The 57,671-nt window shown below is 58.3% G+C and carries 51 protein-coding genes (1 of these 51 running past the window's edge); 40 read left to right on the top strand and 11 right to left on the bottom strand.

The features are described 5' to 3' along the window. Together BK670_RS09730 and BK670_RS09725 are read left to right on the top strand one after the other, a co-directional pair. Positions 1 to 341, top strand: the 3' portion of a protein-coding gene (locus BK670_RS09730) for an alpha/beta hydrolase (protein ID WP_123449620.1). The gene continues 613 nt to the left of window position 1, outside the view; only the last 341 of its 954 coding nucleotides appear in the window; its start codon lies beyond the left edge, outside the window; it ends in the stop codon at positions 339 to 341. A gap of 99 nt (positions 342 to 440) precedes the next feature. Continuing rightward, positions 441 to 1,232 carry a hypothetical protein gene (locus BK670_RS09725; RefSeq protein WP_123449596.1) on the top strand — a complete coding sequence of 264 codons (792 nt, stop codon included), beginning with the start codon at positions 441 to 443 and terminating at the stop codon, positions 1,230 to 1,232. Between the two features lie 93 nt (positions 1,233 to 1,325). Here the strand turns inward: BK670_RS09725 and prmB are convergent, their stop codons facing one another. Next, positions 1,326 to 2,234 carry a 50S ribosomal protein L3 N(5)-glutamine methyltransferase gene (gene prmB / locus BK670_RS09720; RefSeq protein ID WP_099758433.1) on the bottom strand — a complete coding sequence of 303 codons (909 nt, stop codon included), beginning with the start codon at positions 2,232 to 2,234 and terminating at the stop codon, positions 1,326 to 1,328. 239 nt (positions 2,235 to 2,473) lie between these two features. On the opposite strand from prmB, the gene BK670_RS09715 reads away from it, so the two are divergent. The 5 genes from BK670_RS09715 to BK670_RS09695 all read left to right on the top strand — a co-directional run bounded on the left by BK670_RS09715 (position 2,474) and on the right by BK670_RS09695 (position 5,251). Continuing rightward, positions 2,474 to 3,064 (top strand): cysteine hydrolase family protein, encoded by a 591-nt coding sequence (locus BK670_RS09715; RefSeq protein ID WP_007914026.1) that lies wholly within the window; start codon positions 2,474 to 2,476, stop codon positions 3,062 to 3,064. A gap of 135 nt (positions 3,065 to 3,199) precedes the next feature. Continuing rightward, positions 3,200 to 3,520: a hypothetical protein gene (locus BK670_RS09710; RefSeq protein WP_007914024.1), complete on the top strand. Its 321-nt coding sequence runs from the start codon at positions 3,200 to 3,202 to the stop codon at positions 3,518 to 3,520. Between the two features lie 74 nt (positions 3,521 to 3,594). Then, positions 3,595 to 4,152, top strand: coding sequence for a Smr/MutS family protein (locus BK670_RS09705; protein ID WP_038366959.1), 558 nt, complete (start codon positions 3,595 to 3,597; stop codon positions 4,150 to 4,152). Positions 4,153 to 4,229: 77 nt separating this feature from the next. Next, the gene (gene folE / locus BK670_RS09700; RefSeq protein ID WP_003442011.1) at positions 4,230 to 4,775 is read left to right on the top strand and encodes a GTP cyclohydrolase I FolE; all 546 of its coding nucleotides are present in this window, start codon (positions 4,230 to 4,232) and stop codon (positions 4,773 to 4,775) included. Between the two features lie 104 nt (positions 4,776 to 4,879). Continuing rightward, the gene (locus tag BK670_RS09695; RefSeq protein ID WP_007914020.1) at positions 4,880 to 5,251 is read left to right on the top strand and encodes a glutathione S-transferase N-terminal domain-containing protein; all 372 of its coding nucleotides are present in this window, start codon (positions 4,880 to 4,882) and stop codon (positions 5,249 to 5,251) included. 159 nt (positions 5,252 to 5,410) lie between these two features. On the opposite strand, the gene BK670_RS09690 is transcribed toward BK670_RS09695, so the two are convergent. Further along, positions 5,411 to 6,577 carry an aminotransferase-like domain-containing protein gene (locus BK670_RS09690; protein WP_123449595.1) on the bottom strand — a complete coding sequence of 389 codons (1,167 nt, stop codon included), beginning with the start codon at positions 6,575 to 6,577 and terminating at the stop codon, positions 5,411 to 5,413. Positions 6,578 to 6,659: 82 nt separating this feature from the next. Here BK670_RS09690 and BK670_RS09685 point away from each other — a divergent pair, with 82 nt between their 5' ends. From BK670_RS09685 to BK670_RS09630, 9 genes are all read left to right on the top strand, one after another. Beyond that, positions 6,660 to 7,106 (top strand): MarR family winged helix-turn-helix transcriptional regulator, encoded by a 447-nt coding sequence (locus BK670_RS09685; protein WP_123449594.1) that lies wholly within the window; start codon positions 6,660 to 6,662, stop codon positions 7,104 to 7,106. Between the two features lie 298 nt (positions 7,107 to 7,404). After that, positions 7,405 to 8,754 carry an NCS2 family permease gene (locus BK670_RS09680; protein ID WP_007914003.1) on the top strand — a complete coding sequence of 450 codons (1,350 nt, stop codon included), beginning with the start codon at positions 7,405 to 7,407 and terminating at the stop codon, positions 8,752 to 8,754. Between the two features lie 90 nt (positions 8,755 to 8,844). Beyond that, the gene (locus tag BK670_RS09675) at positions 8,845 to 9,474 is read left to right on the top strand and encodes a LysE family translocator (protein ID WP_123449593.1); all 630 of its coding nucleotides are present in this window, start codon (positions 8,845 to 8,847) and stop codon (positions 9,472 to 9,474) included. A gap of 227 nt (positions 9,475 to 9,701) precedes the next feature. Then, positions 9,702 to 13,232 carry a calcium-binding protein gene (locus tag BK670_RS09670; RefSeq protein ID WP_123449592.1) on the top strand — a complete coding sequence of 1,177 codons (3,531 nt, stop codon included), beginning with the start codon at positions 9,702 to 9,704 and terminating at the stop codon, positions 13,230 to 13,232. A gap of 169 nt (positions 13,233 to 13,401) precedes the next feature. Continuing rightward, positions 13,402 to 15,267: a hypothetical protein gene (locus BK670_RS29495; RefSeq protein ID WP_148047014.1), complete on the top strand. Its 1,866-nt coding sequence runs from the start codon at positions 13,402 to 13,404 to the stop codon at positions 15,265 to 15,267. Positions 15,268 to 15,524: 257 nt separating this feature from the next. After that, a complete protein-coding gene (locus BK670_RS09650) occupies positions 15,525 to 17,207 on the top strand; it encodes a hypothetical protein (protein ID WP_185036756.1) in 1,683 nt (560 codons plus the stop codon). 285 nt (positions 17,208 to 17,492) lie between these two features. After that, a complete protein-coding gene (locus BK670_RS09645) occupies positions 17,493 to 19,157 on the top strand; it encodes a hypothetical protein (RefSeq protein ID WP_123449587.1) in 1,665 nt (554 codons plus the stop codon). Between the two features lie 43 nt (positions 19,158 to 19,200). After that, positions 19,201 to 21,120 carry a hypothetical protein gene (locus BK670_RS29490; protein WP_148047012.1) on the top strand — a complete coding sequence of 640 codons (1,920 nt, stop codon included), beginning with the start codon at positions 19,201 to 19,203 and terminating at the stop codon, positions 21,118 to 21,120. Between the two features lie 308 nt (positions 21,121 to 21,428). Continuing rightward, the gene (locus tag BK670_RS09630) at positions 21,429 to 23,300 is read left to right on the top strand and encodes a hypothetical protein (protein ID WP_148047011.1); all 1,872 of its coding nucleotides are present in this window, start codon (positions 21,429 to 21,431) and stop codon (positions 23,298 to 23,300) included. A 144-nt stretch (positions 23,301 to 23,444) separates the two neighbouring features. Here the strand turns inward: BK670_RS09630 and uraH are convergent, their stop codons facing one another. Further along, entirely contained in the window at positions 23,445 to 23,798 is a 354-nt protein-coding gene (gene uraH / locus BK670_RS09625; protein WP_008080901.1) for a hydroxyisourate hydrolase, read from the bottom strand. A 443-nt stretch (positions 23,799 to 24,241) separates the two neighbouring features. On the opposite strand from uraH, the gene puuE reads away from it, so the two are divergent. The 8 genes from puuE to BK670_RS09585 all read left to right on the top strand — a co-directional run bounded on the left by puuE (position 24,242) and on the right by BK670_RS09585 (position 32,396). After that, positions 24,242 to 25,168 carry an allantoinase PuuE gene (puuE, locus tag BK670_RS09620; protein ID WP_123449583.1) on the top strand — a complete coding sequence of 309 codons (927 nt, stop codon included), beginning with the start codon at positions 24,242 to 24,244 and terminating at the stop codon, positions 25,166 to 25,168. Continuing rightward, positions 25,165 to 25,680 carry a 2-oxo-4-hydroxy-4-carboxy-5-ureidoimidazoline decarboxylase gene (uraD, locus tag BK670_RS09615; protein WP_123449582.1) on the top strand — a complete coding sequence of 172 codons (516 nt, stop codon included), beginning with the start codon at positions 25,165 to 25,167 and terminating at the stop codon, positions 25,678 to 25,680. The genes puuE and uraD overlap by 4 nt, the downstream gene beginning before the upstream one ends. Before the next feature lie 87 nt (positions 25,681 to 25,767). Next, positions 25,768 to 26,763 carry an allantoicase gene (alc, locus tag BK670_RS09610; RefSeq protein ID WP_007913974.1) on the top strand — a complete coding sequence of 332 codons (996 nt, stop codon included), beginning with the start codon at positions 25,768 to 25,770 and terminating at the stop codon, positions 26,761 to 26,763. 120 nt (positions 26,764 to 26,883) lie between these two features. Next, positions 26,884 to 27,387 (top strand): ureidoglycolate lyase, encoded by a 504-nt coding sequence (locus tag BK670_RS09605; RefSeq protein WP_108226901.1) that lies wholly within the window; start codon positions 26,884 to 26,886, stop codon positions 27,385 to 27,387. Positions 27,388 to 27,438: 51 nt separating this feature from the next. Further along, the gene (locus tag BK670_RS09600) at positions 27,439 to 28,752 is read left to right on the top strand and encodes a urate hydroxylase PuuD (protein ID WP_123449581.1); all 1,314 of its coding nucleotides are present in this window, start codon (positions 27,439 to 27,441) and stop codon (positions 28,750 to 28,752) included. 166 nt (positions 28,753 to 28,918) lie between these two features. Beyond that, positions 28,919 to 30,277, top strand: coding sequence for a nucleobase:cation symporter-2 family protein (locus BK670_RS09595; RefSeq protein ID WP_123449580.1), 1,359 nt, complete (start codon positions 28,919 to 28,921; stop codon positions 30,275 to 30,277). A 163-nt stretch (positions 30,278 to 30,440) separates the two neighbouring features. Continuing rightward, positions 30,441 to 31,226: an outer membrane protein OmpK gene (locus tag BK670_RS09590; RefSeq protein WP_064118622.1), complete on the top strand. Its 786-nt coding sequence runs from the start codon at positions 30,441 to 30,443 to the stop codon at positions 31,224 to 31,226. Between the two features lie 384 nt (positions 31,227 to 31,610). Beyond that, on the top strand, positions 31,611 to 32,396 hold the full coding sequence (locus BK670_RS09585; protein ID WP_123449579.1) for an outer membrane protein OmpK: 786 nt from the start codon (positions 31,611 to 31,613) through the stop codon (positions 32,394 to 32,396). Between the two features lie 88 nt (positions 32,397 to 32,484). Here BK670_RS09585 and BK670_RS09580 read toward each other — a convergent pair whose 3' ends face one another. Both BK670_RS09580 and BK670_RS09575 read right to left on the bottom strand, forming a co-directional pair. Then, complete coding sequence (locus tag BK670_RS09580) at positions 32,485 to 33,642, bottom strand: patatin-like phospholipase family protein (protein ID WP_123449578.1); 1,158 nt, start codon at positions 33,640 to 33,642, stop codon at positions 32,485 to 32,487. A 35-nt stretch (positions 33,643 to 33,677) separates the two neighbouring features. Next, entirely contained in the window at positions 33,678 to 34,610 is a 933-nt protein-coding gene (locus BK670_RS09575; protein ID WP_123449577.1) for a lipid A biosynthesis lauroyl acyltransferase, read from the bottom strand. A 117-nt stretch (positions 34,611 to 34,727) separates the two neighbouring features. On the opposite strand from BK670_RS09575, the gene minC reads away from it, so the two are divergent. The 8 genes from minC to BK670_RS09535 all read left to right on the top strand — a co-directional run bounded on the left by minC (position 34,728) and on the right by BK670_RS09535 (position 42,970). Beyond that, positions 34,728 to 35,465 carry a septum site-determining protein MinC gene (gene minC, locus BK670_RS09570; protein WP_123449576.1) on the top strand — a complete coding sequence of 246 codons (738 nt, stop codon included), beginning with the start codon at positions 34,728 to 34,730 and terminating at the stop codon, positions 35,463 to 35,465. Positions 35,466 to 35,634: 169 nt separating this feature from the next. Continuing rightward, positions 35,635 to 36,447 (top strand): septum site-determining protein MinD, encoded by an 813-nt coding sequence (gene minD, locus BK670_RS09565; protein WP_123449575.1) that lies wholly within the window; start codon positions 35,635 to 35,637, stop codon positions 36,445 to 36,447. Further along, a complete protein-coding gene (gene minE, locus BK670_RS09560; RefSeq protein ID WP_003223146.1) occupies positions 36,447 to 36,701 on the top strand; it encodes a cell division topological specificity factor MinE in 255 nt (84 codons plus the stop codon). Before minD ends, minE begins: the two co-directional genes overlap by 1 nt. A 169-nt stretch (positions 36,702 to 36,870) precedes the next feature. Next, on the top strand, positions 36,871 to 37,506 hold the full coding sequence (locus BK670_RS09550) for an RluA family pseudouridine synthase (protein ID WP_007960625.1): 636 nt from the start codon (positions 36,871 to 36,873) through the stop codon (positions 37,504 to 37,506). 179 nt (positions 37,507 to 37,685) lie between these two features. Continuing rightward, a complete protein-coding gene (locus BK670_RS09545; protein ID WP_007919200.1) occupies positions 37,686 to 38,975 on the top strand; it encodes a M18 family aminopeptidase in 1,290 nt (429 codons plus the stop codon). Positions 38,976 to 39,163: 188 nt separating this feature from the next. Continuing rightward, positions 39,164 to 39,340, top strand: coding sequence for a hypothetical protein (locus tag BK670_RS29595; protein ID WP_185036755.1), 177 nt, complete (start codon positions 39,164 to 39,166; stop codon positions 39,338 to 39,340). Positions 39,341 to 39,417: 77 nt separating this feature from the next. After that, on the top strand, positions 39,418 to 41,571 hold the full coding sequence (locus BK670_RS09540; RefSeq protein WP_123449574.1) for a mechanosensitive ion channel family protein: 2,154 nt from the start codon (positions 39,418 to 39,420) through the stop codon (positions 41,569 to 41,571). A 64-nt stretch (positions 41,572 to 41,635) separates the two neighbouring features. Further along, on the top strand, positions 41,636 to 42,970 hold the full coding sequence (locus tag BK670_RS09535; RefSeq protein ID WP_123449573.1) for an amidohydrolase: 1,335 nt from the start codon (positions 41,636 to 41,638) through the stop codon (positions 42,968 to 42,970). Between the two features lie 1,043 nt (positions 42,971 to 44,013). On the opposite strand, the gene BK670_RS09530 is transcribed toward BK670_RS09535, so the two are convergent. Continuing rightward, positions 44,014 to 44,727, bottom strand: a complete 714-nt coding sequence (locus BK670_RS09530) for a UTRA domain-containing protein (protein ID WP_064121017.1) — start codon at positions 44,725 to 44,727, stop codon at positions 44,014 to 44,016. Positions 44,728 to 45,078: 351 nt separating this feature from the next. On the opposite strand from BK670_RS09530, the gene BK670_RS09525 reads away from it, so the two are divergent. From BK670_RS09525 to BK670_RS09500, 6 genes are all read left to right on the top strand, one after another. Then, complete coding sequence (locus BK670_RS09525) at positions 45,079 to 46,146, top strand: ABC transporter substrate-binding protein (protein WP_007916337.1); 1,068 nt, start codon at positions 45,079 to 45,081, stop codon at positions 46,144 to 46,146. Positions 46,147 to 46,327: 181 nt separating this feature from the next. Then, positions 46,328 to 47,134: an alkaline phosphatase family protein gene (locus BK670_RS09520; protein ID WP_123449572.1), complete on the top strand. Its 807-nt coding sequence runs from the start codon at positions 46,328 to 46,330 to the stop codon at positions 47,132 to 47,134. Between the two features lie 5 nt (positions 47,135 to 47,139). Beyond that, a complete protein-coding gene (locus BK670_RS09515; protein WP_163013661.1) occupies positions 47,140 to 47,976 on the top strand; it encodes an ABC transporter permease in 837 nt (278 codons plus the stop codon). Beyond that, the gene (locus BK670_RS09510) at positions 47,963 to 48,763 is read left to right on the top strand and encodes an ABC transporter permease (protein ID WP_123449571.1); all 801 of its coding nucleotides are present in this window, start codon (positions 47,963 to 47,965) and stop codon (positions 48,761 to 48,763) included. The genes BK670_RS09515 and BK670_RS09510 overlap by 14 nt, the downstream gene beginning before the upstream one ends. Beyond that, the gene (locus tag BK670_RS09505) at positions 48,760 to 49,749 is read left to right on the top strand and encodes an ABC transporter ATP-binding protein (protein ID WP_123449570.1); all 990 of its coding nucleotides are present in this window, start codon (positions 48,760 to 48,762) and stop codon (positions 49,747 to 49,749) included. The genes BK670_RS09510 and BK670_RS09505 overlap by 4 nt, the downstream gene beginning before the upstream one ends. A 34-nt stretch (positions 49,750 to 49,783) precedes the next feature. Beyond that, positions 49,784 to 50,437 carry an HAD family hydrolase gene (locus BK670_RS09500; protein ID WP_123449569.1) on the top strand — a complete coding sequence of 218 codons (654 nt, stop codon included), beginning with the start codon at positions 49,784 to 49,786 and terminating at the stop codon, positions 50,435 to 50,437. A gap of 171 nt (positions 50,438 to 50,608) precedes the next feature. Here the strand turns inward: BK670_RS09500 and BK670_RS09495 are convergent, their stop codons facing one another. Beyond that, positions 50,609 to 51,571, bottom strand: a complete 963-nt coding sequence (locus tag BK670_RS09495; protein ID WP_123449568.1) for a zinc-binding dehydrogenase — start codon at positions 51,569 to 51,571, stop codon at positions 50,609 to 50,611. A 138-nt stretch (positions 51,572 to 51,709) separates the two neighbouring features. Between BK670_RS09495 and BK670_RS09490 the strand changes: the two genes are divergently transcribed. After that, positions 51,710 to 53,794, top strand: coding sequence for a carboxy terminal-processing peptidase (locus BK670_RS09490; protein ID WP_185036754.1), 2,085 nt, complete (start codon positions 51,710 to 51,712; stop codon positions 53,792 to 53,794). Positions 53,795 to 53,928: 134 nt separating this feature from the next. Continuing rightward, complete coding sequence (locus BK670_RS09485; protein ID WP_123449566.1) at positions 53,929 to 55,719, top strand: bifunctional diguanylate cyclase/phosphodiesterase; 1,791 nt, start codon at positions 53,929 to 53,931, stop codon at positions 55,717 to 55,719. An 87-nt stretch (positions 55,720 to 55,806) separates the two neighbouring features. Here the strand turns inward: BK670_RS09485 and BK670_RS09480 are convergent, their stop codons facing one another. The 4 genes from BK670_RS09480 to BK670_RS09465 all read right to left on the bottom strand — a co-directional run. Further along, a complete protein-coding gene (locus BK670_RS09480; RefSeq protein WP_123449565.1) occupies positions 55,807 to 56,223 on the bottom strand; it encodes a hypothetical protein in 417 nt (138 codons plus the stop codon). Further along, a complete protein-coding gene (locus tag BK670_RS29865) occupies positions 56,223 to 56,597 on the bottom strand; it encodes a hypothetical protein (RefSeq protein ID WP_259697544.1) in 375 nt (124 codons plus the stop codon). Before BK670_RS29865 ends, BK670_RS09480 begins: the two co-directional genes overlap by 1 nt. 135 nt (positions 56,598 to 56,732) lie before the next feature. Continuing rightward, a complete protein-coding gene (locus BK670_RS09470; RefSeq protein WP_259697543.1) occupies positions 56,733 to 57,119 on the bottom strand; it encodes a hypothetical protein in 387 nt (128 codons plus the stop codon). Continuing rightward, on the bottom strand, positions 57,116 to 57,671 hold a 556-nt coding region (locus tag BK670_RS09465; protein WP_473086925.1), incomplete at its 5' end, for a scabin-related ADP-ribosyltransferase. The genes BK670_RS09465 and BK670_RS09470, both read right to left, overlap by 4 nt.

Raw genomic sequence — 57,671 nt, 5'->3', positions numbered from 1 at the left:
TGCCGCAACCGTTGCAGGTGATTTTCCGCCCGAGCGTGCAGCCGTATCTGATCTCGCTGTTCCGTCAGGATCCGGCAAAGGCTTTCGCGCAATTGACGATGCCGGCACTGATTGTTCAGGGCAGCAACGACATGCAGGTCGGCGTTGGCGATGCGCAGGCGCTGAAAGCCGCGAAACCCGACGCCGAACTGGTGGTGATCGACGGTATGAACCACGTCATGCGCATCGTCCACAACGACATGAAGCGGCAACTGGCCTCTTACAAGGATCCGAATTTGCCGCTGGCCGCAGAGCTTGGCGCGAAGATCATCGAGTTTATTGACGGACTTCGCACCCGTTAACGGTAGTTTGCCCTCTAGTCCTGACAGAAACGGCCGATAAGCCTTTGTCGCCAGCGCAACGGCTGGCGACAAGCAGGGCTTGGACAGGATCTCGCCGTTATGACTGATACCCAGACTTCACCCGACACCACCGCTGAAAAAGAAGCACCGCCAGCGGTCGAGCTGCCGTGGGCGGATGTCCACGTCGAGCACCACAAGATGCTCCGCCTGGCCCCGCTGCAGACCGACCGTCACACCGGTGGCCGGCCATTGCGTTTTGTCGAATTCGGTTACGCCGAACGCAACAGCAAAGAACACAGCCTGATGCGCATGGCGATCAAGCTGCCTGGCCAGCGTGTGCGCAAAGAACAGAATCACCTGGATGTCTGGGCCGATCACACCACCAAGCGTGTGCATTTTGGTCCGGACAGTGGTTTGCAAATCGAACCGTTGAACCGTGGGATTGGCCGCTTCATGGCCGCGCAAGGCGTCAACTGGGCGAAAAAACGCTGGCCCACCTACACCGTCGACGGCATGGACTTGAACAACAAGGACGCGCTGAACGAAGACACGCGCCTGCGTCGCGATCATTTCCTGCGCGTACATGGTTTTGACGTGGTGTACGCCGATGCCCAGCATTTGAAAGGCAGCATCAAGGACGTGCAGGTCGGTGACTTGCTGGGTGACTGGAACAGCGAAAAGCTGCAGATCGTCGAAATTCTTGAAGCGGCGGCGATGCTGCAGCAAGCCGAGCAGAACCTCGCCGAGCAGGAAGTGAAGCTGAAGAAGCAGGAAGAGAAAGTCAGCAAGTTCAAGCGTGAAGACGCTGGTTTGCGCTTCACCATTACCTGCCTGGTGGCGTTTGCGGTGTTTCAGGCGGGGCTGTTGATCTGGATTGCTACACACCGCTAGATCAAAAGATCGCAGCCTTCGGCAGCTCCTACATTGGGATTGGTGTACACCCTGTAGGAGCTGCCGAAGGCTGCGATCTTTTGCTTTTAGGCTTTAGACGCGGGAAGCGAACAGCGCCTGATGATCGCGGCACTGTTCCGCCGTCAGCATGAACACGCCATGCCCGCCGCGCTCGAATTCGAGCCAGGCGAAATCGACTTCCGGGTACAACGCGTCAACGTGTACCTGGCTGTTGCCCACCTCGACAATCAACAGCCCCTTCTCGGTCAGATGATCGGCCGCTTCGGCGAGCATGCGTCGCACCAGGTTCAAACCATCGTCGCCACACGCCAGGCCCAGCTCCGGTTCATGCTGATATTCGTCCGGCATGTCGGCGAAATCTTCCGCATCCACGTAAGGCGGGTTCGACACGATCAGGTCGAAACGCTGGCCCGGCAAGCCATCAAAACCATCGCCCTGCACGGTGTACACACGTTCGTCGACGCCATGGCGCTCGATGTTCTGGTTGGCCACCTCCAGCGCTTCGAACGACAGATCGGCCAGCACCACTTCGGCGTTCTGGAACTCGTAGGCACAGGCGATACCGATGCAACCGGAACCGGTGCACAGGTCGAGAATCCGCGCAGGCTCGTTGCCGATCCACGGTGCGAAGCGGTTTTCAATCAGCTCGCCAATCGGTGAACGCGGGATCAACACGCGCTCGTCAACGATGAACGACATGCCGCAGAACCACGCCTCACCCAACAGGTAAGCGGTAGGAATGCGTTCTTCGATGCGACGCTTGAGCAAACGCTGCAAATTGACCAGCTCGTCGTCCTCCAGCGCGCAATCGAGGTAGCTGTCGGCGATTTCCCACGGCAGGTGCAACGCGCCGAGCACAAGCTGCCGCGCTTCGTCCCACGCATTGTCGGTGCCATGGCCGAAAAACAGATCCTCCCCATGGAAGCGGCTGACGGCCCAACGGATGTGGTCGCGCAGGGTACGAAGTCGGGAAGTGATCACGGGGCAGAACTCCAGAAAAAACGACTGGCGATTCTAGCAGCCAAAACGCGTGACGACGACGCAGGAAAAACATCGCGGCGACGGTAGGAGTCTTCTGTTTTTTGCATCGGCTATTGAACAGAACGTGTAACTTGACAAGGCTGCAGGCCAATAACGACGGCGCCTACGATGGTAGCGATTCACAGAACCGCTCAGCCAGAGGACAATGTCGCAAAAGCCCCACCCCAAGGAGCCCCAGAATGTCCGTTCCAAAAACGATGTTTCAACTCAGCGGTCGCGGTTACGCAGCGGCCACACTGAGCCATGCCACCGTGGTCATCATTGATGCCCAGAAAGAATATCTCAGTGGCCCGCTGGCCCTGAGCGGCATGGATGCGGCCGTCGCGAACATCAAACAAGTGGTTGCCGCAGCCCGTGCAGCCGGTCGGCCGATCGTGCACGTGCGTCATCTCGGCACCGTCGGTGGCCTGTTCGACCCGCAGGGCGAACGCGGCGAATTCATCCCCGGCCTCGAGCCGCAAGGCGATGAAACCATTATCGGCAAACTGCTGCCGAGCGCCTTCCATGGCACCGAGTTGCTCGATCGTCTGCAAAACCTTGGCTCGCTGGACTTGATCGTCTGCGGTTTCATGAGCCACTCCAGCGTCAGCACCACCGTGCGGGCAGCGAAAAACCTGGGCTTCCGTTGCACCTTGGTGGAAGACGCCTGCGCCACCCGTGACTTGCCGTTCAAGGGCCGCGTGCTCAGTGCCGCCGTAGTGCAGGAAGCCGAAATGGCGATCATGGCTGACAATTTCGCCACGCTGGCGTTGACGCAAGACCTGATCTGATCAGGTCGGCTCTGATGGGCGGCTCACGGCGCCGCTCATCTGCAAAATCCTCTCATTTGCCGCAAATGCCATAGCCTCAGGAACAACCCGGTCAACTCCCGGTCGAAGGGCCGATACCCATTGAGGAAGGTCGGAATGAAGTTATCCGATGGATTTGACGCACGCCGCTTGCGGCCCAAAGGCCAAAGCAACTGGCGTTTTCGCTTCGGCGCGGCGATCGCCGCCATTCTGGCGACGTTCGGCGTGCTGCTGGCGATGGCCGGGGCTGCCAGCCTGCTCGGGCGCCCGCCCGCGCTCGGTGATTTGAATGCCACGCCGATGGGTTCGGCGATCATTCTGGCGGTCGGCTTGCTGTTTCTGTATTTCGGTGTTGCCCTGTGGCGTCGCTGCCGCCGCCGCGCCCGACAATCGCGGGAGCTGAACATGTCCCCGCACCTGATGAAAAAACACGACTGAATCACCGGCCTGGCTTTTTGCCGGGCCGTTTTGTTTCGACTTGGGTAAACTGGCCGCCCTTCGCGGAGGCTGACATGCAAGACGACGATTTTTCCCTGTTCAAAAGTGCGATCCAAGGCGTCAAGCCAATCAAGCACGACCGCGCCGACACCGGCAAACCCAAGGCTGACCGCGCACAGATCGCCAAGCTGCGCCAGTCCGCCACCGTGCGCACCGACACCGCTACCGTGGATGGTCTGTCCGATCAGTTCGTGATCGACGTCGGCCCGGAAGACGAGTTGATGTGGTCCCGTGACGGCGTGCAGGAAAGTCAGATGCGCAAGCTCAAGGTCGGCCAGATCCCGTTCGAAGGCAGTCTCGACCTGCACGGCATGAGCGTCGAAAAGGCTCGCGAAACCCTTTGGGCCTTTCTTGCCGAAGCGACCAAATTCGAAATCCGCTGCGTGCGCGTCACCCACGGCAAGGCTGTGCGCCTGGACGGCAAGCGGCCAATGATCAAAAGCCACGTCAACACCTGGTTACGCCAGCACGCGCAAGTGCTGGGTTTCTGCTCGTGCCAGGCGAAACACGGCGGTGCCGGCGCGGTTTATGTGATGCTCAAACGCACCATGATGGAAGGCCGCGACGAATAATCGCGTTACACCGAACTTGCAGGGTTGTGTCCGCCACCGTACCCTTGCCCTTTGCGAAAATCCCCACAGGTAGTTTCATGTCCCTGGAACAGAATTACACCGCGATTCTCGGCCAATTGGGCGAGGACGTGTCCCGCGAGGGCCTGCTCGATACGCCAAAGCGTGCCGCCAAAGCCATGCAGTATCTCTGCCGCGGTTATGAACAGACGCTCGAAGAGGTCACCAACGGTGCCCTGTTCAGCTCCGACAACAGCGAAATGGTGCTGGTCAAGGACATCGAGTTGTACTCGTTGTGCGAACACCACCTGCTGCCGTTTATCGGCAAGGCGCATGTCGCGTACATCCCGAGTGGCAAAGTGCTGGGCCTGTCGAAGGTCGCGCGGATCGTCGACATGTACGCCCGCCGCCTGCAGATCCAGGAAAACCTCAGCCGCCAAATCGCCGATGCGGTGATGCAAGTCACCGGCGCGCTGGGCGTAGCCGTGGTCATCGAGGCCAAGCACATGTGCATGATGATGCGCGGTGTCGAGAAGCAGAATTCGTCAATGATCACCTCGGTGATGCTCGGTGAGTTCCGCGAAAACGCAGCGACCCGCAGCGAATTCCTCAGCCTCATCAAGTAATTTGCGCCACGAAGAAAACCGGCATTCATCGCCGGTTTTTTTTCGTCCGTGAAAAATCGGGTAAGCTGCGCGCCTTTCTCAATTTGCACCGTGAGGCTTTAAACGTGTTCGTCAAAGCGCTTCGTGTCGGCCTCGGCCAACTGGTTATCTTCATCGACTTCATCACTCGCCCGGGCAAGAAACAGCGCCCTGCCGAAACGCAGGCCCAGGTCAACGCCGCCGCGAAAGGCCTGACCCTGTATCAGTTTCATGCGTGCCCGTTCTGCGTAAAAACCCGCCGCACGCTGCGTCGCCTGAATGTGCCGGTGGCGTTGAAGGATGCGAAGAACAACGAACAGGATCGTCAGACGCTGCTGGATCAGGGCGGCCGGATCAAGGTGCCTTGCCTGCGCATTGAAGAGAATGGGCAGACGACGTGGATGTATGAGTCCAAGGTTATTATTGATTATCTGGATAAGCGGTTTGCGGCGGTCTGATGTATCTGCATTGGGCTTGATGGCCCTATCGCGAGCAGGCTCACTCCTACATATGGAATGCGTTCTCCTGTAGGAGTGAGCCTGCTCGCGATGAGGCCATTACAGACACCAAAAATCTCAGACGAAAATAAACCGGCCCTTGAGCCGGTTTATTTGTTTTCAGGCCGCTTTCTCTAGCTGCGCCTGGCGCACCACTGCCGCCAATCGCTTGAGCCCTTCATCCAGCCGCGCCGGATCGATGTGGCTGAAATTCAAGCGCAAATGCCCAAGGTTGTTATCCGGATCCGGAAAGAACGGCTCCCCCGGCATAAACGCCACGTCATTGGCCAACGCCTCATTGAGCAACGTTCGCGTGTCCAGCGGTTGCTTCAACGTCAGCCAGAAAAACAGCCCGCCCTGCGGCATGTTCCAGTCCGCCAAATCAGCAAAATGGCTTTCCAGCGCCGCCTGGAAGGCATCGCGCCGCTGACGATAGAAACCGCGCAACTCGCTCAGATGCTGCTGATACTTTTCGCTGCCGATCCATTGCAACGCCTGCCATTGGCCAATGCGGTTGGTATGCAGATCTGCCGATTGCTTGAGTTTGAGCAGATGCGGGAACAGGTCAGGACTGGCGATCAAGTAGCCGACGCGTAAACCGGGCAGCAAGGTTTTCGACACGGTGCCGGTGTAGATCCAGCTCGCCTTCTGCAGACGCCCGGCAATCGGTTTCGCGCTGCCGCCATCGAACGTCAGTTCGCGGTAGGGTTCGTCTTCGATCAGGGTGACGCCGAATTCGTCGAGCAATGCTGCTACGGCTGCACGCTTGGCTTCGCTGTAGCGTACGGCGGACGGATTCTGGAATGTCGGGATCAGGTAGATGAATGCTGGCCGGTGCTGTTCAAGACGACTGCGCAGTTGCGCCAGATTCGGGCCGTCGGCCTCTTGCGGCACGGTCAGGCATTCGGCGCCGAACAGCTGGAAAATCTGCAGTGCGGCCAGATAGGTCGGCGCCTCCAGCAAAATTTCCGTGCCCTTGTCGATGTACAGCTTGGCTGCCAGATCAAGGGTTTGCTGGGAACCGCTGACCACCAGCACCTGACTTGCGGTGCACTCTAGGCCAAGCGCCCTCGCCTCCGCGGCCAACGCTTCGCGCAACGCCGGTTCGCCTTCGCTCATGCCGTATTGGCCGAGCGACAGCGGCATGTCCGCCCACTCGACCTTCGGCAGCATGGCTTCAGCGGGCAGGCCGCCGGCGAACGACATCACCTCCGGACGTTGCGCAGCGGCAAGGATTTCACGAATCAGAGAACTTTTAAGGCGCGAGACACGTTCGGAAAAAGCCATGGCGGTCACCGGTAGCAAGGGGTGCGAAAAATGAGTCAAACTGGTTGACTGAAATTACGACAGCTTGAGTGAGTACGTCAACATGATTGACCTTAAAAACCCCGCCAGCCAACAACAGGCGATGGAAGCGTTTTTCTTCGGCTATCAGGCGTTCACCGCCAAGGCAGACGAAATGCTGGAACGCCGCGGCCTCTCGCGGGTGCATCAGCGCATTGTTTTTTTCATCGCTCGCTATCCGAATTTGAGCGTGAAGGAATTGCTGGGATTGCTCGGCGTGAGCAAACAGGCGTTGAACATGCCGTTGCGGCAGTTGCAGGAAATGCACCTGGTGGACAGCGTGGCGTCGGAGGCTGACAAGCGTAAGCGTCTGCTGGAGCTGACGGCGGAAGGCGCAAAGTTTGAACAGGCGCTGCGGCGTGAGCAGGTGAAATTGCTGGAGCGGGTGTTTGCCGAGGCTGGTGAGGCGGCGGTGAATGGCTGGTTGGCGGTGAATATGGCGCTGGGGAACAGTCAGACACATTTCGATTGACGGCTCGGCCCCCATCGCTGGCAAGCCAGCTCCCACAGTGATCTACGGCGCACACAAAACCTGTGGGAGCCAGCCTGCTGGCGATGAGGCCTTCAGAAGCGATATATCCCTATCGACGGAACTTTCGTAAACAAAATCAAAAACAATATTTGCTTTATTTGTACACAAAAGCATAATCCACAGCGTGCGAGTTCCTGACCGCATGGTCAACAAATTCGCGTATGCCTCAAAGGGCCGCTGCCACCCCTCATGGGTCCGGCCCTGGAAATAACAATAAAACTCTTGAGGAGTACTCGCTGTGGAAAGCCGCAAATCCGAAGCATCGACGCTGGACCTCTCGCCACCATTACGCAGTGGCTTGCTGGAACGTCTGTTTAAACTCAGCTTGCATGGCACCACGGTGAAGACCGAGCTGATTGCCGGTCTGACAACCTTCATCACCATGGCGTATATCATCTTCGTCAACCCGAACATCATGGCCGATGCCGGGATCGATCACGGTGCAGCCTTCGTCGCCACCTGTATCGCCGCTGCACTGGGCTGCCTGTTGATGGGCCTCTACGCCAACTGGCCGGTGGGTCTGGCACCGGGCATGGGCCTCAACGCCTTCTTCACCTACACCGTGGTCGGGACCATGGGCTACAACTGGGAAACTGCGCTGGGTGCGGTGTTCGTCTCCGGTGTGCTGTTCATGATCCTGACCTTCTCGCGGATTCGGGAGTGGCTGCTGAACAGTATTCCGGTCAGTCTGCGCTTTGCCATGGGCGCCGGGGTTGGTCTGTTCCTTGGCTTGATCGGCTTGAAAACCGCAGGCATCGTCGTCGATAGCCCTGCAACCCTGATCAAACTCGGCTCCCTGCGCGAACCCGGCCCACTGCTCGCGGCGATCTGCTTTCTGATGATCGCGATCCTCAGCTATCACCGAGTCTTCGGCGCAATCCTCATCAGCATCATCACCGTGACCCTGGCCGGTTGGGGCCTCGGTATCGTGCACTATGAAGGCATCATGTCGACCCCGCCGAGCCTGGCCCCGACCTTCATGGCGATGAACGTGGCCGGCGTGTTCAACGTCAGCATGATCAGCGTGGTCCTGGCCTTCCTCTTTGTACACATGTTCGACACCGCCGGCACCCTGATGGGCGTCGCCCAGCGCGCTAACCTGGTCAACGCCGACGGCCGTATCGAAAATCTCTCCCGCGCGATGAAAGCCGACAGTGCTTCCAGCGTCTTCGGCGCCGTGGTCGGTGTCCCTCCAGTAACAAGTTATGTAGAAAGTGCCGCTGGTGTGGCCGCTGGTGGTCGGACTGGTCTTACCGCAGTCACCGTAGGTGTGCTATTTATAGCGGCGATGTTTTTCGCACCGCTGGCCGGCATGATTCCCGCTTACGCCACCGCCGGTGCGTTGATCTACGTAGCGATGCTGATGATGGGTGGCATGGCGCACATTGAGTGGGATGAAGCCACCGACGCGATTCCGGCGATCGTCACCGCCATCATGATGCCGCTGACCTTTTCGGTTGCCGACGGTATCGCACTGGGCTTCATCACCTACGTGGCGTTGAAGGCCGGCACCGGCAAGTACAAGGAAATTTCCGTGAGCCTGTGGGTGCTCTGCGCGATCTTCATCGCCAAGTTCATCTTCTTGTAAGCGTCACGCGGTTCAAGCTTCAACACAGCCTCACCCGATCGGGTGGGGCTTTTGCACACTCTTGAGTACAACAAAAAAAGGAGGAAAGTGATGAGTCTGGAAACCTGGCTGCTGTTCAGTGGCGCTGCGCTGGTGGTGATCCTGATTCCGGGGCCACTGTCGTTGTTGATGATCAGCAACAGTCTGAATTTCGGTTTGCGCCGCTCCTACCCGGCATTTCTTGGCGGGGTAACAGCTTCGATCTGTTTGCTCAGCGCTTCGGCGCTAGGTCTGGGCGCTCTGCTGCTGGCATCGGAACAGTTGTTCAGCGCTTTGAAGATCGTCGGCGCTCTTTATCTGTTCTACCTCGCCTGGCAAAGCTGGCAGCAATCACGCCAGCCATCGACGGGTGCCGAAGTGCCGCAAGCGGCGGCCGTACCACGTTTTCGCGCACTGTTCGGGCGCGCTTTCGTGCTGGGTGCAAGCAATCCGAAAGACATCCTGTTTTTCGCCGCCTTCCTGCCTCAATTCCTTAGCGCCGAACAACCGTTCCTGCCGCAGTTACTGATCATGATCACCACCTGGACTGTGCTGGACCTGCTGTGCAAGCTGGCATACGGCCTTGGCGCCCATGGCGCAGCGCGCTACTTGCGTAGCGGCAAGGGGCAGAGTTGGTTCAACCGGATCAGCGCCGGCTTGTTTGGTGGAGCAGGCGCCGCGTCTTTGCTCAGCAGCCACTGATCGAAATAAATTCGTGTATTGAACAATCTTCAATGACAACCACCCTGAACATTTAAATATCCGGGGTGGTTGCTCCTCCTCAGTACTGCATAACGCCATTATTTCCCGACCTTATTGCCAGCCAATCGTAATACATCGCAATACCCCTCCGATGTACAGCAACAAGGATTTGCTCATAACATTACTTCTACTCCGCACACCCAATTGCCCTGGACAAGGATGTTCAAATGGCCACATTGATTCAAGACTCCGTCATACACCATGACGCTGTCGTCATTAACGATATCGATATTCATGCCAATGAAAAAACAAGTTCGACTCTGGATTTAAACAGTCAGTCCGACAGTTCATCGCTGGCGAAAAACACCAAGACAGCTCAACTGAAAATGGTCGACGACCTGTTCGGTCCGATCGAGATTGGTTCTCTGTCTGTGACCCGCGTTTCTCTCGACGCTCTGGGCGCCACGATCGACGGTCAGTCCTTGAACGGTCGAAACACTTTTTTCCGCACGCCGAAGCGCTCTTTCATCAACGCGTTACAGTTCAGCCCTGCCGATGTCGAACTGCAGATCAGGCAATCGGCCGGTACAGACAGCTATCTTTTGCCATCGCTGCTGTTCGAGATTGCCAGTCGACGTCCACTGACGGCACCTTCTGTAATGAGAGAAACACTCAGTGAGGAAATCGACGCAGACGGCTATCGCGGCAAATTGCAGAAACTTTTGAATGCGGCACAGAGACTCGATCTCAGACACGCGCAATTACCTACGAAAACACACCGCTGGGTCAATCTTGCCAAAAGCACAACGACGCTGGGTTCAAGCCTTGGTATTCAGGGGTTCGGAATTTACATGGGTCTGCGCGGAATTTATGACGGGATAAGAAATAATAATTCCGACGAAATCGTGATCAACACCACCGGGCTCGCCTCCGAGTTGGGCTCCATTGCCGTCGATATCGCGGTGACCAGATCCGCAACGCAAATGCTCAGGGCTGGACACAGTGCCTACACAGACTTTGTCAAAACCCGATTCGCGATCAGGCTGAGCCGGTCTGGAGGCCTGATCGGTGGCGCCCTCACACTGCCTTTCGATCTTTATACCGCGATCAGGTCATTCAATGCCGCCGACAACGCAAAAGGCAAAGAGGCCATGGACCATTACATCAGTGCCGGCTTGAGTATCGCCAGTGCCGGCATGACCGTGATCCTGGGCCTGGCAGCACTGGCCGGTTTTTCCTTCGCCGGACCGGTCGGCCTCTTCGCTGGCGCCCTACTTGCCGTCGGTTCGCAGATTTATGGTGCTGTACGCATCGTCGATGACATTGATGATTACATCGAACTGACCGACGAGGAGCGTTGGCGTACCGGCTGGTTTGCGTTCCTGGGGAAGAGTTCCGACAAAGACGTCCAGGACCGCTATTCCATTGCCAAGGCCACGGTTGAACACACCAAGCAATTAGAACGGACTGCGCGAAAATTGCTCGATGGAGTCAATGAGAAAAAGATCGAAGCCGTCGTCAATGGCGCATTTGAAGTTGAACTGGAGCCGAGCCGCAGGTTGATCAGAAACTGGTGGACCAAGCAGGACAACTGGGAAACGATCGACGTACCAAAAATCAAAGGGAAAGATGACACGATCGATGCCCGTGACGGCGTTACACGTGATACACCCGGAGCAGAACTGGGAACCGCCGCAGCGCACAAAGGCATCATCTGGTTCATTGGCGACGGTAAAGACGTGATCCGGGGGGTGAAAGAAAAACCCAACACCGTCCATTACGGCGCGGGGAAAAAAGATCTCACTGGGGGCGAAAAGGATGACCGGTTTGTATTCGAAGGTGCCGGCCGGCTGATCGCGACTGGCGCTGACGTATCTGACTACTCGACGATCAGGGGTGGTTCTGGCAAAGATACGCTGGTGCTGGAGGGAAACTACATTTCAGGATTGCCCGAAGGCTCCGGTTATGACGTCGACCTGCAATTCGGCACATTGCATGTCAGCGTTGCCGACAGTGAAGCAGAGGACGGGAAAAAATATACCTTCCACAGTCTGCTGGAAAGTATCGAAAACATTGAGACCGTGCCTGCCGCCACCTCTACCGTCAACGGAACGGACGGGCCCAATATCATCAGGTCCCGAGGCAAGGACACAATCACCGCAGGCGCGGGTGATGACCAGATTGTCCTGTCTCACCCAGGTGCGTCGGCACACGGAAACGCGGGAATGGATACTTACGTCATTTCCCACGTCCCCGGTCATATTGCCATCTCCGAGGACGGTGAACAGGCAAGCGTTATTGCACTGAACTGGCGAGCGGATCAAATCGAAAGCTGGAGCATGAAGAAAAACAGCCTGGTGATCACCTCACGATTCGACTTTTATGACATCCCCAGGAATGTTGTCTCTATCCATGACATTTACCAGCAAGTAAATAACAGGCTCACGCTGAAGAACAACCGGCTGACGTTTATTACCAAGGATGACTTTCATTTGGTGCCCGACTTGCCGGATACCATCGAACACAACAAGAACATTGATATAACTGCCATTGTTACCAAAGTGGGGCGGCGACAAGGCCCGATTATTCTTAACGCCGACACATATATCATCAAAGACGACAAGCCGCTGGACTTGTTCATCCCGAAAACCCATGACCGGACTTCGCTGTATCTAGCGAAAAAGCGCAACGCAGTAACTCGCGTGTTCGTTGACTATTCAAGCGATGAACTGACCAAGGTGGAGGCACACTTTGGCGCAAGAATATCGGATGCCGATGGGGATCTGGTGGTGGGGTGTGATATGACCTGTCACTTCGCGGATAAATCGCTGCTCATCAAAGGCTACTCGATCAAACGTGGCGGCATGGATCCTATGAACCTGCTGAAGATCCTGAGAGCCATGAACGCTTATCTCGATCATAAAGTGACACTGGTGTTCAAGGACGGCGTCGCAGCGAATCTACGCCTGACGCCAGAAACCGCAGCACCACCGGCTGATGCAGAATTTGCCGTGTATACCCTCACCCACTGGACGACACCCATTTCTCTCCCCCTGCCACTGCTGCCCGGCGACTACGCCTATGACCTGGCGCAGAATGAGCCGTATCAACTCAAAGCCAATGCCGGATGCGCCAAGCTCTACGCTTATCCGCTTCAGCCCGGGCTGGACACTCTGGAAGGCCAGGGCTCGACGTACCTGGTTCACCTTGCAGCCAACATGCATATCCGCCTGTGCACGCCGGGTGCTCTTGCCAACTCCAGCCTGCGCCTGCCATTTGCATCCACTTGGGATCTGGACGCCACGGAACTCGGCAAAGTCGATATCACACTCGAAAACAATCGGTTGCAAATCGGCACCTGCGTCATTCACCTGCCGACTTACGACAGCGAGGACCTCATCGACCAGGTACGTGTGATCACCGAAAAAGGCATCGTCCACACAGTCGACCTTTCCTTTGACTGGGTGTATCAGGATGGACTGGACGCCCGGTTCTTCGAAGAGCCTGATGCGACGGCGGCATTGCCGGACGAATTCGCATCAGTCGCCGACAAAGTGCTGAAAGTCAGGTACATCGCCATGGCCAACAATGAGCCCGGCACACTGAGTTACAGCTTGCCGATGCGGCGATGGATCCTGAATAACGACCTGCGTCGAGTCATCGATTATTCGCAACTGCAAGTCTTCAGATATTGCTCCCATCAACGACCAAGTCTGTTAACCCTCGCCCCCCCGCTGATCGAAGTTCCAGCGGCGTGACGCTCTGCGCCGGTTAACACCCGACAAATCTTGCACCACCCGCACGAACGAGCGCTGACGCCGCACAACCGCCCCTGCGCAACTCATCGGGGGCTGGCAGCGCGTGCGTCTGGCGAATGCGAACAGATCACCTCTTTATTTATAAACGCCTATCAACAGGATGTTGTTCATGGCCAAGTCACCCAAAAAAATCCCTGGTTCTGCCGGTACCGATAAACCCGCGACAGCAAGCCTCCCCGACGCAGATCCCCTCACGAGTCCTCTTCAGACAGCCGGCCCGTCCACCCAACGACTGTCTGGCGATCCGGCAGTCTTCGCGCATTTACCGAATGTGCAGAGCGACTCTGATTTGAACCGACCCGGCGTGATCGTGAGCGACATGCCGCATCAGGCCGTCGAATCGGCGAAAAGCGAAATCGCCTGGCCGAGCGGTCGTTATGCGGAGCTGACCCCTTTTGGAGGCGCGGAAAGCGGACTGTTCAAGGGGCCGGATTCGCGGATATACGCAGAAATAGGCACGGAAGGCCGCTTTCAGGTCGAGCAGAATGTCCAGGGTATCTACCACGTACCGCTTTCCTTCGCCCCCGGGGTTCCCGGCCCGGTCCTGGCGAAAATCGCAGGCCAGCCACGCTGGCGTATTGAACGTCCCGGCTGGCAATCCACGCCGCCCCCGTCCGAAGCCCAGCCGGCCCCACGTTCGCCGGCTTACCTTGCCCCTCAATTGGCTGCTTTGCTGGAGCCGACAATTTCGCCAGACGGAATCCGTTACGACAAACACAAAAAAGCCTACGTCGAAATGGAAAAGGGGATGGTCCTGGTGGGCAAGAACCGCGAAGGGAACTATCAGGAAATATCCGCCAGCGAACGATCATATTCCGGTGTCGAGGTGGAGATGATTCCGGGCACGACACTCTGGCGCCGAAAAGTCCAGGTCCGACCGATTGAACAGCCTCCCTCGCCATCAGGCCTTCGTCCCACTGTTGAGTCAGACCAGGCCCAGCCTGGCCCAAGCAAGCGACCACGGCTAGACGAAGGCCCGAATCCGGCCCGCTCAGGCCCCGCTGATGCGGATCAGACACCGTATTTCTGGTTGCCGTGGGGGCATTTGAACCCACCGGCATCAGGAGAGTCGGTGCAGTTGGGCTGGCTTCATTATTCGATCGTGCCGATCGGCATGACCCCCAACCGTCCACCCAAAGTGTACTTCCTGCAGCACCCGGAGTTCGCTCCGGCATATTTCGATGCCTTTGAACAAATGCTGCGCGACGCGCCTCACTTGCAGCCGGTTGCAACATTTCGCATCGGCCATGAGCCCGGAGAGGCGCGACCGGGCAAACGCTTCTTCGAGAAGCCGTTGTCGCAATCGGTCGCCGAGACCTTTGTGGATTTTTCCGCCTTCACTTCACGGGCCGTCGCCAGAAAGCTGTTCGAATTGTCGGACTACCCGCCCGCCATCACGGCCACCGGACTCATCAACATCCAGGCTGTGTTGCATCGATGGAACAACAAACCCTTCCCCACGGTGCCCGCATTTGCCGACCCGATTAACCTGTTGCCGGTCGCTTCCACCAGCGAAATCGCCGGCAGGAAAATCATCAAACTGCTGCCGCAGGTCGAGGGTGAACTGCAAAGGCTCACCTTCGATCCGCAGCATTTCGCGTTCGAATGGCGGCACTACGCGGCTGATCCGTCTGACTACAACCTGCGGCGCCTGTTCGGCGCCCTGCTGATCCGCAGCGGCTATGACATTTTCCCGCTGACCCACGATCATCGCAGACCGGCTCTGGTGTTCAAACGTACAGATCACGAAACGGTGTTCTTCCTGAAACTGGGGGTGATCAAACAGGAAGCACTGGTGCTTAACACCTTGCCGGGCACCGAGTTGGCCGATCCCGACCTTGCCGCACGCATTGGCAGTGACGCCTACCTCGCGCTGACCAGCGCCGAGGCACAAAATAATCTGGTGTGGTTGATCGGCGGCGTGCTGAAGACCGAGTCGGCCGCCGATTCGGTGTTCATTCTCAGAGAGCGTTGAAAACCGCCGGGGAACCCTTGTTATTGCGCATCGAGGGTTGCCGCGACGGCACGCATGCTCTTCGATATCACTGAAATGCCTTGCATCATCTGACCGCAAAGCAAGACATATATACCGCACACCCTGGCTGTCGATTACCGAACATAAGTGCTCTTGAAACCCGCCGCGCGATTTCAGAATCGTTGCGGCGCACGTTCACCTGATCATTCTGGAGCGTCCGGTGAAACCGTCGGATGCTGCTTTATCGGAGCACTTCAATGGCTAAGCCGCCCAAGAAAATTCCCGCTGCAACGTCAACCGACACATCGCTGTCCCCGCCCCGACCGGAGACCTCGGCGGATACTCGCACCGACACGGGACTGTCTGTCCCCGGCTCAGAAGGCGGGAGTCCAACCCCGGGCTCCTCTTCCTCGATGATCCCGCCCGAAGTGCCCGGCCAGCGTCCAAGCGTCATCGTCAACACCCTGCCCGATCCGCGGCCCCATTCACTTGTCCGACCTGCGCAACCGGCCCAGGGAGCAGCGGACGCGACGCCGCCGAAGGCAAGCGCTATGGATGTGCCCGACAACGTCAACATTGCACCTGAACTGGCGGCCCTGCTGAAAAATACCCCGCCCACGCCGGAAGGTTTTCGTCACGACAAGCGTGGTGCGTCGTATATCACGATGGAGGACGGCACGCTCTGGCTGGTACGCAGACAATCCGAGGGGCATTACCGGCAAGCCTCGGCCCACGACCGAAACTGGCTTGGCGCTGAAGTTGAAAAGATTCCCGCCAGCCCACTCTGGCGACGAGTGGAGCCGACGGCCACGTCGGCAGAACGTCCGCTGGCAGATCTCGAGCGGCCGCCTGTTGAAACCATCGAAGTGGTAGCAGGGCCGAGCAAACGGCCGCGCCACGAACAGGCAGACACGGCTCCTGCCGACGCATTGATGGAATCGTTGATCTCGCGACAGCCGAATGTCATGGATCTGTCCGCCGGTCCTTGGAAAAACTGGGGGAAAACGAACAAACCGGAACATGGCGATTCGATTGAAATAGACGGCGCCCACTTCTCGATTGTCTCCACGGGCGGTCACCCCCAAACCGGCCTGGTTTACGTGCAACATCCGCGGTTTTCGCCCGACGACTACGACGGGTTTGAACACATGCTGATCAATGAGCCTTCACATCAACCGAAGTGGGCGATCCAGCGCAACGGCCAATGGCACGTCGTGGAAAACCATTTGCCGTTCGAGATGCCGATGACGCAGTACGTCTCCAGCGCCTTCAAATATTTGTCGGAGCATACCGAGCGCACCCTCGCACGTGGAGTATTCGACCACAGCAGAAAATCCAGAGCCCTCGACAACCACGCGTTGTCGATGATGGTTTTGACCTTGCGTCACTGGCACGACCGCATCAATAACGAAGCGCCGACTACACACAACCTGCTCGACCCGTTGATGCTGTTGCCCAGACTGTCGGCACAGCCCGACTCCCTGTATCCCGGCGGCCTCCTTTCCCTGCCCTCGTCTACCGCGCGTACATTTGAGCGAGTCGATTTCGATCCGCAGAAGTTTCCCGGTGAATGGGCCGAATACGTAGCGTCACCCACCCCTGCCAATCTGCGCAACGTATTCGGCACGCTCCTGCGAAACAACGGCTACACGGTCAATCCGTCCTCGCGCCTATTGCAGGAAGGAGCATTGATCTTTCACCGCGAGGGCATCGCTGCCGTGTTCGTGCTGAAACTGCCGCGAATCACTGGTAACTCGATTCCTCGTCCCACATTGCCAGGTGCCGAAATCTACGGTTCCGAGTTCCAGAACAGGCTGACCGTCGCGGCCCAGCGCGAGTTGAAAGCTCAGCTGACACAAAAACAGGTCATCTATCTGGTGGGCGGCGTGCAACAAACCGAACCAGGCAAAAAAAGCGTCTTCATCGTCAGAGAAGGCTGACAGCCGCTCTCAACCCAATCAACCCATGGAGCACCAAGGATGGTGAAACCACCCAAGCCAATTCCGTTAAGCACCCCACCCGACTCTCCGTCGCCCCCGACGAGACCGGGAGCAAATCAATCAGCGGGCACCCGTTCCGGCACCAACACTCCCGATCTCGCGGCCAGGCAGACTGCCTCCACACCAGACGCGTCGGCGGATGTCGCACCAGACGCGATCGGGCGTTTGCCATCGGTGGTGATCGAAGCAGCGCCTGAGTCGATTGCCGGGTTGCTGGAGAGCAATATGAATTCCATCACCTGGCCTGCAGCCAATGCTCATTTGTTGCACGCAATCGGCAATGGCCTGTTTCACAGCCCCCAAGGTGGCACGTATGCGCAGGTCATCGGCGAAGGTTACCTGCAAGTGGAGCGTCAACCGGATGGGCGATATCGAGTGTTCTGGCCGCCGTCTCTGGGGGAGCCCGGCCCGTTTCTGCAACAGATCGACGGTCAGCCCTTCTGGCGGCCCGCTTCGGTTGACCGGGCGATGCTCCCCGCCGAGACCAATCGGGCCAGAGCAGGCGCATCCGGCGGTGAATTCCCCGGGCACCTCACGGCAGACCAGGCCACCTGGCGAACAAGAAATGCCCAGGCCAGCCCGGACGGCCTGCGTCACGACAAACGCGGAGCGACTTATGTCGAGATGGAAGACGGCACACTCTGTCTGGTGCGCTGGCAACCCGAGGGGCATTACCGGCAGGCCTCCGCCCACGAACGCAACTGGCTTGGCGCAGACGTTGAACAGATCCCGGGCACCGGACAATGGCGGATAAAAGCGCCGCAGTCATCATCGCAACATGACGTGCCGCACCCCGTGCAGGAACAGTCCGCGGTTGAGGCCGACCAGCGTGCGCCCGCCGCCGGCAAACGTCCCCGCCTGGCAGAAGAGCCAGTACCGGACGAGACAGGGTCATTGTTCGGACCGGCACCCGATGCCAGACCGCTGGCACCGGCCACTTCTGCCGGACACTGGCGGCACTGGGGGAGAAGCTTCAAGCCCGAATGGCACGATTCCATAGAAATAGACGCTCAGCACTACGTGATCGTGCCACAACGCGTACTGCCAGACACGACCCTGGTCTTTCTTGAACATCCACTGTTCAGTCCGGGTCGATACGACGCGTTCGAGCAGATGCTCAAGAACAATCCATCACTGCAACCAAAGTGGGCCATCAGGAAAGATGGCAGATGGATTGTGGTGGAGCAGCCATCATTCGCAAAATCGCTGACTCAGTCTGTAGCCACCTCTTTCAAGTACCTGGCGGATCACTCCCTGAGCGCCATCGCCAGAGCATCGTTCAACGAGGCCAACCACAGTGAAGTGATCAACGGTGACGGACTGCGCGTGTTGTTCGACACGTTCTATCACTGGGAAAACCGGACCCTTGCTGTCGCCTCCAGACGTGAACTCGCTGACCCGCTGATGATGCTTCCCGTGCTGCCAGCCCAACCCGCCGCCCATCTCGATGGACAGACACTGTTGCTGCCCTCGCCCTTTGCAACGGGCCTTGAACGCATCGACTTCGATACCCGGATGTTCGAACAACGATGGCGTGAGGCCGTGCAAGCCCCCGGCTCCAGCCTGCGCACATTATTCAGCGAGATTCTGCAGCACAACGGTTATGACGTGGATCGCACCAGCCGACTGTTCAGCGAGGACGCCTTGCTGTTTCGGCGCAGCACTCTGGATGTGGTGTTCGTCCTGCGTCTGCGCCCTAGCGCCCCGGACGGAAGAGTGCAACGCAGGAGCGATCCTGGCGATGAACTGCTGGCGCCGACACTCAGAGCCCGCCTGGCGCAATCCAGATGGCGGCAACTGCTCGAACCCGACAAGGTCGTTTACCTGGTCGGTGGCACGCAAACCGTCTCTGCGCAGCAGACGCTTATGTTCATCGTCAGAGAAGGTTGAGCGCCATGTCCATCCAAAACCACCCCCATCGAGAATGACCTGCATGGCCAAACCACCGAAAAAAATCCCGGGTATCGCGGTAGCCGATTCCACCACGGGCCCCCGCTCACCAGCGGCGGAGTCGCCCGAAATCAATCCCGTGCCTGGTGTGGCTATCGACACCGTCAGGCTCGGTGAACACCACACTGGCCACCTGACAATCAATGGGCCGACCGGCGAATCGACATCACCACCGTCAGTGCTGGTGAGTGACCTGCCTGCCTCGCGCCCGTTATCACCGAATGCCGCGTTGCGCTCGCTCACCTGGCCCGCTGAACGCCTGCATTTGTTGATTCCCCTGGATATCGACAGTGGCCTGTTCATCAGCGCCGATGGCAGGATTTACGCCGCTGTCGAGAATGAAGGCCATTTGCAGGTCGAGCGCCAACCCGATGGTCGCTATCAGATTCCCTTCGATTTTTCCCCCGGAATACCCGGCCCGTTCGTCAACAAAATCAGGGACCAACCATTATGGCGTTACGAAATCCCGGCCTGGCTGATGGAGGATTCGGGTAGACGAACACCTTTAACAGCCTCGCCCGCAGTGATGACAGGCCACACGCCGACGTACCTGGCTTCGCATCTGGCGGCCCGGCTTTCTCTGGCAACGGACTCGCCCGATGCGATCCGATATGACCGCAATCGAAAAACCTATGTCGATACCGCCGAAGGCACCGTCATGGTGGGTAAAAATGACGACGGCGCGTATCAGCAGACCTCCGCCACAGACCGCAAGCCGTCAGGCGCATTTCTGGAACGGATACCCGGAACTCCCTACTGGCGGCCTAAAACACCGCAAACCTCTACTCGCCAGGACAATACACAGCAGGGCAGGCGCCGACCTGCGACGCCGAGCGATCCGGCTCCGGGTCCCGCTAAACGTTCATTCATGGGTGATGACGCAGACAGTAAAAGTGATGCACAGGCACTCGCCCGGAGCCTGATTTCGTCCAGCGTTGGCGCGTTTGATCTGTCACCGGGGGCATGGCGCGACTGGGGCAGGACCACCCCTTGGCCGTTGGCAACGCACATTGAAATCGACAACCTTTACTACCAGGTCGTCACTCAGAACCTGATCGCCGACACCACCATGGCCTATATGAAACACCCGCGGTTTTCACCGGATCTGTATGACAATTTCAAGCGCATGCTTGTCACTGAACCCGCATTGCAGCCTCGGTGGGTGGTCAAGATCAATGATCGGTGGAGCGTTCCGGGCCAGCGCTTGCCGTTCGAGATGCCACTGAGTCAATACATCGCGACCCATTTCAAATATCTCACCGAGGAATCAACCGATTCCCTCGCCAGAGCCATGTTCAATCAGGCCAACAGATCCGAAATCATCAACGGACATGGTCTGGCGGTATTGAATCAGACGTTGCGCTTCTGGGCCGACCGGACGAACAACAAGGTACGACGACAGGATATCGCCGAGCCACTTTGCCTGTTACGCACACTCCCGCCACTGGATCCGGCCCAACGGTCGTCGTCGCTTCCTTCCTCGTTGGGTGACGGTTTGCAGCGACTGGATTTCGATCCCGGACAATTTGCTCAGCTCTGGATCGATCATGCCGTGCTGCCGGCAGCACCTGAACTGCGCAATCTGTTCAGCGCCGTACTGACGAAAAACGGCTACAGCCTCGTCCCTGCAACGCTCAGCACGGGTGAAAACACGCTGCTGTTTTACCGGGAAAAGATCAACAGCCTGTTTGTATTGAATTTCCCTCCGGTCAGCGGCCAGCAGTTACAGCGCAACCCATCGCCCGGTGTTGACTGGAGCGATACCGACCTGCAGATCCGTATCGGCGAGAAACAGCAAACTTTGGCTACCTATAAAGAGGAACAGAGACTGATCTATCTATTGGGTGGCATTGATAAACGGACACAACATCTGGCAACGCTGTTTATTGTCAGGGAGGGCTGAGTCTTTCCACGACAACTGCAACCAACCACATCGAAACACTTGAATTCAGCGCAATTGCAATTCGATTTCAGCGAAATAACCCAACGTCGCAAGGCGACGATGGCCGTTTGCTGTCTGCGGGACGACTGTTACAGGCACCCGGCAACAAACACAGCAAGGCCCATAGTCCGAGAACATTTAACGATCAATTACTTAGAGATATGCCAATGACTAAACCACCCAAGCCCCCGACGGGCAATCGAATTCCTGATACTTCTACGACCACCCGACCGGCGCAGGATCAGAGGTCAATCCATCCGAACAACCCCATGACTGGCCCGTTGATTGACCTGCTTCCCGAAAGCTCCCCTCCCGCCACTTCAGGGAGGGATACAGTGCCGCAAGTAATAGTGACCTACATTACCGATCCAGTGACCAACGAACTCAATGCGAAACTCAGGGAGATTTCCTGGCCCGCCTTACAAAGTCATCTGCTGCAACCCCATGCTTCCGTGGACGGTTTGTTCTTCAGTCCCGAAGGCCATCTATATGCGCATCTTGGCGAAGGTGGTTATTACCGCGCCGAACAAAACATCAATGGCGACTTGCAGATTCCCTGGCCTGCTGCACCGGGTGTGACGCCCCCCTTGCTGAAAAAAATCGATGGCCAGCCACGCTGGCGTCTCGAGGCAGACTGGTATACGCGCCCCTTAACGTCTGAAACCCGGTTACCGCCAGTACAGGCACCGGCGCCCCCCTCACAGACATCGCTCTTTCTGCCCCCGCACCTGGCAGCCCTGCTGACAAGTGATCCGGACACCACAACCGGAATTCGTCACGACAAGCACAAAAACGCCTACGTCAACATGGCAGAAGGCACTGCCATGGTTCGCCGCAACAATAACGGCCAGTTTGAACTGGCGTGGGCCGGGCAGCGCCCGACGGGTGATCTCGTCGAGCAAATACCGGGCACTCTGCTTTGGCGCCGTAAGGCCGGGGATGCGCGGCAACCGGATCATCGCCAACCTGCCACGACCTCCGATGAGCCGACGGCCGGACCAAGCAAACGGCCACGTCTGGAAGCTGAACCGGACACTACCGGGCCGTCGGTTCCTGTTCTGCCTGCCGTGGACTGGCATACCTGGGGAAGCGCTACGAAACCACTCGCCGGGAACTCCATCGAGATCGACGGACAACACTATCCAATCGTTCCTCAATCGGGGCATGCCACTGACAACCTGGTCTTCATCACACACCCACGGTTTTCCGCCGAAGACTTCGACGCGTTCGAACAGGTGCTACGCGCCACCCCGCAGTTGCAGCCAAAGGGCACAGTGAAGTTGAGGGAAAAATGGGGACTACCGGTCAACGACAAATGGGAAGTCATCGCCGGCCTTCCATTTAAAAACACCCTCACGCAATACGTTAACGATACGTTCCCGTATATGGCCGACCATTCGGCGAATGCCGTGGCCCGTGCCATGTTCAATCGCGCCAATCGCGCCGACACGCTCCATGAATACGCGCCGGATACACTCCCGCACTTGCCGAACGAGTCGGCGCTTGGCGTCGCCCGGACCCTACAACATCACGCCAATCGCGCCGCAACGCTCAATGGTTACGGGCTGAACGATTTGTTTGAAACCTTTCAGTACTGGGCAATCAGGTCGCAGAACCGACGGGATGAAAAAATCGGCCGACATGATCTGGTGGACCCGTTATTGTTCCTGCCTTCGCTTTCCAGAGCTGGCGGGGGCCACATTCCCAAACCATCAGGGTTCGCCGAAGGCCTGCAATGTATTGACTTCGATTTACAGCGCGTGCCGCTGCATTTGCGCGAGAGTCACGAAGTTCGCGGCAGAAAACTGCGAACACTGTTCCAGCACATCCTGACGGAACAGGGTTATCAGGTCTCCCATAGCTTTCGAGACTCGACGACCCAGCAAGATGCGTTGATGTTTCAACGGCAAGGTGTCGACCTCGTATTCATCCTGCGTTTCCCGATCTTGAAGCAGGGCAATTATCCGGATCTGGATACCAAGAACTGGCTGCGAACCAAAGCTCTGGTCAACAAACATGAGCCTTCCGACAAGGTACTGTTGAACACAGCACTCGCCGAAAACAAAATCGTCTACTTGATGGGCGGTCTGGAAACAGAAGCGTCGGGCCAATCCCGTCTTTTTGTTCTGCGACACAAATAAATATCGCGCCAGGTTGAAGCTTTCAGCCTGGCCACATCGGCCGTCAGCCTGACACAGCCGAAAAAAAGCCCGCAGTGTGAGCGGGCGAAAGACCAAAGAAGCTATATGCGCAGTCGCTTCCCGGTGGGGGCAGCTGCTTGGGGGTCAGCTGCCCCGGTACGTGGAATAGCTGTAAGGCGAGATCAGCAGTGGCACGTGGTAGTGATCCTGTTCGGCAGAGATGCCGAAACGCAGCACCACCACATCGAGAAATGCCGGTTCCGGCAGTTGCACGCCACGGGCGCGGTAGTAATCGCCGGCGTGGAACTGCACCTGATAGACCCCGGTGCGGTAGTCATCGCCTTGCAGCAGCGGCGCATCGACCCGGCCATCGCTGTTGGTAACCGCACTGGCGACCAATTCCAGCTGCGATCCTTCAACGCGGTACAGCTCGACCTTGATCGAACTGCCCGGGCAACCGTGTGCAGCGTCCAAAACGTGTGTTGTCAAACGTCCCATTGATTCTGCGCGCCTGCCTGCGTGGAAGCAGTCAGACCTCGCGCCTCCCGAAGTCAGATAAAAAGGAGACCGCACCGATTCGGAGCACGAAAAGCTGCGGCGAGCGACTGATTAAGACACTTTTCAAAAAAATTGTACACAATAAAAACGACATTTTTCATATCACCCCCGCCATTCGGGGGTTTCCTCGCGTTCTGTCAGCAACACGCCTATTCATTGCACCTCCCATCCATTAGCTGACTGGTCAGGCAGGTTTCTTGCAGGCTCACGCCAATAGCAGCAAAAGATGACAGTCGGTGAAAAATGCGAAAATTCAGGCTTACAAATTGAGAATAAAGTTGTATACAATCAGCCCATCGCTGTGACGCCAGCCTGTTAACTCACCGCCAGGCCGCCACAAAATCCCGACTTTGAAACAGTCATGAATAAGAAGGAAGACTGCAGTGAGCGCTGACTACCCACGCGACCTGATCGGTTACGGCAGTAACCCTCCTCACCCACACTGGCCGGGCAATGCCCGCATCGCCCTGTCTTTCGTACTCAATTACGAAGAAGGTGGCGAGCGCAATATCCTGCACGGCGACAAAGAGTCCGAAGCCTTCCTCTCCGAAATGGTTGCCGCTCAGCCGCTGCAAGGCGCGCGCAACATGAGCATGGAATCGCTTTACGAGTATGGCAGCCGCGCCGGGGTCTGGCGGATTCTGAAACTGTTCAAGGAATTCGACATTCCGCTGACCATTTTCGCCGTAGCGATGGCCGCCCAGCGCCACCCGGATGTGATCCGCGCGATGGTCGAAGCCGGCCACGAGATCTGCAGCCACGGCTACCGCTGGATCGACTACCAGTACATGGACGAAGCGCAGGAACGCGAGCACATGCTCGAAGCGATCCGCGTCCTCACCGAAATCACCGGCGAGCGCCCATTGGGCTGGTACACCGGTCGCACCGGGCCGAACACCCGTCGTCTGGTGATGGAAGAAGGTGGTTTCCTCTACGACTGCGACACCTACGACGACGACCTGCCTTACTGGGAACCGAACAACCCGACCGGCAAGCCGCATCTGGTGATCCCGTACACCCTCGACACCAACGACATGCGCTTCACCCAGGTGCAGGGTTTCAACAAGGGGGACGATTTCTTCGAATACCTCAAAGATGCGTTCGACGTGCTCTACGCCGAAGGTGCCGAAGCGCCGAAAATGCTCTCGATCGGTCTGCACTGCCGCTTGATCGGCCGTCCGGGTCGCCTCGCTTCGCTCAAGCGCTTTATCGAATACGCCAAAAGTCATGAACAGGTGTGGTTCAGCCGTCGCGTCGACATCGCGCGTCACTGGCACGAAACCCACCCGTACCAAGGGGCCGCCCAATGAGCCGCTTTCAAACCCTGCAACCGTCGAGCCTGAGCCGCGACGCTTTCGTCAACGCTTTCGCCGACATCTATGAACATTCGCCATGGGTGGCCGAGAAGGCCTACGACCTGGGCGCGGACGCTTCGATCGACGAGATCGAAACCCTGCACCAGCGCATGAGCGACATCCTGTTGAGCGCCGATCACGCCAGCCAGCTTGCGCTGATCAACGCTCACCCGGACCTGGCCGGCAAAGCCGCCGTCCAGGGCCAATTGACCGAAGCCAGCACCAATGAACAGGCGGGCGCCGGTATTCACCAATGCACGGCCGAAGAGTTCCAGCGCTTCACCGAGCTGAACGACGCCTACAAAGCCAAGTTCAAGTTTCCCTTCATCATGGCGGTAAAAGGCAGCAACCGGCATCAGATCCTCGCGGCGTTCGAAACGCGCATTCACAACTCGGTCGATACCGAGTTCAAATGCGCGCTGGCGGAGATCAACAAGATTGCCCTGTTCCGTTTACTGACCCTATAGCGAGCCTGACCCGAGTACATCAAACGCGGAGAGTACCCAGGGTCTTGCAAGCATCCCCAGCCACTTATTTAAAGGCAGACAAGAAGAATGAAAGCTTACGCCGTACCTTTCGAAAAATTCGTCAACCTGGCCGATGCCCGTCTGGGCACCAAAATCATCTCGGTCACCGATGACTGGTTCGCAGACGCCAATCGTCTGTTTCAACCGACCCCGGCCGTATGGAAGGAGGGCGTGTTCGACGACAACGGCAAGTGGATGGACGGCTGGGAATCGCGCCGCAAGCGCTTCGAAGGCTTCGACAGCGCCGTAATCCGTCTGGGCGTACCGGGCTCGATCAAAGGCGTGGACATCGACACTTCATTCTTCACCGGCAACTTCCCGCCATCGGCCTCTCTGGAAGCGTGCTTCCTGGCCTCGGGCGAGCCTGATGAAAACACTCAGTGGACTGAAGTGCTGTCGGCCGTCGAGCTGCAGGGCAACAGCCACCACTACCACGAAATCAGCAACGACCAGGCGTTCAGCCACCTGCGCTTCAACATCTACCCGGACGGTGGTGTCGCCCGTCTGCGCGTGTACGGCATTCCGTTCCGCGACTGGTCGGCGGTTGGCGACAACGAGCAAGTCGATCTGGCAGCGGCCCTGAATGGTGGCCGCGCCCTCGCCTGCTCCGACGAACACTTCGGCCGCATGAGCAACATCCTCAACCCGGGCCGTGGCATCAACATGGGCGACGGCTGGGAAACGGCACGTCGTCGCACCCCGGGCAATGACTGGGTCATCGTCGCGCTGGGTCATCCGGGCGAGATCGAGAAGATCGTCGTCGACACCCTGCACTTCAAAGGCAACTACCCGGACACCTGCTCGATCCAGGGCGCGTTCGTCAAGGGCGGTACTGACAGCCAGATCGAAACCCAGTCGTTGTTCTGGCGCGAACTGCTGCCGAGCCAGAAGCTGGAAATGCACGCCGAACACACCTTCGTCGAGCAGATCAAGGCGCTGGGCCCGATCACCCACATCCGCCTGAACGTGTTCCCGGACGGTGGTGTGAGTCGCCTGCGCGTTTTGGGCAAGGTCGCTAAATAAGCGCTGAAACCATTCGCGAGCAGGCTCGCTCCCACATTTAGAATGCAATCCCCTGTGGGAGCGAGCCTGCTCGCGAAGGCGTCAGAACAGTCAACACAGAATTCGGATAAGAAGAACAGCATGCGCACACTACAGATTGAACCGCTGAGCAAAGAAGCCTTCGCCCCTTTCGGTGACGTGATCGAAACCGACGGCAGCGATCACTTCATGATCAACAACGGTTCGACCATGCGCTTCCATAAACTGGCGACGGTCGAAACCGCTCAGCCTGAGGACAACGCGATCATCAGCATTTTCCGCGCCGACGCGCAGGACATGCCGCTGACCGTTTGCATGCTGGAACGCCATCCGCTGGGCAGCCAGGCTTTCATTCCGCTGCTCGGCAACCCCTTTCTGATCGTGGTCGCGCCAGTTGGCGATGAACCTGTATCAGGCTTGGTCCGCGCCTTCGTCACCAACGGCAGGCAGGGCATTAATTACCATCGCGGCGTCTGGCACCACCCGGTGCTGACGATCGAAAAGCGGGATGACTTCCTGGTGGTTGATCGCAGTGGCACAGGCAATAACTGCGATGAGCATTTTTTCAAAGAGGATGAGCGTTTGATCCTCGCCCCCCACCAATAAGAGAAGGTCTGATCACTCGACAACAAGAGTGACAGGCGAGAGGTAAAGACTGTGGAAGCACATCTGTTGGAATGGCTGAACCTGAGCGTGCGCTGGGTTCACATGATCACTGGCGTGGCCTGGATCGGCGCGTCGTTCTACTTCGTCTGGCTGGAGAACAACCTCAACCGCGTCAACCCGAAAACCGGCCTGGCCGGTGACCTGTGGGCGATCCACGGTGGCGGTATCTATCACCTCGAAAAATACAAACTGGCCCCGCCGGCCATGCCGGAGAACCTGCACTGGTTCAAATGGGAAGCCTACTTCACCTGGATGTCGGGTATCGCGCTGCTGTGCGTGGTGTTCTACTCCAATCCAACGCTCTACCTGCTGGCTCCGGGCAGCACCCTGAGCGGCCCTGAAGGCGTGGCCATCGGTATCGGCTCGCTGTTCCTCGGCTGGTTCATCTACTCCTTCCTGTGCGACTCGGCGCTGGGCAAACGCCCTGCTCTGCTCGGCTTCATTCTGTTCGTGCTGATCATTGGCGCGGCGTATGGCTTCAGCAAAGTGTTCAGCGGTCGTGGTGCGTACCTGCACGTCGGCGCGATCATCGGCACCATCATGGTCGGTAACGTGTTCCGCATCATCATGCCGGCGCAACGTGCACTGGTCGCGGCGATTGCCGAGAACCGTACGCCGGATCCGGCGTTGCCAGCCAAGGGTCTGTTGCGTTCGCGTCATAACAACTACTTCACCCTGCCGGTGCTGTTCATCATGATCAGCAACCACTTCCCGAGCACGTATGGCAGCCAGTACAACTGGTTGATCCTGGCCGGGATCGCGGTGTTGGCGGTGTTGGTGCGTCACTACTTCAACACCCGTCACGACAGCCACAAGTTTGCCTGGACCCTGCCGGTTGCGGCGGTGGGCATGATCAGTCTGGCGTACGTCACCGGCCCGATGCCGATGTCGACCGCGCCGGAAGTGGCCAAGGCTCCGGCAAAAATCGAGTACCAACCGTTGCCGGAAACGGCGCTGGGCGGTGGTGCGAAACCGGCTGAAGCGGCGGCACCTGCCGCACCCGCAGAAGCACCTGCTGCACCGGCACAGGCGTCCAACGCTGGCCCGGGTTTCGACAAAGTGCACAACGTGATTCAAGAACGTTGCACGGTTTGCCACTCGGCGAAACCGACCAGCCCGCTGTTCAGCGCCGCCCCGGCCGGTGTGATGCTCGACACCCCTGAGCAGATCCGCCAGAACGCGGCGCGCATCCAGGCGCAAGCCATCACCACGCAGATCATGCCACTGGGCAACATCACACAGATGACCCAGCAGGAACGTGACCTGATCGGTGCATGGATCGCCCAGGGAGCACAGACCAACTAAGCAACAAAGCTTCGCGAGCAGGCTCGCTCCCACAGAGATCGCGCATTTCCTGTGGGAGCGAGCCTGCTCGCGAATCGCCTTAACGCGGTTTACCTGATGCAAAGAAACAGCTGTGAGCAACCCGGCAGCTGTTCAATCACAAGAATAAAAAGATCCGAGGTGTTGCATGTCCGAGCTGTCCAAAGCGCGCATCCCCGACGCACCCGCCATTCAGCGATTGCCCCTTTTGCAACTGATCCTGGTCGGTTTGCAACATGTTCTGCTGATGTACGGTGGTGCCATCGCGGTGCCGCTGATCATTGGACAGGCCGCTGGCCTGAGTCGTGAAGAAATCGCCTTCCTGATCAACGCCGACCTGCTGGTCGCCGGCATCGCCACCATCGTGCAGTCCTTAGGGATAGGCCCGATGGGCATTCGCATGCCGGTGATGATGGGCGCCAGTTTTGCTGCCGTCGGCAGCATGGTCGCCATGGCCGGCATGCCCGGTATAGGCCTGCAAGGCATCTTCGGTGCGACGATCGCCGCCGGTTTCTTCGGCATGCTCATCGCGCCGTTCATGTCCAAGGTCGTACGCTTCTTCCCGCCGCTGGTGACCGGCACGGTCATCACCTCGATCGGTTTGTCGCTCTTCCCCGTGGCCGTGAACTGGGCCGGTGGCGGCGCCGCTGCTGCGCAATTCGGCTCACCGATTTATCTGGCCATCGCCGCCTTGGTGCTGGGCACCATTCTGTTGGTTCACCGTTTCATGCGCGGTTTCTGGGTGAATATTTCCGTGCTGATCGGCATGTGCCTGGGCTACCTGCTGTGCGGTGCGATCGGTATGGTCGATCTGAGCGGCATGGCCAATGCGCCCTGGGTTCAGTTCGTCACCCCGCTGCATTTCGGCATGCCGAAATTCGAACTGGCACCGATCCTGTCGATGTGCCTGGTGGTGGTAATCATCTTCGTAGAATCCACCGGGATGTTCCTCGCCCTGGGCAAGATCACCGGCCAGGAAGTCTGCCCGCGCATGCTGCGTCGCGGCTTGCTGTGCGATGCCGGCGCGTCGTTCTTCGCCGGTTTCTTCAACACCTTCACCCACTCCTCGTTCGCGCAGAACATCGGTCTGGTGCAAATGACCGGCGTGCGTTGCCGCTCGGTAACCATCGTTGCCGGTGGCCTGCTGATCGTCCTGAGCCTGCTGCCGAAAGCGGCGTTTCTGGTGGCGTCGATTCCACCGGCGGTATTGGGCGGCGCAGCGATTGCGATGTTCGGCATGGTCGCCGCGACCGGGATCAAGATTCTCCAGGAAGCCGACATCGGTGACCGCCGCAACCAGTTGCTGGTCGCGGTGAGCATCGGCATGGGCCTGATTCCGGTGGTGCGTCCGGAGTTCTTCGCGCACCTGCCGCTGTGGATGAGCCCGATTACCCACAGCGGCATCGCCATGGCAACACTCAGCGCACTGACGCTGAACCTGTTGTTCAACATTCTCGGCGGCAAAGAGCGCGCAGCGATCAACGACTGCCACGCGCACCAGCATTAACGAAGTCACCACAAAACCTTGTGGGAGCGAGCCTGCTCGCGAAAGCGGTGTGTCATTCAACAGTGATGGCGACTGACACGCCCTCTTCGCGAGCAGGCTCGCTCCCACAGGGGGCAAGCAACCGCTCTGCGCCTCAAACAATAAAAACAAGAGGGAGCAACAGATGATTCGCACGCAAACCAACGTTCTGTTGAGTGGCGGCCTGCTGGCCGCGAGTCAGGCCATGGCCGGCGATTTGCTGCTGTGGCAAACCAACAGCCTCAGCTACCTGTACGGCAAGAACTTCGCGATCAACCCGTCGATCCAGCAGACGCTCACCTTCGAGCACGCCGACAAGTGGAAGTACGGCGATAACTTCCTGTTCGTCGACAAGATCTTCTACAACGGCAAGGAAGACGCGAACAAAGGCCCGCATGCGTTCTACGGTGAATTCACCCCGCGCTTCTCGTTCGGCAAGATCTTCGACCAGAAACTCGAGTTCGGCCCGATCAAAGACGTCCTGCTCGCCATGACTTACGAGTACGGCGAAGGCGACAGCGAGGCCTACCTGATCGGCCCCGGCTTCGACCTCAAGGTGCCGGGCTTCAACTACGTCACCCTGAACATCTTCCGCCGCCAGACCGAAGGCCCACGTCCCGGCGACGGCGTCTGGCAGATCACCCCCGGCTGGTCCTATAGCTTTCCCCTGGGCAATTCCGATGTGCTGATCGACGGCTACCTCGACTGGGTGGTCGACAACGATGAGAACTCGCGCGGCACCTACCACGCCAACCTGCACATCAATCCGCAGATCAAATATGACCTCGGCAAAGCTTTGGGCTGGAGCCAGAAGCAACTGTATGTCGGCACCGAATACAGCTATTGGAAAAACAAATACGGCGTCGAAAACACGCACAACTTCGACACCAATCAGAACACCGCCAGCCTGCTGGTGAAGGTGCACTTTTAAGATGGCCCGCAACCGTGCCCCATACTTGTCGTCGGTGCTCTGTTGCGGGGCACTTGAGAGCTGGCCGAGGAGTCAGTATTCTCCGCGACCTCTTGAATTCGGTCTAAAAAAAAGCCCGGATTTAATTCCTGACCGAAAAGCCAACTTATCCCGGCCCCGGTCAGTACCGAGGCATCCCGAAAACACGCTCAATCGACTGTTTTTAAGCAGCCGAGAGGGCGTTTTTTTGCTTTTCGAAAGCCTTGGCCCAGCTCTTGCTATATCGCTTGCCACAAGCAGCAAAGCTGACCGATTGGATGATTTTTGCAGCAACGAAAAAAGGCGCCACACCAGAGCGCCGATCTTAAAAAAACAACGTGGAACACCTACTTTGGGAGCAACCGAATGAAACGTATGTGCACCAGCCTGATGCTCGCGGGATCGATGTTGGCCGGCGGTCAGGCCATGGCCGAAGGCCTGCTGCAATGGCAGAACAACAGCCTGACCTACCTCTATGGCAAAGACTTCCAGGTCAACCCGCGCATCCAGCAGACCGTCACCTTCGAACACGCCGATGCGTGGAAGTACGGGGATAACTTCCTGTTCGTCGACAAGATCTTTTACAACGGCAAGCCTGATAGCGGCGTCGGCAACAACACCTATTACGGCGAGTTCAGCCCGCGCCTGTCGCTGGGCAAGATCCTCGACCAGAAGATCGAATTCGGTCCGATCAAAGACGTGCTGCTGGCGATGACCTATGAGTTCGGTGAAGGCGACGTCGAGTCGTATCTGATCGGTCCTGGTTTCGACCTGGCCATCCCGGGCTTCGACTACTTCCAGTTGAACTTCTACCAGCGCCACACCGAAGGCCCGCGTGCGGGTGACAATGTCTGGCAGATCACCCCGGTGTGGTCGTACACCATTCCGGTCGGCGACTCGAACATACTGATCGACGGTTTCATGGACTGGGTCAGCGACAACGACGTCAACAAAAAGGGCGAGTACCACGCCAACCTGCACTTCAACCCACAGATCAAATATGACCTGGGCAAGGCGCTGCGTCTGGGTGAGAAGCAGTTGTATGTCGGTGTTGAATACGACTACTGGAAAGACAAGTACGGCATCGACGATACCGGTGCGTTCAAGACCAATCAGAGCAACACCAGCTTCCTGGTGAAGTACCACTTCTGATAAAAATCAAAAGATCGCAGGCTTCGCCAGCTCCTACAGGGATAGCGCATTCTAATGTAGGAGCTGCCGAAGGCTGCGATCTTTTGCTTTAAAATGGCAATCCCAAAAACCGGCACAGCTCCTCGCGCTTGGCCAGCGCATCGCGCCGCCCCAGATCGATCAACTCGCTGCAATACCCCGCCTCGAACAGCAGATAACTCAACACCCCTGCCCCACTGGTCTTGGTCGCCCCCGGCCCGCGCAAGAACAAGCGCAACGCCGCCGGCAACTCCTGGCGATGCCGCGCCGCGATTTCATCGATCGGCTGACTCGGCGAGATCACCAGCACCTCCACCGGCGCCACACCCAACTCACGCGTCGGTGTGCCGGCGGGCATCAAGTGGCTGAACTGGTTGAGACGCTGAAGTAACTCGATGTCGCTCTCCAGACTGTCAATGAACGTGCTGTTGAGCATGTGCCCGCCAATCTGCGCCAGCGTCGGTTGTTGCCCGGTGTAGGCGCGTTCCAGCGGCTGCTGCGGATCGAACCCGCGCGGGTTGCCACTGACGCCCACCACCAGCACTCGGCTCGCGCCCAGGTGCAATGCCGGGCTGATCGGCGCCGATTGCCGCACCGCGCCGTCGCCAAAATATTCATCGCCGAGTTTGACCGGCGCGAACAGCAACGGGATCGCCGAACTGGCGAGCAGGTGCTCCACCGTCAGTTCCGTCGGCACGCCAATGCGCCGGTGACGCAACCAGGCATCGATCGTGCCGCCCCCCTGATAGAACGTCACTGCTTGCCCCGACTCATAGCCGAACGCCGTCACCGCCACCGCATGCAATTGCTTGCGGGCGATGGATTCGGCGATGCCGGGCATGTGCAGTTTTTCTTCGAGCAAGTCGCGCAGTGGCGAACTGTTGAGCAGCGCCACCGGCAGTTGCCGACCGAGGCCGAGCAGGCTGTGGCTGACAAAGCGGCTGGCCTGACGGATAACCCCGGGCCAGTCACTGCGCAGCACGCGATGGCTGCGAAAGCCCTGCCAGAACAAGGTCAGACGTTCGATCGCAGCGCGAAAGTCCGTGGCGCCACTGGCGAGGCTGACCGCGTTAATCGCCCCGGCCGATGTGCCGACGATCACCGGAAACGGATTGTCCGCGCCAATCGGCAGCAATTCGGCAATCGCCGCCAGCACCCCCACCTGATACGCCGCCCGAGCCCCGCCGCCGGAAAGAATCAAACCTGTGACCGGTTCAGCTGGGCTCATCGCAACACTCCATGGTGCTTAAAAGGATGGGTGAATCAACCGCGTTTGGCGTAAAGCTTCGGCTCGCCCGGTGGACGGCTCTTAAAGCGCCGATGCGCCCACAGGTACTGCTCGGGACAGGCACGCAAGGCGCTCTCGACCCACTGATTGATGCGAATGCAGTCGGCTTCTTCGGTTTCGCCGGGGAAATCTTCCAGCGGCGGATGAATCACCAAGCGATAACCGCTGCCATCGGCCAGACGTTCCTGTGTGAACGGCACCACCAGCGCCTTGCCCAGACGGGCAAATTTCGTCGTCGCCGTCACGGTCGCCGCCTGAATGCCGAACAGTGGCACGAAGATGCTCTGCTTGGCGCCGTAATCCTGATCCGGTGCGTACCAGATCGCGCGACCGGAGCGCAGCAGTTTGAGCATGCCGCGCACGTCGTCACGCTCCACTGCCAGCGAATCGAGATTGTGCCGCTCGCGACCGCGACGCTGGACGAAGTCGAACAACGGGTTTTTGTGTTCGCGGTACATGCCATCAATCGTGTGCTGCTGACCGAGCAACGCCGCGCCGATTTCCAGCGTGGTGAAATGCGCCGCCATCAGGATCACGCCTTTGCCTTCGCGCTGGGCCTTTTGCAAGTGCTCCAGGCCCTCAACGTGGGCCAGCCTGGCCAGACGCTCGCGCGACCACCACCAGCTCATGGCCATTTCGAAAAAGGCGATACCGGTGGAGGCGAAATTCTCCTTGAGCAGGCGTTTGCGCTCGGCGGCGGATTTTTCCGGGAAGCACAGTTCAAGATTGCGCTTGGCAATGCGCCGCCGGTCGCCGGCCACGCGATACATCAACGCGCCCAAAACGCGACCGATGGTCAGCAAGGCCGGATACGGCAACTGGACGATCAGCCACAAAAGCCCCAGACCGCACCAGAGCGGCCAGAAGCGTGGCGATAAAAAGGCTGTTCGAAAACGCGGGCGATCCATTAAAGCTTCCGTAAATACAGTGGCCGCGCATTCTACATCGTTCGACCCGGCTTGCGGCTCGCGGGCGTTCTCGTTATAAGTCTCGGCACTTTTAGTGACAAGCCGTTGTATGCCGACATGAGCCAAACCGAACCGTTAGACCAAGATCCCGTATTCCAGCTCAAGGGCAGCATGCTGGCCATTACTGTGCTGGAACTGGCCCGTAACGACCTCGAAAGCCTCGATCGGCAATTGGCCGCCAAAGTCGCCCAGGCGCCGAACTTCTTCAGCAACGCGCCGCTGGTTCTGGCGCTGGACAAACTGCCGCCGAGCGAAGGCGCCGTCGATCTGCCGGGCCTGATGCGTGTGTGCCGTCAACATGGCCTGCGCACCCTGGCGATTCGCGCCAGCCGTATCGAAGACATCGCCGCCGCCATCGCCATCGACATTCCGGTGCTGCCACCGTCGGGCGCCCGTGAGCGGCCGCTGGAAGCCCCGGAACCGGAAGTCAAAAAGAAACCGGAAAAGCCGCCAGAGCCGACCATCAAACCGACCCGCATCATCACGACGCCAGTACGTGGTGGCCAACAGATATATGCCCAGGGTGGCGATCTGGTCGTGGTGTCTTCGGTCAGTCCGGGGGCGGAACTTCTCGCCGATGGCAACATCCATGTATACGGCCCGATGCGTGGCCGTGCGCTGGCCGGCGTGAAGGGTGATACCAAGGCACGGATTTTCTGTCAGCAATTGAGCGCTGAACTGATCTCCATCGCCGGCCATTACAAGGTTTCCGAAGATTTGCGCCGCGATCCACTGTGGGGCTCCGGCGTACAGGTCAGCCTGTCGGCCGACGTGTTGAACATCATTCGGCTTTAACGGATACTGCCGCATTTTCCAAGCATCTCTAAAACGTAGCGAAAACGGCTCAAACGAAGTAGGAAAAAGGCCAAAAGCCAAATTCCAGCCAAGGCTGTCCGACTGCAGTAGTTTTCAAGAGATGTTTTTCAGGGGCTAAAAAGTCCTTCTTCCTTAGGGGTGAAACACCTTGGCCAAGATTCTCGTGGTTACATCCGGCAAGGGTGGTGTGGGTAAGACCACCACCAGCGCCGCTATCGGTACCGGCCTCGCTCTGCGCGGCCACAAAACAGTGATCGTCGACTTCGACGTGGGCTTGCGTAACCTTGACCTGATCATGGGTTGCGAGCGCCGCGTGGTGTATGACTTCGTCAACGTAGTCAACGGCGAAGCCAACCTGCAACAGGCCCTGATCAAAGACAAGCGCCTGGAAAACCTCTACGTACTGGCCGCCAGTCAGACCCGCGACAAAGACGCGCTGACCCAGGAAGGCGTGGAAAAAGTCCTGATGCAATTGAAGGAAGACTTCGAATTCGTGGTCTGCGACTCCCCGGCGGGCATCGAGAAAGGTGCGCACCTGGCGATGTATTTCGCCGACGAAGCGATCATCGTGACCAACCCGGAAGTGTCCTCGGTACGCGACTCCGACCGCATGCTCGGCCTGCTGGCCAGCAAATCGCGTCGTGCCGAACTCGGCGAAGAGCCGATCAAGGAACACCTCCTGCTGACCCGTTACAACCCGCAGCGCGTCAGCGATGGCGAGATGCTGGGCGTCGAAGACGTGAAGGAAATTCTGGCCGTGACCCTGCTGGGCGTCATCCCAGAGTCGCAGGCGGTCCTGAAAGCTTCCAACTCGGGCGTCCCGGTGATTCTCGACGACCAGAGCGATGCCGGTCAGGCGTACAGCGATGCCGTTGATCGTCTGCTGGGCAAAGAAAAAGAACATCGTTTCCTCGATGTTACGAAGAAGGGATTCTTCGAGCGCCTGTTTGGAGGTAGGTAATGAACCTTTTTGACTTCTTTCGTGCCAACAAAAAGCCAAGTACCGCCTCGGTAGCGAAAGAGCGTCTACAGATCATCGTGGCGCATGAGCGCGGCCAGCGCAGCACGCCGGATTACTTGCCAGCCTTGCAGAAGGAACTGGTCGACGTGATCCGCAAGTACGTCAACATCGGCAACGACGACGTACATGTTGCACTGGAAAGCCAGGGCAGTTGCTCGATTCTGGAACTCAACATCACCCTGCCTGATCGCTGAGTCGATTTGGCAGTCGCTACGGCGGCTCGGACTATTGATGCTTGTGTAGGAGCTGCCGAAGGCTGCGATCTTTTGATCTTCAACGTCAAAAGATCGCAGCCTTCGGCAGCTCCTACAGGGTTATCAGCAGTTCCGAGCCGCCGTTGGCATTTGTTACGAGGCTGTTTTAATGCCGCTGTCCAACATCCGCATCATCCATCAGGACGCCGCCGTACTGGTGGTCGACAAACCGACGTTGCTGCTCTCGGTGCCCGGTCGCGCCGACGACAACAAGGATTGCCTGATTACCCGCCTGCAGGAAAACGGCTACCCGGAAGCGCGCATCGTCCATCGCCTGGACTGGGAAACCTCCGGCATCATTCTGCTGGCGCGTGACGCCGACACGCATCGCGAACTGTCGCGCCAGTTTCACGACCGCGAAACCGAAAAGGCCTACACCGCTTTGGCCTGGGGTCAGCCGGAACTCGACAGTGGCAGCATCGACCTGCCCTTGCGTTACGACCCGCCGACCAAACCGCGCCATGTCGTCGATCACGAATTCGGCAAACATGCGCTGACCTTCTGGCGTGTGCTGGAACGTTGCGGTGACTGGTGTCGCGTCGAGCTGACGCCAATCACCGGGCGTTCGCACCAGTTACGCGTGCACATGCTGTCCATTGGACATCCGCTGCTCGGTGATGGCCTCTACGCCCACGAGCAGGCGCTGGCGGCCTGGCCACGCCTGTGCCTGCACGCGAGCATGCTCAGCTTCACCCACCCGCAAACCGGCGAACGCCTGCGCTTCGAGTGCCCCGCCCCCTTCTGACCCCCACCGCCGGCCCCATGCAGGAGCTGCCGAAGGCTGCGATCTTTTGATCTGGTGTTTCGTAAATCAAAACAAGATCAAAAGATCGCAGCCTTCGGCAGCTCCTACAGGGATCCGGTTCAGATTCAATTCCCCGGCCGATGCGTTAAACTCCCGCCCATTGCTGTCTGGAGTTTCTTATGCGCGAAGAGTTGAACCAAGGCCTGATCGACTTTCTCAAGGCCTCCCCTACCCCGTTCCACGCCACCGCCAGTCTGGTGCAGCGTCTGGAGGCTGCCGGTTTCGTGCGCCTCGACGAGCGCGAGCCATGGACCACCGAGCCGAACGGCCGCTATTACGTCACCCGAAACGACTCCTCGATCGTCGCGATCAAAATGGGCCGCACTTCGCCACTGCACGGCGGCATCCGCCTGGTCGGCGCGCACACCGACAGCCCGTGCCTGCGGGTCAAGCCGCAACCGGAACTGCAGCGTCAGGGCTTCTGGCAACTGGGCGTTGAAGTCTACGGCGGCGCGCTGCTGGCACCGTGGTTCGACCGCGATCTGTCGCTGGCCGGCCGCGTGACCTTCCGCCGCGACGGCAAAGTCGAAAGCCAGTTGATCGACTTCAAGGCACCGATCGCGATCATTCCGAACCTGGCCATTCACCTCAACCGTGAAGCCAATCAGGGCTGGGCGATCAACGCGCAGACCGAACTGCCGCCGATCCTCGCACAATTTGCCGGTGACGAGCGTGTCGACTTCCGCGCCGTGCTCACCGATCAACTGGCCCGCGAACATGGTTTGAACGCCGACGTGGTGCTCGATTACGAGCTGAGTTTCTACGACACGCAAAGCGCTGCAGTCATCGGCCTCAACGGTGACTTCATTGCCGGCGCGCGCCTCGACAACCTGCTGTCGTGCTACGCCGGCCTGCAAGCCTTGCTCACCGCTGAAACCGACGAAACCTGCGTGCTGGTGTGCAACGACCACGAAGAAGTCGGCTCCTGCTCGGCCTGCGGTGCCGACGGCCCGATGCTCGAACAGACCCTGCGTCGTCTGCTGCCGGAAGGTGACGAGTTCGTCCGCACCATCCAGAAATCCCTGCTGGTCTCGGCCGACAACGCCCACGGCGTGCACCCCAACTACGCGGAAAAGCACGACGCCAACCACGGCCCGAAACTCAACGCCGGCCCGGTGATCAAGGTCAACAGCAACCAGCGCTACGCCACCAACAGCGAAACCGCCGGTTTCTTCCGCCATCTGTGCATGGCCGAAGAAGTCCCGGTACAGAGCTTCGTGGTGCGCAGCGACATGGGTTGCGGCTCGACCATCGGCCCGATCACTGCCAGCCACCTGGGCGTGCGCACTGTCGATATCGGCCTGCCGACCTTCGCCATGCACTCGATCCGCGAACTGTGCGGCAGCCACGACCTGGCGCACCTGGTCAAAGTGCTGAGCGCGTTCTACGCCTGCCGCGAGTTGCCCTAAAAACTTCGCGAGCAGGCTCGCTCCCACTTTGGAATGCATTCAAACTGTGGGAGCGAGCCTGCTCGCGAAAGCGCCAGTTCAGACCACACATATTTCATCTTTGGATTGACTCGATTCTGATACACATCAGAACAGCTCAAGCAAAACCGACCTAGACTTACATCATTCATTTCGACAAGGCAGTCTCCATGATTTCGATGTCTGCGTTCCACGCCATGCTCGTCCCGATCCTGACCGGAATGATCCTGTTGGCCATCGGCTTCAACTTCCGTGACAAGAACGCCGGTGTGTTTTCCATGTGGATCGGCATGCTGATGATCCTCGCCACTGTGGTTTACAAGATCCTCGCCAAACTCAACGAATAAATCCGCACCCGGCTCGCATTGAATGGGTGGGCCTCGTACACTCCAGCGAATCCGCCCCTTGCGAGGTTGACCGCCTAGTGTTCGCTCGTCTTTTTGCTTTGCCCAGTCTGTTCCTTGTCTGCCTGATGGCGCTATTGCCGCTGGCGCCCGCCCATGCGGTCGGTTTGCCCGGTCTGCTTAACACCAACAAGGCGCAACCCGAAGCCCAGGAACCGCTCGGCCAGTCCCTCGACGAAGTCATCAAGTCGCTGGAAAACGACAAGCAACGCGCGCAACTGCTGACCGACCTGAAGAAGCTGCGCGACGCCACCAAAAAGGCCCAGGCCAGCCCCGAAGAAGGCGTGCTGGGCTTGATCGGCGGCACCCTCGCCAGCTTCGAAAAACAATTCACCGGCGCCGACAGCCCGCTCAACCGCTGGGGCAACGAGTTCGACCTGGCCAAGGACGAACTGAGCGCGATGATGCTGCCGGCCAACGAGTGGCTGCCGATCATCTTCGGCTTCGCCATGATCCTGATGGTCTGGAGCCTGCTCGCCGCTGCATTGATCTGGCTCGGTCACCGGGTGCGTATGCGTTTCGGCCTCACCGAAGAACTGCCGCAACACCCCAAAGCCCTCGACATGCTGCGCTTTGCATTGCGCAAACTTGGGCCGTGGCTGATCGCGTTGGTGATGACCGTTTATATGAGCTACGCCTTGCCATCGTCATTGGGCAAAAGCCTGGCGATGGTGCTGGCTTATGCGCTGGTGGTCGGCACCTGTTTCTCGGCGATCTGCGTGATCGCGTTTTCCCTACTCGACGGCCCGCACCGCCATCGTGCGCTGTACATCCTGCGTCATCAGGCGTTCCGGCCGCTGTGGCTGATCGGCAGCTTCGCCGCGTTCGGTGAGGCGCTGAATGATCCACGCCTGATCGAAAGCCTCGGCGTGCATCTGGCGCACACCGCTGCAACCATCGCCAATGTCCTCGCGGCGCTGTCGACCGGCCTGTTTATCCTGCGTTTCCGCCGGCCGATTGCGCACCTGATCCGCAACCAGCCGCTGTCTCGACGTCTCACCCGCCGAGCTCTCAGCGACACCATCGAAATCCTCGGCACGTTCTGGTACGTGCCGGCGCTGGTGCTGGTCGGCATCTCGCTTTTCGCCACGTTCGTCTCCGCCGGCGACACCAGCACCGCACTGCGCCAGTCGCTGATCTGCACCGTGCTGCTGGTGTTGTGCATGGTGATCAACGGCCTGGTGCGCCGTCATTCCTTGAAACCGCAACGCGGGCCGAAACGTCACGCGCTGTATTCCGAGCGATTGAAAAGCTTCTTCTACACCCTCGCGCACCTGGTAGTCTGGCTGGTCTTTATCGAGCTCGGCCTGCGCGTCTGGGGCCAGTCGCTGATCGGTTTCGCCGAGGGTGAAGGGCACGACGTCAGCGTCAAATTGTTCAGCCTGATCGGTACGCTGATTTTCTCCTGGCTGATCTGGATCCTCGCCGACACGGCCGTGCACCACGCCCTCACCCGCTCGCGCAAAGGTCTGGCCAACGCTCGCGCGCAAACGATGATGCCGCTGATCCGCAACGTGCTGTTCGTGGCGATATTCATCATTGCGCTGATCGTCGCGCTGGCGAACATGGGCATGAACGTTACGCCACTGCTGGCCGGTGCCGGTGTGATCGGTCTGGCCATCGGTTTCGGTGCGCAGTCGCTGGTCGCGGATTTGATTACCGGCCTGTTCATCATCATCGAAGACTCGCTGGCCATCGACGACTACGTCGACGTCGGCGGCCACCTCGGCACCGTCGAAGGCCTGACCATCCGCACCGTGCGCCTGCGCGACATCGACGGCATCGTCCACACCATCCCGTTCAGCGAAATCAAAAGCATCAAGAACTACTCGCGGGAATTCGGCTACGCAATTTTCCGCGTCGCGGTGCCGTACAACATGGAAATCGACGACGCGATCAAACTGATGCGCGAAGTCGGGCAGAAGATGCGTACCGATCCGTTGCAGCGACGCAACATCTGGTCACCGCTGGAGATTCAGGGCGTGGAAAGTTTCGAGTCCGGCAGCGCGATTTTGCGCGCGCGGTTCAAGACTGCGCCGATCAAACAGTGGGAAGTGTCCCGGGCGTTCAACCTGTCCCTGAAACGACATCTGGACGAAGCCGGGCTGGATCTGGCGACGCCACGCATGAGCGTGCAAGTGATCACTGCCGGCGGCGGTCAGCCGAAGGAATAGCACTCAGGCGCGTGGTTGCAGTCACAGGCAGGGAAGCCCGACAACAATAATCAAGGAGTAACCGATGCAACTGACGCGCATTGCCCAAGCCGTTCTGCTCAGCCTATTCGCCAGCCACGCTGGCGCGGCGACCATGGACAGCACCCGCACGCAAATTGCCGAACAAGCGCAAAAGCTCGAACCCGAACTGCTGGAAACCCGCCGCGACATCCACGCCCATCCCGAGCTCGGCAACACTGAAAAACGCACCGCCGAGCTGGTCGCCAAACAACTCAAGGCCATGGGCCTGGACGTGAAAACCGGCGTCGCTCGCACCGGCGTTGTCGCCATCCTCAAGGGTGGCCTGCCCGGCCCGACTGTGGCCCTGCGCGCCGACATGGACGCGCTGCCGGTCAAGGAAGTCGCCGACCTGCCGTTCGCCTCGAAAGCCAAGGGCACCTATCTCGACAAAGAAGTCGACGTCATGCACGCCTGCGGCCACGACGCCCACACCGCGATCCTGCTCAGCACAGCGAAAATTCTCACGGGCATGCGCGACACCCTGCCCGGCACCGTGGTGTTCTATTTCCAGCCAGCCGAAGAAGGCCCAAGCGACTTCATCCCCGACGGCAAAAACACCTGGGGCGCAAAAATGATGGTCGAGGAAGGCGTGATGAAATCACCCAAACCCGACGCAGTCTTCGGCCTGCACGTCTGGGCCGGTGTCCCCGCCGGCCAGATCGCCTACCGCCCCGGCGCTACCCTGGCCAGTTCCGACGACCTGCGCATCAAAATCCTCGGCAAACAAACCCACGCCGGCCGCCCATGGGACGGCATCGACCCGATCACCGTCGGCGCACAAACCATCGTCGGCCTGCAAACCGTGGTCAGTCGCCGTACCGATATCTCCTCTTATCCGTCGGTGGTCAGCATCGGCACCATCAACGGCGGAACCCGCTACAACATCATCCCCGAATCCGTCGACATGACCGGCACGATCCGCTCCTACGACTACGGCATTCGCCAGAAACTGCACGCCGACGTCCGCCAGACCGTGGAAAAAATCGCCGAAAGCGGCGGCGCCAAAGCGGACGTGACCATCATCGAAAAATACGACCCGACCATCAACAACCCGGCGCTGACGGAAAAGATGCTGCCGACCTTGAAGTGGGCGGCCAAGGATGATGTGGTGAATGCACCGCTGGTGGGAGGCGCGGAAGACTTCTCGTTCTTTGCCAAAGAAGCGCCGGGACTGTTCGTGTTTCTGGGCGTGACACCACGGGATCAGGACATGAGCAAGGCAGCGCCGAATCACAATCCGGGGTTCTTTGTGGATGAGTCGGCGCTGGTGGTGGGCGTGAGGACATTGGCCTCGTTGGCGACGGATTATTTGTATGCCAATGCGGGGGCGGGCAAGTAGTGATGAAGTGACTGTGGGGGCGCCTTCGCGAGCAGGCTCGCTCCCACATTTGGACCGTGTGTAGCCTGCCAGAAATGGGTCGGCTGTCAGGGCGTCTTCGCGAGTAGGCTCACTCCCACATTTAGACCGTGTGCAGCCTGCCAGAAAATGGTCGGCTGTCAGGCCGCCATCACGAGCAGGCTCACTCCCACATTTGGACCGTGTGCAGCGTGCCAGAAATGGGTCGGCTGTCAGGGCGCCTTCGCGAGCAGCGAGCAGGCTCGCTCCCACATTTGGACCGTGTGCAGCCTGCCAGAAATTGGTCGGCTGTCAGGCCGCCATCGCGAGCAGGCTCACTCCCACATTTGGACCGTGTGCAGCCTGCCAGAAATGGGTCGGCTGTCAGGCCGCCATCGCGAGCAGGCTCGCTCCCACATTTGGACCGTGTGCAGCCTGCCAGAAATGGGTCGGCTGTCAGGGCGCCATCGCGAGCAGGCTCACTCCTACAAGGGATTGAGTACATCCGCAAGAAACAGGTCGGCTGTCAGGCCGCCTTCGCGAGCAGGCTCACTCCTACAATTGGATCGCGTGCAATCTGCGAAAATCAGGTCGGCTGTCAGGCCGCCATCGCTGGCAAGCCAGCTCCCACAGAGATTGAGTTCACCGTTAGATATTCGTATCGCTTCGGCTTCTCACCACTCAACACAATGAGCGCAAGCTCGAGTACCGCTCTTGATCTTGCCGTGCTGGCCCCTTCGGCAGGCTGAGTGGAGGGATTGATCCGGGTGTGGGAGCGCAGCGACCGTTTGGCGAAGCCAAACACATCGAGAGGAGGTGCAGCGAAGCAAACCGGAGGCGATGCGCCCGGATCGATCCCGGAGCGAAGGAACCCCGAGCCCCAGCGAGCGGGCCGAACGCCGGGGCCCAGCCTTTTGCTTACTTTTCGGCGTCTGGAAAAGTGAGTCGCTGTAAGAGCGAAACCGTCAGCGGCGACACCCGCAGAAACGGATATTCACCCAGAACCCAATAGCCTGGTCGGCCCACAGGCCGCCAAGGCCAAAGCCTCAAACAACATCAACCCCGACGTGAATCGCATCATGCCGCCAAAACTCCAGGTCACAATCAATCAACCGCTCATGCTGATCATAATTAACCCGAGCAATCCTTAACCCCGGACTCCCCACAGAAACCCGCAAAGCCGCCGCCGCATCCACCGACAATGAAGTCGGAACAATCTCAAAGCGCACCCGCCCATAGTGCAAATCGTAATGCCGCGCATACAACTCAGTAATCGACTGATTCAAATCAAACTCAAGAATCCCCGGAAAAAACTGCGGATTCAAATAATGCTCCACATATAAAACCAGCCGCCCATCAATCCGCCGCGAACGACAAATCTGAATCACACTCGACAACGCCGGAAGCTGCAACCAGGCACACACCGCCGCCGACGCTGGCTGCAACCGCGCCGAAATAACCTCCGTCGAAGGCACCCGCCCCTGCGCACTGACCATCGCGTGAAAGTGACTGCGCTGCATCAGGTTATAGGCCAGGCGCGGCGGCGAAACGAACCAGCCACGGCGCTCCTCACGATAAATCTGCCCCTGCGCCTCCAGCTGCAACAACGCCTCACGCACGGTAATCCGAGTCGTACCGAACAACTCACTGAGCTTGCGCTCGGCCGGCAACTTGCTGCCCGCCGCCAGCAAGCCGTGATCGAGTTGCTCCTGCAACACCTGGCCAATCGCTGTCACCGCTTTTGTTGCCTCATCGCGCATCAACGTTACCTATCTGGACTAGACCAGCACTGTTTCGGGGCAAAACCGCACGGCGATCGAGCCGTTTACTGATGTTGCAAGCCTAGGCAGTGCAGATGACCGAGAGATGACAAAACTACTGAACGGTCGTCTTCATGACTTGCAATACATCGGCCAAGTCCCTTGCTCTCCGGGCCTTTGAGCATGGTCTACGCTTATCTGGCACCCGCCAATACCGGGCAAATAAAAGGCCTGCCGCAAGGCCGCCGACATCAAAGTGTCATCCAGCCCGCTTAAATTGGCTCAGGTATTGCTGACCTAGACCAACAACCACCGCAATCGCAGCGTTGAACACGACCAAGGAGCTTCGGAATGAAACAGCTTTTCCTGGCAACACTGTTAGGCTCGACCATTGCAATGTGCACCTCGGCCATGGCCGCCGGCACCGATCTGAAAACCCTCGAAGCCGCTGCGAAAGCGGAAGGCGCCGTCAACAGCGTCGGCATGCCCGATGACTGGGCCAACTGGAAAGGCACCTGGGAAGACCTGGCCAAAACCTACGGCCTCAAGCACATCGACACCGACATGAGCTCGGCCCAGGAAATCGCCAAGTTCGCCGCAGAAAAAGACAACGCCACCGCCGACATCGGCGACGTCGGTGCCGCCTTCGGCCCGATCGCGGTCAAGCAAGGCGTAGTGCAACCGTACAAGCCAAGCACCTGGGATCAAGTCCCGGACTGGGCCAAGGACAAGGACGGCAACTGGGCACTGGCCTACACCGGCACCATCGCGTTCATCGTCAACAAAAAGCTGCTGCACGGTTCCGAAGTACCGACCAAATGGGCTGACCTCAAGGGCGGCAAATACAAGGTCTCCATCGGTGACGTGAGCACCGCCGCCCAAGCCGCCAACGGCGTGCTCGCTGCGGCACTGGCCAACGGTGGCGACGAGAAAAACATCAAGCCTGCCCTGCTGCTGTTTGCAGACATTGCCAAACAGGGTCGCCTGTCGATGGCCAACCCGACCATCGCCACCATGGAAAAAGGCGAGATCGAAGTCGGTGTGGTCTGGGACTTCAACGGCCTCAGCTACAAAGCCAAGATGGCCAACCCGGATGATTATGTGGTGCTGATCCCATCCGACGGTTCGGTGATTTCCGGCTACACCACGATCATCAACAAGTACGCGAAAAACCCGAACGCCGCCAAGCTGACCCGCGAATACATCTTCAGCGACGCCGGCCAGACCAACCTCGCCCGCGGCAACGCCCGTCCGATCCGCGCCGAGCACCTGCAACTGCCGGAAGACGTGAAGGCCAAGCTGCTGCCGAACGAGCAGTACAAAAAGGTTACCCCGATCAAAGACGCCGATGCGTGGGAAAAGACTTCGAAAGCCCTGCCACAGCAGTGGAACGAAGAAGTCATCGTCGAGATGAAATAACGCAGCTGATCACCACTTTGTGATCTGAAACAAATCCCCATGTAGGAGTGAGCCTGCTCGCGATCGCGGTAGTTCAGTCAACATTGTCGTTGAATGTTCAACCGCCATCGCGAGCAGGCTCACTCCTACAGGGGATCTCGGTTGAGTCTGAAATTTATCGTTTCGCGGAGTTTTTGCCCCTATGAAGCACAACGTCATCCTTGTCGTGCTCGACGGTCTCAACTACGAGGTCGCGCGTCACGCCATGGGGCATCTGCAGGCTTATGTTGGCGCAGGACGCGCCGCGCTCTACCAGTTGGAGTGCGAACTGCCAGCCCTGTCCCGACCACTTTATGAATGCATCCTCACCGGCGTGCCGCCGATCGCCAGCGGCATCGTCCACAACGACGTCTCGCGCTTGTCCAGCCAGCGCAGCATTTATCACTACGCCCGCGATGCCGGTCTGAAAACCGCCGCCGCGGCGTACCACTGGGTCAGCGAGTTGTACAACCGCTCACCGTTCGTGGCGGCACGTGACCGTCACACCGACAATCTGTCGCTGCCGATCCAGCACGGGCATTTCTACTGGAGTGATCACTACCCGGATTCGCACCTGTTCGCCGACGCGGAAAACCTGCGCCTGCGCCACACGCCGAATTTCCTGCTGATCCACCCGATGAACATCGACGACGCCGGGCACAAGCACGGCCTCGACTCTTCGCAATACCGCAACAGCGCGCGCTTCGCCGACATCATCCTCGCCGACTATCTACAAAGCTGGCTCGACGCCGGCTATCAGGTATTGGTGACCGCCGACCACGGCATGAACAACGATCGCTCGCACAACGGCCTGCTGCCGGAAGAACGTCAGGTACCGCTGTTCGTCCTCGGCGATGCCTTCAGCCTCAACACTGACGCTGCGCCAAAACAGACCGAAATTTGCGGCACCGTCTGCGAACTGCTCGGCGTGCCTCACGACAAACCTGTGTGCCGGGAGTTGCTCAAGTGAACTCGATGACTCGCGGCAAATGGCTGGCGGCGCTGTGCCTGGTGCCCTTCGCGCTGTTCTTTATCGTCTTTGAAATCGCCCCGCTGGTCTGGGTGATGATCAACAGCCTGCAATCGGAAGAGTTCGGCTGGGGGTTGGCCAACTTCAGCAAGATCTTCAGCTCGAAGTTCTATCTGCAGGCGATCCAGTACAGCCTCGAAATCAGTTTCTGGTCGAGCGTGTTCGGCATCATCATCGCCGTACTCGGTGCGTATTCCCTGCGCCGCGTCGATTCGAAACTGCGTAACTTCGTGAATGCCTTCGCCAACATGACCAGCAACTTCGCCGGCGTGCCTTTGGCGTTCGCGTTCATCATCCTGCTCGGTTTCAACGGCAGCATCACCATCATGCTCAAGCAGTCGGGGATCATTCAGGACTTCAACCTGTACTCGAAAACCGGCCTGATCATCCTCTACACCTACTTCCAGATTCCCCTCGGCGTGCTGCTGCTCTACCCGGCGTTCGACGCCTTGCGTGAAGACTGGCGCGAGTCTGCCGCGCTGCTCGGTGCCAACGGTTGGCAGTTCTGGCGGCATATTGGTCTGCCGGTGTTGACCCCGGCGCTGCTCGGCACGTTCGTGATCCTGCTGGCCAACGCCCTCGGCGCCTATGCCACGGTGTATGCGTTAACGACGGGCAACTTCAACGTACTGCCGATCCGTATTGCAGCGATGGTCTCCGGCGATATTTCCCTCGACCCGAATCTGGCCAGCGCCCTGGCCGTGGTGCTGGTGGCGCTGATGACCATCGTCACCGTCGTGCATCAACTGCTGTTGAAGAGGAGCTACCATGTCTCGCGCTGAAACCGGCCCGGCCGGCCTCTACCACCGCGTCGTGGTTTATCTGTTGTTCGCCATCCTCTTGCTGCCGCTGGTGGGCACGCTGGTCTACTCGATCGCCAGCAGTTGGTCGGCGACCATCCTGCCCAGCGGCTTCACCTTCAAGTGGTATATCCAGTTGTGGAGCGATCCGCGCTTTCTTCACGCGTTCGGCCAGTCGTTGCTGGTCTGCGTTGGCGCGCTGGTGCTGTCGGTGGTGCTGATCCTGCCGCTGCTGTTCGTGGTGCATTACCACTTCCCGAAACTCGATGCGCTGATGAACATCCTCATCCTGCTGCCCTTCGCCGTGCCGCCGGTGGTGTCGTCAGTCGGGCTGCTGCAGCTGTATGGTTCCGGGCCGATGGCGATGGTCGGCACGCCGTGGATTCTGATCGGTTGCTACTTCACCGTGGCGCTGCCGTTCATGTACCGGGCGATCACCAACAATCTGCAGGCGATCAACCTGCGCGACCTGATGGACGCTGCGCAACTGCTTGGCGCCAGCACCTTTCAGGCGGCGTTTCTGGTGGTGCTGCCAAATCTGCGCAAAGGCCTGATGGTCGCGTTGCTGCTGTCGTTTTCGTTCCTGTTCGGTGAGTTCGTCTTCGCCAATATTCTGGTCGGCACGCGCTACGAAACCCTGCAGGTGTACCTGAACAACATGCGCAACAGCAGCGGTCACTTCACCAGTGCGCTGGTCATCTCGTATTTCTTTTTCGTGCTGGTCCTGACCTGGATCGCCAACATCTTGAACAAGGACAAAAGCGAATGAGCTATGTCAGCGTCCAACACCTGCAGAAAAACTATGCTGGCACCACGGTGTTCAGCGACATCAATTGCGAAATCAACAAGGGCGAATTCGTCACCCTCCTCGGCCCGTCCGGTTGCGGCAAATCCACCCTGCTGCGTTGCATCGCCGGACTGACGCCAGTAGATGGCGGCAAGATCCTGCTGGATGGCGTCGATATCGTACCGTTGAGTCCGCAGAAACGCGGGATCGGCATGGTGTTCCAGAGTTATGCGCTATTCCCCAACATGACCGTCGAGCAGAACGTTGCCTTCGGTTTGCGCATGCAAAAGGTCAATGCCGACGACAGTCATAAACGCGTTTCGGAAGTGTTGAAACTGGTTGAACTGAACGACTTCGCCAGTCGCTATCCGCATCAATTGTCCGGTGGCCAATGTCAGCGTGTCGCGCTCGCCCGTTCGCTGGTGACGCGTCCGCGCTTGCTGCTGCTGGATGAGCCGCTGTCGGCGCTTGATGCACGAATTCGTAAACACCTGCGTGAACAGATCCGCCAGATTCAACGCGAACTCGGCCTGACGACGATTTTCGTTACCCACGATCAGGAAGAAGCGTTGACCATGTCTGACCGGATTTTCCTGATGAATCAGGGAAAAATCGTCCAGAGCGGCGATGCCGAAACCTTGTACACCGCACCGGTCGATGTGTTCGCCGCCGGCTTCATCGGCAACTACAACCTGCTCGATGCCGACGACGCGTCGAAGCTGTTGCAGCGCCCGATCAACCACCGCATCGCCATACGCCCCGAAGCCATCGAACTGAGCCTTAACGGCGAACTCGACGCGCAGATCCGCAGCCACAGCCTGCTCGGCAACGTCATCCGTTACCGCATCGAAGCGCGCGGCGTGGAACTGGTGGTGGATGTGCTCAACCGCTCGGCTGCAGATCTGCATCCCGACGGTCAGCGACTGGCACTTTCCATCGATCCGACGGCCCTGTGTGAGGTAGCCTGATGACTTTGCTGACGTTGAAGAGAGAACTGCACTGATGGCCCTGGCAATTTTTGATCTGGACGAAACGTTGATCCACGGCGACTGCGCCACCCTCTGGAGCGAGCAGATGGGGCGCCTGGGCTGGGTCGATCCCGAATCGTTCATGCGCAAGAACAACGAGCTGATGGACGCTTACAGCCATGGCAAATTGCGCATGGAAGAGTACATGACGTTCAGCCTTGAACCGCTGATCGGTCGTACGCCCGAAGAAGTCGATCACCTGGTCGGGCCGTGGGTGGAAGACTTCATCGAACCGATCATCTTCAGCGACGCGACCAAGACCATCGCCGCCCACCGCAAGGCGGGAGACCGGATTCTGGTGATCTCGGCGTCGGGCACGCATCTGGTCAGACCGATTGCCGATCGACTCGGCATTGATGAAATTCTGGGGATTGAACTGGAAGTCGCCCACGGCGTTTACAGCGGCCACACCGTCGGCACCCTGACCTACCGCGAAGGCAAGATCACCCGTTTGCTGGAATGGCTGGATGCTGAAGAGGAGAACCTGGAAGGCGCGAGTTTCTATTCCGACTCACGCAATGATCTGCCGTTGTTGCTGAAGGTAGATTTTCCGCACGTGGTCAACCCGGACCCAGTGCTGCTGGAACACGCCGAAAAAGCCGGCTGGCCAATCCACCTCTGGAAATAACCGAAGATCCAATGTGGACGCTTAACTGTGGCGAGGGAGCTTGCTCCCGCTCGGCTGCGAAGCAGTCGCAAATCGATTCAACCGGTATGAACTGACCCAGCGCGTCGAATGATTGGGGGCCGCTTCGCGACCCAGCGGGAGCAAGCTCTCTCGCCACAGGGGTTGGTGGTGTCAGGTGAGGCTTTCGTCGATCACCAATACCAGTTTGCCAGCCACCTTGTTGCTCGCCAACTCGGCAAACGCCGCCTCGGCGTCTTTAACCGGGAACGCCTTGGCCAACTGCGGACTCAAACGCCCCTCGGCAAACAGCGGCCACACCTGCTGACCCAGGTCACTCAACAGATCCGCCTTGAACTGATCGTCACGACTGCGCAACGTCGAGCCCAGCAGTTGCACACGCTTGGCCAAGACCTGCGCCAGATCCAGTTTCGCTTCACGTCCGCCCATCAAACCGATCAACACCCAACGCCCATCCAGCGCCATCAGCTTGAGGTTCAGCGCCGAGTAATTGCCGCCGACCGGATCAAGAATCACATTGAACGGTCCGAAATCGCGCAGGCTCTCCAGATCATCGGTGCGCACCACCCCACCCTGCGCACCGAGTGCTTCGCAGTAAACCAGACGCTCGGCCGAACCGACGCTGACCCAACACGGATTGCCGAACGCCTTGCACAACTGAATGGCGGCTGAACCGATTCCACTTGCGCCGGCATGCAGGAGAACTTTCTCACCCGGTTTGAGCGCCGCAAGTTGAAACACATTCAGCCAGACTGTTGCATAAACCTCGGGCAATGCGGCGGCTTCGATCAGCGACACACCTTCGGGAACCGGCAGCACGTGCCGTCCGTCGACAACCACCTCTTCGGCCATCCCGCCCCCGGCCAGCAAGGCGCAAACCCGATCGCCGACCTGCCACGCACTGCCCGCACCGACCTCGCTGATCACCCCGGAGCACTCAAGACCGAGTACCTGGCTGGCGCCTGGCGGTGGCGGATAGAGCCCTGCTTTTTGTAATAAATCGGCGCGATTGAGGCCGGCTGCCGCCACCCGGATGCGGACTTGTCCTACATCGCACGTAGGACTCGGCTCTTCAACCCATGCCACTTGACCGTCAACGCCTTGCAATGCCTTCACAGTGCCTCCATAGTGAGTCTGGACTGAGCCCGAAGCTGTAGCGCCGGGCTTTTTGCATTATGCGACCGGCTCTCGTAGAACCGGCGACTTCAAAGACGGCCTAATATGCGTTATCAATTGTCCCCGCGTCGAATCAGCATGAAGCATTTGCTCCCCAGCACCGCCCTCGCTCTTTTCATCGGTATCGGTTTGTTGCCGGTGTCGGGCACTACATTCGCAGCCAACAGCTGGGACAAGTTGCAGCCTGATCGCGATGAAGTCATCGCCAGCCTGAACGTCGTCGAGTTGCTCAAGCGTCACCACTACAGCAAGCCGCCGCTCGACGACGCGCGTTCGGTGATCATCTACGACAGCTATCTCAAGCTGCTGGATCCGTCGCGCAGCTACTTCATGGCCAGCGACATCGCCGAATTCGACAAGTGGAAGACCCAGTTCGACGACTTCCTCAAGAGCGGCGACCTCAACGCCGGGTTCACGATCTACAAGCGCTATCTGGACCGCGTCAAGGCGCGTCTGGACTTCGCCCTTGCCGAGCTGAACAAAGGCGTCGACAAGATGGACTTCACCACCAAGGAAACCTTGCTGATCGACCGCAAGGACGCGCCTTGGCTCAAATCCACCGCTGAACTCGACGACCTGTGGCGCAAACGCGTCAAGGACGAAGTGCTGCGGATGAAGATCGCCGGCAAAGAGCCGAAGCAGATCCAGGAAACCCTGACCAAGCGCTACAAGAACCAGCTGGCGCGCCTGGACCAGACCCGTCCGGAAGACATCTTCCAGGCGTACATCAACACCTTCGCCATGTCGTACGATCCGCACACCAACTATCTGTCGCCAGATAATGCGGAAAACTTCGACATCAACATGAGCCTGTCCCTCGAGGGCATCGGTGCCGTGTTGCAGAGCGACAACGACCAGGTGAAAGTCGTGCGTCTGGTGCCGGCAGGCCCGGCCGACAAGACCAAACAAGTTGCACCGGCCGACAAGATCATCGGCGTTGCCCAAGGCAACAAAGAGATGGTCGACGTGGTTGGCTGGCGTCTGGACGAAGTGGTCAAGCTGATCCGTGGTCCGAAAGGCACGGTAGTGCGTCTGGAAGTGATTCCGGCCAGTAATGCGCCGAACGACCAGACCACCAAGATCGTGCCGATCACCCGTGAAGCGGTGAAGCTCGAAGACCAGGCTGTGAAGAAGTCCATCCTGAACCTTAAACAGGACGGTAAGGACTACAAACTCGGCGTGATCGAGATTCCAGCCTTCTACCTCGACTTCAAGGCGTTCCGTGCCGGTGATCCGGACTACAAGAGCACCACTCGCGACGTCAAGAAACTGCTGACCGAACTGCAGAAAGACAAAGTCGACGGCGTGGTCATCGACCTGCGCAACAACGGCGGCGGTTCCCTGCAGGAAGCCACCGAGCTGACCAGTCTGTTCATTGATAAAGGCCCGACCGTCCTCGTGCGAAACGCCGATGGCCGTGTCGACGTACTCGAAGATGAAAACCCGGGCGCGTTCTACAAAGGCCCGATGGCGTTGCTGGTCAACCGCTTGTCCGCTTCGGCTTCGGAGATCTTCGCCGGCGCCATGCAGGACTACCACCGCGCGCTGATCATCGGTGGCCAGACCTTCGGTAAGGGCACCGTGCAGACCATTCAGCCGCTGAACCATGGCGAACTGAAACTGACCCTGGCCAAGTTCTACCGGGTTTCCGGTCAGAGCACTCAGCATCAGGGCGTGTTGCCGGACATCGACTACCCGTCGCTGATCGACACCAAGGAAATCGGCGAGAGCGCACTGCCGGAAGCCATGCCGTGGGACACCATCCGCGCGGCGATCAAACCGGCGGCCGATCCGTTCAAGCCGTTCCTGGCCCAGCTCAAGTCCGAACATGACACCCGCACCGCCAAGGATGCCGAGTTCGTGTTCATCCGTGACAAGCTGACGCTGGCGCAGAAACTGATGGAAGAAAAAACCGTCAGCCTCAATGAAGCCGAACGCCGTGCCCAGCACGCCGACATCGACGCCAAACAGCTGACGATGGAAAACATCCGTCGCAAGGCCAAAGGCGAAGAACCGCTCAAAGAGCTGAAGAAAGAGGACGAAGACGCCCTCGCGGCTGCCGACCCGGACAAGGTCAAACCAGAAGACGATGCCTACCTGAGCGAAACCGGGCGCGTCCTGCTGGATTACCTGAAGCTGAGCAATCAGGTGGCCAAGAAGTAAGATGATGGCAATTTAGTGCTGACTATCCCCGGATCGTCATCAAACAGTCATCATTCTGTCGTGCAATAAAGGACTGGGAGCCAATCTCTTCATCGAGAGCGCTCCCAGTCCTTTTTTTATCGCCAGAGATTGCCATGACCACGACCGAACAGCTGAGTGCCTTGAGCTCGATCCTGACTCAAAGCGGTTTACACAGCCTGTTCCAACCGATCATCTGCCTCTCGGAACGACGCATTCTCGGCTACGAGGCCCTCACGCGCGGCCCTTCCAACAGCCCTCTTCACTCGCCGATCGCGTTGTTCGCCGTGGCCCGTCAGGCCGGGCGTTTGAGCGAGCTCGAGATCGCCTGCCGCCAGAGCGCTTGCCGCCGCTTCAACGAGCAGCAACTGCCGGGCAAACTGTTTCTCAACGTCTCGCCGGAATCCTTGCTTGAAGCCGCACATCAACCGGGACGCACGCTGCAGTTGCTGCAGGACTTTGGCATTCCGCCCAGTCAGGTGGTCATCGAGCTGACCGAACAGACGCCCATCGACGATTTCCAGTTGCTGCAAACCGCCTTGCATCACTACCGGGCGATGGGATTTTCTATCGCGCTGGATGATCTCGGTGCCGGTTATTCCAGCCTGCGTCTGTGGTCGGAGTTGCGCCCGGACTACGTGAAGATCGATAGACACTTCATCGATGGCATCCATCAGGACGCGCTGAAGCGTGAGTTCGTCGGCTCGATCCTGCAAATCGCCAAAGCCTCTCGCGCGCAAGTTATCGCCGAAGGCATCGAGCTACCGGAAGAACTCGCGGTGCTGACGGAAATGGGTGTCGATCTGGTGCAGGGTTACTTGCTCGGTCGTCCCCAAGAACATCCGCCCCGCGACGCCCGCGCCTTGATGCCCAAACACGACAGCAGCAGCGTTGCGCTGAACGACGAAGGCAGCGACCTCAGCGCCCTGCTCAACGACCAACCGGCCGTGCATCGCGACACACCCACCGCCAACGTACTGGAAGCCTTCCGCCGCCAGGCCAACCTCAACTCACTGGCGGTACTTGACGAACAAGGTCAACCCTGCGGCATCGTCCACCGCCACTCCTTGTCGGATGCCCTGCTCAAACCGTTCGCCACCGACCTGTTCGCGCGTAAACCGATCAGCCGCCTGATGAACGACGATTTCCTCGCGGTGGAAATGAGCCAGTCGCTGCAACAAGTCAGCCGCCTGATCACCAGCCGCGCGCGGCAACGCATCGAAGAAGACTTCATCATCACCCTCAACGGCGGCTACCTCGGCCTCGGCCGGGTGATCGACGTGCTCAAACTGATCACCGAGCTGAAGATCCAACAAGCGCGCTACGCTAATCCGCTTACCTTGCTGCCGGGTAATGTGCCGATTCAGCAATGCCTGACGCGGTTGCTGCAACAAGGCCGCGAGTCGGTCATCTGCTACGTTGACATCGACAGCTTCAAACCCTTCAACGATATCTACGGCTACGGGCGTGGTGACGAAGTTCTGCTGTGTCTGGCGCAATGCCTCAATGAGCGAGTAGACCCGTCCCGCGACTTCGTCGGCCACATCGGCGGCGACGACTTCCTCCTAGTGCTCGGCCCGGACGACTGGCGCAAACGTCTCAATCAACTGCTTGATGACTTTCAGAGCCAATGCCGGCGCTTCTATCGCCCGGAACACCTTGAGGCAGGCTGCTTCATCGCGCCGAATCGCCAAGGAGTGCGGCAGGAGTTTCCGCTGTTGTCACTGTCCATCGGCGTCGTGCATCTACAGCCCGAAGCCTGCACACACCTCGATGCCAGCCAACTCGCGGAAATGGCATCGCAGGCGAAGCATCACGCGAAGAATGTTCCGGGGTATAGCGTGCATTTACTGGATAGCCTTACAACCACAGTACTCCACCAGCCACAGCTAACGGGTCAACGCTAATCCCTCAAACGACACACTTCCCTGTGGGAGCGGGCTTGCCCGCGAAGTCGTCAGTACAGTCACTCTAGGTTCTGCGTCTAATGCCGGCTACCAAGTTGAGCAGTCTTCCTGACTGGCTAGGTATAAATCATCAGTCCAGACTTCGGACAGGATAGAGTATATGTGCTCAAAAAAACTCTTCGGATCTTTCATCTCGTTCCAACCAAATGGGAGCAATGAATGAGAAAACGGATCATGTTTAAAAACCTTAGTAAGATCACTTATTTCGCCATCCAAAGCCTCACCCAACATAGAAAACAAGACAAACTTGTGCCGATAAGTCAAACCAGAAAATCTTTTGACAACAAACTTAGATATCAGATCGACTCTATCCGAAGGACAATCAGGGTCGTACTCCGCCAACTCTGAGCCCAGCGTCTCCTCGCGATCGTATATATCGAACCCTCCAAGGAAGTGCTTCAACTGAGGATTATACTGAACATCAAGATAGGGATGCATCAACATCAAACATTCTCCACCGGATACAGGGCGTAGGGTTGTAACGTTTCAAAATCAAACTTCATTTCAAACGCATTCATTTTAGGCATGAATCTAGGCTCTGTCGGTTCAGATGGATTAGGCTCATATCCTTCACCCACACCTTCCGCAGGCATCCGCACGACCAAATTCCCCATACTGTCCTCACCCGTAAAGCGCGGCATGTTTCTGATCTCCCTTGTCAACGCTTCATTATATGCGCTCATTTGCGCCCGATAACTAATAAACCTAGAACTAGGAACGCCTCTGAATGAATCTATTTCAATGTCACTTTTTTTATCAGCTGATTGATGACCGCCAAGACCGAAGTTTTCCCCTTCATCACTATCGACTTTACTCATAACTTCCCTCTTCCGTACACAAGCAACATTCAGCTCACAGTAAACCGACTATTACACAAGCAGTGTTCCCAACAACAACCTAAGCTTAATGCTTAATCACTAACACACCAAAAGCTCGAATCACTTTCGCAACACTCAAGAAGTCATCCAATTCAAATAAAACTGCCGTTGCTCATCGGGATCGTTTGACAAGTCTTTCTCCTCATAATCAAAGATGAATACAAGATCATCTATTGACGGTTCTTTGCCGACAACCAACTCGTATGCTTTCAGCCCGAGAGACATCTGCGAGGCCATGCTTGATGGATGAACATTAGTCTTCGCCCCCTTACAACAAAAAACTAAATCATCATTATCTTTTCTTAATTCTGCAAAACACCTATAAAAATCACTCCCGAAATACGTCTTTTTTGACCCACCACCAAGCTCGATTGTTATAGATATAGCTACACAATCACAAGCAAGATCAATTTTCTTCTTATTGCCATTCATCACAACGTCAACTGTAAATATTTCTCTCACTTGTTTATTTTCCTGTGCGGATTAGGAATTGAGTAACCAAACTCTCTGCCGTCATCAATAATCAGTGTAGCACCAAGAATATCCTCCCTTTTGATCTGACCAGGGATGGCAATTTCCTGTTCCTTACTAAACCTATAAGATGCACCTAACTCTTTTTTCAAGTCATGGCCTGGGATCATTTTCAGTGTGTAGAGAAATCCGGGACGTGTGAAATAACTGGTAGCGAATGCCTTTCCCATCTCTCTTGAAAGAGAGGTGCTAATAAAATTACTTGGAGGAAAGTCACTATCGATTGAGTGAAGAAATAGGTCGTTACTATTTCCTTTGCTTTTAAAGCCGTTCTCGAAGACTTCTGATGGATCTGTTCCAGACCCACGGTACAAGTAAGTTTGTTGCGGTACTGAGCGGGAAGAGTCTTCCTCTCCACCCTTTATTTTTTTGGTCGGATCGATTGACTCGAGTGTTGGTTTCTTGCAGCCATCGCCACCCGGACATCCATTCAACCCCAACGGATCCACCCACCCCGTCGGATTCGGCACGTACTGGTACTGA

Source organism: Pseudomonas fluorescens (assembly GCF_003732425.1).
Lineage (GTDB): Bacteria > Pseudomonadota > Gammaproteobacteria > Pseudomonadales > Pseudomonadaceae > Aquipseudomonas > Aquipseudomonas fluorescens_BE.
This window is presented reverse-complemented; position numbering and strand designations above follow the sequence as displayed.

Bases quoted from the DNA above. Each gene is read 5' to 3' on its own strand.
- BK670_RS09725 (WP_123449596.1), top strand. From the start codon at position 441: ATGACTGATACCCAGACTTCACCCGACACCACCGCTGAAAAAGAAGCA.
- folE (WP_003442011.1), top strand. From the start codon at position 4,230: ATGTCCCTGGAACAGAATTACACCGCGATTCTCGGCCAATTGGGCGAG.
- minE (WP_003223146.1), top strand. From the start codon at position 36,447: ATGAACCTTTTTGACTTCTTTCGTGCCAACAAAAAGCCAAGTACCGCC.
- BK670_RS09705 (WP_038366959.1), top strand. From the start codon at position 3,595: ATGCAAGACGACGATTTTTCCCTGTTCAAAAGTGCGATCCAAGGCGTC.
- BK670_RS09510 (WP_123449571.1), top strand. From the start codon at position 47,963: ATGTCTCGCGCTGAAACCGGCCCGGCCGGCCTCTACCACCGCGTCGTG.
- BK670_RS09480 (WP_123449565.1), bottom strand. From the start codon at position 56,223: ATGTTGATGCATCCCTATCTTGATGTTCAGTATAATCCTCAGTTGAAG.
- BK670_RS09515 (WP_163013661.1), top strand. From the start codon at position 47,140: ATGACTCGCGGCAAATGGCTGGCGGCGCTGTGCCTGGTGCCCTTCGCG.
- BK670_RS29490 (WP_148047012.1), top strand. From the start codon at position 19,201: ATGGCCAAACCACCGAAAAAAATCCCGGGTATCGCGGTAGCCGATTCC.
- BK670_RS09525 (WP_007916337.1), top strand. From the start codon at position 45,079: ATGAAACAGCTTTTCCTGGCAACACTGTTAGGCTCGACCATTGCAATG.
- BK670_RS09605 (WP_108226901.1), top strand. From the start codon at position 26,884: ATGCGCACACTACAGATTGAACCGCTGAGCAAAGAAGCCTTCGCCCCT.
- uraD (WP_123449582.1), top strand. From the start codon at position 25,165: ATGAGCCGCTTTCAAACCCTGCAACCGTCGAGCCTGAGCCGCGACGCT.
- minC (WP_123449576.1), top strand. From the start codon at position 34,728: ATGAGCCAAACCGAACCGTTAGACCAAGATCCCGTATTCCAGCTCAAG.
- BK670_RS09595 (WP_123449580.1), top strand. From the start codon at position 28,919: ATGTCCGAGCTGTCCAAAGCGCGCATCCCCGACGCACCCGCCATTCAG.
- BK670_RS09710 (WP_007914024.1), top strand. From the start codon at position 3,200: ATGAAGTTATCCGATGGATTTGACGCACGCCGCTTGCGGCCCAAAGGC.
- BK670_RS09520 (WP_123449572.1), top strand. From the start codon at position 46,328: ATGAAGCACAACGTCATCCTTGTCGTGCTCGACGGTCTCAACTACGAG.
- BK670_RS09670 (WP_123449592.1), top strand. From the start codon at position 9,702: ATGGCCACATTGATTCAAGACTCCGTCATACACCATGACGCTGTCGTC.
- BK670_RS09505 (WP_123449570.1), top strand. From the start codon at position 48,760: ATGAGCTATGTCAGCGTCCAACACCTGCAGAAAAACTATGCTGGCACC.
- BK670_RS09675 (WP_123449593.1), top strand. From the start codon at position 8,845: ATGAGTCTGGAAACCTGGCTGCTGTTCAGTGGCGCTGCGCTGGTGGTG.
- BK670_RS09545 (WP_007919200.1), top strand. From the start codon at position 37,686: ATGCGCGAAGAGTTGAACCAAGGCCTGATCGACTTTCTCAAGGCCTCC.
- BK670_RS09715 (WP_007914026.1), top strand. From the start codon at position 2,474: ATGTCCGTTCCAAAAACGATGTTTCAACTCAGCGGTCGCGGTTACGCA.
- BK670_RS09590 (WP_064118622.1), top strand. From the start codon at position 30,441: ATGATTCGCACGCAAACCAACGTTCTGTTGAGTGGCGGCCTGCTGGCC.
- BK670_RS09485 (WP_123449566.1), top strand. From the start codon at position 53,929: ATGACCACGACCGAACAGCTGAGTGCCTTGAGCTCGATCCTGACTCAA.
- alc (WP_007913974.1), top strand. From the start codon at position 25,768: ATGAAAGCTTACGCCGTACCTTTCGAAAAATTCGTCAACCTGGCCGAT.
- BK670_RS09490 (WP_185036754.1), top strand. From the start codon at position 51,710: ATGAAGCATTTGCTCCCCAGCACCGCCCTCGCTCTTTTCATCGGTATC.
- BK670_RS09690 (WP_123449595.1), bottom strand. From the start codon at position 6,577: ATGGCTTTTTCCGAACGTGTCTCGCGCCTTAAAAGTTCTCTGATTCGT.
- BK670_RS29595 (WP_185036755.1), top strand. From the start codon at position 39,164: ATGATTTCGATGTCTGCGTTCCACGCCATGCTCGTCCCGATCCTGACC.
- BK670_RS09550 (WP_007960625.1), top strand. From the start codon at position 36,871: ATGCCGCTGTCCAACATCCGCATCATCCATCAGGACGCCGCCGTACTG.
- BK670_RS09685 (WP_123449594.1), top strand. From the start codon at position 6,660: ATGATTGACCTTAAAAACCCCGCCAGCCAACAACAGGCGATGGAAGCG.
- BK670_RS09585 (WP_123449579.1), top strand. From the start codon at position 31,611: ATGAAACGTATGTGCACCAGCCTGATGCTCGCGGGATCGATGTTGGCC.
- BK670_RS09645 (WP_123449587.1), top strand. From the start codon at position 17,493: ATGAATTCCATCACCTGGCCTGCAGCCAATGCTCATTTGTTGCACGCA.
- BK670_RS29865 (WP_259697544.1), bottom strand. From the start codon at position 56,597: ATGAGTAAAGTCGATAGTGATGAAGGGGAAAACTTCGGTCTTGGCGGT.
- BK670_RS09535 (WP_123449573.1), top strand. From the start codon at position 41,636: ATGCAACTGACGCGCATTGCCCAAGCCGTTCTGCTCAGCCTATTCGCC.
- BK670_RS09580 (WP_123449578.1), bottom strand. From the start codon at position 33,642: ATGAGCCCAGCTGAACCGGTCACAGGTTTGATTCTTTCCGGCGGCGGG.
- uraH (WP_008080901.1), bottom strand. From the start codon at position 23,798: ATGGGACGTTTGACAACACACGTTTTGGACGCTGCACACGGTTGCCCG.
- BK670_RS09650 (WP_185036756.1), top strand. From the start codon at position 15,525: ATGGCTAAGCCGCCCAAGAAAATTCCCGCTGCAACGTCAACCGACACA.
- BK670_RS29495 (WP_148047014.1), top strand. From the start codon at position 13,402: ATGGCCAAGTCACCCAAAAAAATCCCTGGTTCTGCCGGTACCGATAAA.
- BK670_RS09500 (WP_123449569.1), top strand. From the start codon at position 49,784: ATGGCCCTGGCAATTTTTGATCTGGACGAAACGTTGATCCACGGCGAC.
- BK670_RS09530 (WP_064121017.1), bottom strand. From the start codon at position 44,727: ATGCGCGATGAGGCAACAAAAGCGGTGACAGCGATTGGCCAGGTGTTG.
- BK670_RS09630 (WP_148047011.1), top strand. From the start codon at position 21,429: ATGACTGGCCCGTTGATTGACCTGCTTCCCGAAAGCTCCCCTCCCGCC.
- BK670_RS09575 (WP_123449577.1), bottom strand. From the start codon at position 34,610: ATGGATCGCCCGCGTTTTCGAACAGCCTTTTTATCGCCACGCTTCTGG.